Source organism: Pseudonocardia sp. DxW, from assembly GCF_058448985.1.
In genome coordinates, this window is record NZ_JBZFLK010000018.1 from 1 (window position 1) to 57,671 (window position 57,671).

General features: G+C 71.5%; 45 protein-coding genes and 2 pseudogenes (1 of these 47 running past the window's edge). 29 read left to right on the forward strand and 18 right to left on the reverse strand.

Annotated elements, in window-relative coordinates; translation table 11 throughout:
* Nucleotides 1–575: 575 nt before the first annotated feature.
* A complete protein-coding gene (locus tag ACVJO7_RS24670) occupies nucleotides 576–1,208 on the forward strand; it encodes a TetR/AcrR family transcriptional regulator (protein WP_491674851.1) in 633 nt (210 codons plus the stop codon).
* A gap of 80 nt (nucleotides 1,209–1,288) precedes the next feature.
* On the opposite strand, the gene ACVJO7_RS24675 is transcribed toward ACVJO7_RS24670, so the two are convergent.
* The 3 genes and pseudogenes from ACVJO7_RS24675 to ACVJO7_RS24685 form a co-directional block, all read right to left on the reverse strand.
* The gene (locus ACVJO7_RS24675; protein WP_491674852.1) at nucleotides 1,289–1,675 is read right to left on the reverse strand and encodes a hotdog fold domain-containing protein; all 387 of its coding nucleotides are present in this window, start codon (nucleotides 1,673–1,675) and stop codon (nucleotides 1,289–1,291) included.
* Nucleotides 1,672–3,396 carry a flavin-containing monooxygenase gene (locus tag ACVJO7_RS24680; protein ID WP_491674959.1) on the reverse strand — a complete coding sequence of 575 codons (1,725 nt, stop codon included), beginning with the start codon at nucleotides 3,394–3,396 and terminating at the stop codon, nucleotides 1,672–1,674. The genes ACVJO7_RS24675 and ACVJO7_RS24680 overlap by 4 nt, the downstream gene beginning before the upstream one ends.
* Before the next feature lie 207 nt (nucleotides 3,397–3,603).
* Nucleotides 3,604–4,008, reverse strand: a pseudogene (locus tag ACVJO7_RS24685) (hypothetical protein); the annotation flags it as partial.
* Between the two features lie 145 nt (nucleotides 4,009–4,153).
* Between ACVJO7_RS24685 and ACVJO7_RS24690 the strand changes: the two are divergent.
* The 9 genes from ACVJO7_RS24690 to ACVJO7_RS24730 all read left to right on the forward strand — a co-directional run bounded on the left by ACVJO7_RS24690 (nucleotide 4,154) and on the right by ACVJO7_RS24730 (nucleotide 15,475).
* Nucleotides 4,154–4,816 carry a hypothetical protein gene (locus ACVJO7_RS24690; RefSeq protein ID WP_491674853.1) on the forward strand — a complete coding sequence of 221 codons (663 nt, stop codon included), beginning with the start codon at nucleotides 4,154–4,156 and terminating at the stop codon, nucleotides 4,814–4,816.
* Nucleotides 4,785–6,182, forward strand: a complete 1,398-nt coding sequence (locus tag ACVJO7_RS24695) for a glutamine synthetase family protein (protein ID WP_491674854.1) — start codon at nucleotides 4,785–4,787, stop codon at nucleotides 6,180–6,182. The genes ACVJO7_RS24690 and ACVJO7_RS24695 overlap by 32 nt, the downstream gene beginning before the upstream one ends.
* Nucleotides 6,183–6,304: 122 nt before the next feature.
* The gene (locus ACVJO7_RS24700; RefSeq protein WP_491674960.1) at nucleotides 6,305–7,000 is read left to right on the forward strand and encodes a gamma-glutamyl-gamma-aminobutyrate hydrolase family protein; all 696 of its coding nucleotides are present in this window, start codon (nucleotides 6,305–6,307) and stop codon (nucleotides 6,998–7,000) included.
* Nucleotides 6,984–9,365, forward strand: a complete 2,382-nt coding sequence (locus tag ACVJO7_RS24705) for an AMP-binding protein (protein WP_491674855.1) — start codon at nucleotides 6,984–6,986, stop codon at nucleotides 9,363–9,365. Before ACVJO7_RS24700 ends, ACVJO7_RS24705 begins: the two co-directional genes overlap by 17 nt.
* A complete protein-coding gene (locus ACVJO7_RS24710) occupies nucleotides 9,365–10,477 on the forward strand; it encodes a Zn-dependent alcohol dehydrogenase (protein WP_491674961.1) in 1,113 nt (370 codons plus the stop codon). Before ACVJO7_RS24705 ends, ACVJO7_RS24710 begins: the two co-directional genes overlap by 1 nt.
* Nucleotides 10,478–10,482: 5 nt before the next feature.
* Complete coding sequence (locus ACVJO7_RS24715) at nucleotides 10,483–11,946, forward strand: aldehyde dehydrogenase family protein (protein ID WP_491674856.1); 1,464 nt, start codon at nucleotides 10,483–10,485, stop codon at nucleotides 11,944–11,946.
* An 81-nt stretch (nucleotides 11,947–12,027) separates the two neighbouring features.
* Entirely contained in the window at nucleotides 12,028–12,720 is a 693-nt protein-coding gene (locus ACVJO7_RS24720; RefSeq protein ID WP_491674857.1) for a transporter, read from the forward strand.
* Nucleotides 12,717–14,114, forward strand: a complete 1,398-nt coding sequence (locus tag ACVJO7_RS24725; RefSeq protein ID WP_491674858.1) for an NAD(P)/FAD-dependent oxidoreductase — start codon at nucleotides 12,717–12,719, stop codon at nucleotides 14,112–14,114. Before ACVJO7_RS24720 ends, ACVJO7_RS24725 begins: the two co-directional genes overlap by 4 nt.
* The gene (locus ACVJO7_RS24730) at nucleotides 14,111–15,475 is read left to right on the forward strand and encodes a flavin monoamine oxidase family protein (RefSeq protein ID WP_491674859.1); all 1,365 of its coding nucleotides are present in this window, start codon (nucleotides 14,111–14,113) and stop codon (nucleotides 15,473–15,475) included. The genes ACVJO7_RS24725 and ACVJO7_RS24730 overlap by 4 nt, the downstream gene beginning before the upstream one ends.
* 453 nt (nucleotides 15,476–15,928) lie before the next feature.
* Here ACVJO7_RS24730 and ACVJO7_RS24735 read toward each other — a convergent pair.
* A pseudogene (locus ACVJO7_RS24735) lies at nucleotides 15,929–16,112 on the reverse strand (transposase); the annotation flags it as partial.
* Between the two features lie 76 nt (nucleotides 16,113–16,188).
* Nucleotides 16,189–17,280 carry a DNA cytosine methyltransferase gene (locus ACVJO7_RS24740; protein WP_491674860.1) on the reverse strand — a complete coding sequence of 364 codons (1,092 nt, stop codon included), beginning with the start codon at nucleotides 17,278–17,280 and terminating at the stop codon, nucleotides 16,189–16,191.
* 108 nt (nucleotides 17,281–17,388) lie between these two features.
* Between ACVJO7_RS24740 and ACVJO7_RS24745 the strand changes: the two genes are divergently transcribed.
* On the forward strand, nucleotides 17,389–17,808 hold the full coding sequence (locus ACVJO7_RS24745) for a very short patch repair endonuclease (protein ID WP_491674861.1): 420 nt from the start codon (nucleotides 17,389–17,391) through the stop codon (nucleotides 17,806–17,808).
* On the opposite strand, the gene ACVJO7_RS24750 is transcribed toward ACVJO7_RS24745, so the two are convergent.
* The 6 genes from ACVJO7_RS24750 to ACVJO7_RS24775 form a co-directional block, all read right to left on the reverse strand.
* The gene (locus tag ACVJO7_RS24750) at nucleotides 17,802–18,572 is read right to left on the reverse strand and encodes a DUF6339 family protein (protein WP_491674862.1); all 771 of its coding nucleotides are present in this window, start codon (nucleotides 18,570–18,572) and stop codon (nucleotides 17,802–17,804) included. The two genes, ACVJO7_RS24745 and ACVJO7_RS24750, sit on opposite strands and share 7 nt — an antisense overlap.
* Nucleotides 18,569–19,462 (reverse strand): hypothetical protein, encoded by an 894-nt coding sequence (locus tag ACVJO7_RS24755; protein WP_491674863.1) that lies wholly within the window; start codon nucleotides 19,460–19,462, stop codon nucleotides 18,569–18,571. Before ACVJO7_RS24755 ends, ACVJO7_RS24750 begins: the two co-directional genes overlap by 4 nt.
* Nucleotides 19,459–20,952, reverse strand: coding sequence for a hypothetical protein (locus tag ACVJO7_RS24760; RefSeq protein WP_491674864.1), 1,494 nt, complete (start codon nucleotides 20,950–20,952; stop codon nucleotides 19,459–19,461). The genes ACVJO7_RS24755 and ACVJO7_RS24760 overlap by 4 nt, the downstream gene beginning before the upstream one ends.
* A 356-nt stretch (nucleotides 20,953–21,308) precedes the next feature.
* Entirely contained in the window at nucleotides 21,309–22,298 is a 990-nt protein-coding gene (locus tag ACVJO7_RS24765) for a PD-(D/E)XK motif protein (protein ID WP_491674865.1), read from the reverse strand.
* Nucleotides 22,295–24,892, reverse strand: a complete 2,598-nt coding sequence (locus tag ACVJO7_RS24770; protein ID WP_491674866.1) for a Z1 domain-containing protein — start codon at nucleotides 24,890–24,892, stop codon at nucleotides 22,295–22,297. The genes ACVJO7_RS24765 and ACVJO7_RS24770 overlap by 4 nt, the downstream gene beginning before the upstream one ends.
* Before the next feature lie 288 nt (nucleotides 24,893–25,180).
* Entirely contained in the window at nucleotides 25,181–27,892 is a 2,712-nt protein-coding gene (locus ACVJO7_RS24775) for an ATP-binding protein (RefSeq protein WP_491674962.1), read from the reverse strand.
* A 380-nt stretch (nucleotides 27,893–28,272) separates the two neighbouring features.
* Here ACVJO7_RS24775 and ACVJO7_RS24780 point away from each other — a divergent pair, with 380 nt between their 5' ends.
* From ACVJO7_RS24780 to ACVJO7_RS24790, 3 genes are all read left to right on the forward strand, one after another.
* Nucleotides 28,273–28,569, forward strand: coding sequence for a WhiB family transcriptional regulator (locus ACVJO7_RS24780; RefSeq protein WP_491674867.1), 297 nt, complete (start codon nucleotides 28,273–28,275; stop codon nucleotides 28,567–28,569).
* Nucleotides 28,570–28,602: 33 nt separating this feature from the next.
* Nucleotides 28,603–29,643, forward strand: a complete 1,041-nt coding sequence (locus ACVJO7_RS24785; protein WP_491674868.1) for a MerR family transcriptional regulator — start codon at nucleotides 28,603–28,605, stop codon at nucleotides 29,641–29,643.
* A gap of 78 nt (nucleotides 29,644–29,721) precedes the next feature.
* Nucleotides 29,722–31,929, forward strand: coding sequence for an MmpS family transport accessory protein (locus ACVJO7_RS24790; protein ID WP_491674869.1), 2,208 nt, complete (start codon nucleotides 29,722–29,724; stop codon nucleotides 31,927–31,929).
* 22 nt (nucleotides 31,930–31,951) lie between these two features.
* Here ACVJO7_RS24790 and ACVJO7_RS24795 read toward each other — a convergent pair whose 3' ends face one another.
* On the reverse strand, nucleotides 31,952–35,032 hold the full coding sequence (locus ACVJO7_RS24795; RefSeq protein WP_491674870.1) for a DEAD/DEAH box helicase: 3,081 nt from the start codon (nucleotides 35,030–35,032) through the stop codon (nucleotides 31,952–31,954).
* Between the two features lie 183 nt (nucleotides 35,033–35,215).
* Nucleotides 35,216–35,992: an IclR family transcriptional regulator domain-containing protein gene (locus ACVJO7_RS24800; protein WP_491674871.1), complete on the reverse strand. Its 777-nt coding sequence runs from the start codon at nucleotides 35,990–35,992 to the stop codon at nucleotides 35,216–35,218.
* 150 nt (nucleotides 35,993–36,142) lie between these two features.
* Between ACVJO7_RS24800 and ACVJO7_RS24805 the strand changes: the two genes are divergently transcribed.
* The 7 genes from ACVJO7_RS24805 to pcaD all read left to right on the forward strand — a co-directional run bounded on the left by ACVJO7_RS24805 (nucleotide 36,143) and on the right by pcaD (nucleotide 41,985).
* Entirely contained in the window at nucleotides 36,143–36,700 is a 558-nt protein-coding gene (locus ACVJO7_RS24805) for a flavin reductase family protein (protein ID WP_491674872.1), read from the forward strand.
* Between the two features lie 54 nt (nucleotides 36,701–36,754).
* The gene (locus tag ACVJO7_RS24810) at nucleotides 36,755–38,338 is read left to right on the forward strand and encodes a 4-hydroxyphenylacetate 3-hydroxylase family protein (RefSeq protein ID WP_491674873.1); all 1,584 of its coding nucleotides are present in this window, start codon (nucleotides 36,755–36,757) and stop codon (nucleotides 38,336–38,338) included.
* Nucleotides 38,339–38,357: 19 nt separating this feature from the next.
* Complete coding sequence (gene catA / locus ACVJO7_RS24815) at nucleotides 38,358–39,212, forward strand: catechol 1,2-dioxygenase (protein WP_491674874.1); 855 nt, start codon at nucleotides 38,358–38,360, stop codon at nucleotides 39,210–39,212.
* A gap of 85 nt (nucleotides 39,213–39,297) precedes the next feature.
* The gene (locus ACVJO7_RS24820) at nucleotides 39,298–40,419 is read left to right on the forward strand and encodes a muconate/chloromuconate family cycloisomerase (protein WP_491674875.1); all 1,122 of its coding nucleotides are present in this window, start codon (nucleotides 39,298–39,300) and stop codon (nucleotides 40,417–40,419) included.
* A 2-nt stretch (nucleotides 40,420–40,421) separates the two neighbouring features.
* Nucleotides 40,422–40,709 carry a muconolactone Delta-isomerase gene (catC, locus tag ACVJO7_RS24825; RefSeq protein ID WP_344025919.1) on the forward strand — a complete coding sequence of 96 codons (288 nt, stop codon included), beginning with the start codon at nucleotides 40,422–40,424 and terminating at the stop codon, nucleotides 40,707–40,709.
* Entirely contained in the window at nucleotides 40,706–41,203 is a 498-nt protein-coding gene (locus ACVJO7_RS24830; RefSeq protein WP_491674876.1) for a nuclear transport factor 2 family protein, read from the forward strand. Before catC ends, ACVJO7_RS24830 begins: the two co-directional genes overlap by 4 nt.
* On the forward strand, nucleotides 41,200–41,985 hold the full coding sequence (pcaD, locus tag ACVJO7_RS24835) for a 3-oxoadipate enol-lactonase (protein ID WP_491674877.1): 786 nt from the start codon (nucleotides 41,200–41,202) through the stop codon (nucleotides 41,983–41,985). The genes ACVJO7_RS24830 and pcaD overlap by 4 nt, the downstream gene beginning before the upstream one ends.
* 272 nt (nucleotides 41,986–42,257) lie before the next feature.
* Here the strand turns inward: pcaD and ACVJO7_RS24840 are convergent, their stop codons facing one another.
* Genes ACVJO7_RS24840 through ACVJO7_RS24855 form a run of 4 tightly spaced genes read right to left on the reverse strand, consistent with a single transcriptional unit; the run spans nucleotide 42,258 to nucleotide 47,026 of the window.
* Nucleotides 42,258–43,373: a CaiB/BaiF CoA transferase family protein gene (locus ACVJO7_RS24840; protein WP_491674878.1), complete on the reverse strand. Its 1,116-nt coding sequence runs from the start codon at nucleotides 43,371–43,373 to the stop codon at nucleotides 42,258–42,260.
* Between the two features lies 1 nt (nucleotide 43,374).
* Nucleotides 43,375–44,967, reverse strand: a complete 1,593-nt coding sequence (locus ACVJO7_RS24845; RefSeq protein WP_491674879.1) for an AMP-binding protein — start codon at nucleotides 44,965–44,967, stop codon at nucleotides 43,375–43,377.
* Nucleotides 44,964–45,884, reverse strand: a complete 921-nt coding sequence (locus tag ACVJO7_RS24850) for an enoyl-CoA hydratase (RefSeq protein ID WP_491674880.1) — start codon at nucleotides 45,882–45,884, stop codon at nucleotides 44,964–44,966. The genes ACVJO7_RS24845 and ACVJO7_RS24850 overlap by 4 nt, the downstream gene beginning before the upstream one ends.
* A complete protein-coding gene (locus tag ACVJO7_RS24855; RefSeq protein WP_491674881.1) occupies nucleotides 45,881–47,026 on the reverse strand; it encodes an acyl-CoA dehydrogenase family protein in 1,146 nt (381 codons plus the stop codon). Before ACVJO7_RS24855 ends, ACVJO7_RS24850 begins: the two co-directional genes overlap by 4 nt.
* A 186-nt stretch (nucleotides 47,027–47,212) precedes the next feature.
* Between ACVJO7_RS24855 and ACVJO7_RS24860 the strand changes: the two genes are divergently transcribed.
* From ACVJO7_RS24860 to ACVJO7_RS24880, 5 genes are all read left to right on the forward strand, one after another.
* Nucleotides 47,213–47,749 (forward strand): cupin domain-containing protein, encoded by a 537-nt coding sequence (locus ACVJO7_RS24860; protein ID WP_491674882.1) that lies wholly within the window; start codon nucleotides 47,213–47,215, stop codon nucleotides 47,747–47,749.
* A 29-nt stretch (nucleotides 47,750–47,778) separates the two neighbouring features.
* Nucleotides 47,779–48,771, forward strand: coding sequence for an LLM class flavin-dependent oxidoreductase (locus tag ACVJO7_RS24865; protein WP_491674883.1), 993 nt, complete (start codon nucleotides 47,779–47,781; stop codon nucleotides 48,769–48,771).
* 18 nt (nucleotides 48,772–48,789) lie between these two features.
* Nucleotides 48,790–50,340, forward strand: coding sequence for a long-chain-fatty-acid--CoA ligase (locus tag ACVJO7_RS24870; RefSeq protein WP_491674884.1), 1,551 nt, complete (start codon nucleotides 48,790–48,792; stop codon nucleotides 50,338–50,340).
* An 86-nt stretch (nucleotides 50,341–50,426) separates the two neighbouring features.
* Nucleotides 50,427–51,590 (forward strand): TetR/AcrR family transcriptional regulator, encoded by a 1,164-nt coding sequence (locus tag ACVJO7_RS24875; RefSeq protein WP_491674885.1) that lies wholly within the window; start codon nucleotides 50,427–50,429, stop codon nucleotides 51,588–51,590.
* A gap of 400 nt (nucleotides 51,591–51,990) precedes the next feature.
* On the forward strand, nucleotides 51,991–52,248 hold the full coding sequence (locus ACVJO7_RS24880; RefSeq protein ID WP_491674886.1) for an MmpS family transport accessory protein: 258 nt from the start codon (nucleotides 51,991–51,993) through the stop codon (nucleotides 52,246–52,248).
* Nucleotides 52,249–52,855: 607 nt separating this feature from the next.
* On the opposite strand, the gene ACVJO7_RS24885 is transcribed toward ACVJO7_RS24880, so the two are convergent.
* A complete protein-coding gene (locus ACVJO7_RS24885) occupies nucleotides 52,856–54,511 on the reverse strand; it encodes a class I adenylate-forming enzyme family protein (RefSeq protein WP_491674887.1) in 1,656 nt (551 codons plus the stop codon).
* Nucleotides 54,512–54,594: 83 nt separating this feature from the next.
* On the opposite strand from ACVJO7_RS24885, the gene ACVJO7_RS24890 reads away from it, so the two are divergent.
* The 3 genes from ACVJO7_RS24890 to ACVJO7_RS24900 all read left to right on the forward strand — a co-directional run.
* The gene (locus ACVJO7_RS24890; protein ID WP_491674888.1) at nucleotides 54,595–55,488 is read left to right on the forward strand and encodes a TetR-type transcription factor C-terminal domain-containing protein; all 894 of its coding nucleotides are present in this window, start codon (nucleotides 54,595–54,597) and stop codon (nucleotides 55,486–55,488) included.
* 175 nt (nucleotides 55,489–55,663) lie between these two features.
* On the forward strand, nucleotides 55,664–56,629 hold the full coding sequence (locus ACVJO7_RS24895) for a cyclase family protein (RefSeq protein ID WP_344025899.1): 966 nt from the start codon (nucleotides 55,664–55,666) through the stop codon (nucleotides 56,627–56,629).
* Between the two features lie 24 nt (nucleotides 56,630–56,653).
* Nucleotides 56,654–57,671: the 5' portion of a class I adenylate-forming enzyme family protein gene (locus tag ACVJO7_RS24900; RefSeq protein WP_491674889.1), read on the forward strand. The gene runs 635 nt beyond the window's last position; 1,018 of the gene's 1,653 nt are visible here — the first part of the coding sequence; the start codon lies at nucleotides 56,654–56,656; its stop codon lies off the right edge, out of view.

A 57,671-nucleotide genomic window follows, 5' to 3' on the forward strand; every position in this document is an offset into this window, starting at 1 on the left:
GCACAACCGGCGCCGGCGGCACAGCGCCCTGGGCTGGCTGTCACCGCTAGAGTTCGAGACGCAGAACAAGATCGTCGTGGCCTAGATTCCAGTCACCTGACTCCGCTGAACCCGGGGCGCCCCAGTGCCTCCACCAGACCCGGTGCGCCTCAGTGTGACACGAAATCCCGGCAACGACGGGTTCGGGAGACAGCAGGTGGGCGCAAGGGCGAACAATCGTCGCAGGTAGAGGCGTCGTGAGACGTCTCGCACGCGCTTTACACCCGAGCGGTCGCAGGTTCGAACCCTGCCGCGCCCACCGCTCTGAACTGGACTCTTCTTCGGTCCGTGTGATCACGTCGCTCCGCCCGTGGGGCCTTTCGTGGTGCGTCGCGATCGGCGTGGCTGACAGGATCGCGGGCAGACCACCGGTGGGGGCCGCGATGGCAGCCGTGCGTTCACGGGCTCGATCCACGTGCTCGGGTGACATCGAGGCGGTTCGCCAGGGACGGTTCGACCGCGGTCGGAGGACGTACAGTGGAGTCCGTCCCGACCGGTTTGACCAAGTCAACTGACCCTGTTCCCGGGAGGCTCCGGTGCCCCGCAAGTCTGCCTCTGATCGGCGGGCCGACTTCGTCGCAGCCGCTGTCGTCGTCATCGCCGAGCACGGTGTCGACGGAGCGACGACGCGCAGGATCGCCGAACAGGCGAATGCGCCGCTGGCGTCCCTGCACTACGTCTTCCACACGAAGGAGGACCTGTTCGGCGCCGTCTGTCGCGAGCTGTCCCGCATACTGTGCAATGAGGTGCTCGTGTTGGACGGGAGTGAAGGCGACCTCGCACAGGCCTCTTCGGCATTGTTGCGCCGCCTCATGAGCTGGTACTCGCAGGAGTCCGAGTACTCGGTGGCGGCTCTCGAGCTCATCCTGTGGGCACGCCGCCAGCACGGCGACCTCGCCGTCAAGGTCTACGAGGACTCCTACGCCACGAGCCGTGCCGTGCTGCGCCAGTTCGCCGACGACTCTCCGGCCGGCGAGGCGCTCATCGATCGGATTCCGACGATGGTCGCGGCGATCGCCGACGGTCATGTTCTCAGCTGGTTGACCAATGACGACCCCTCGGTGGTCTCCGGTGAGATCTCGACGGCGGTCGAGGTCCTTGGAACGTGGGTGGCGCAACAGCTCGCTCGGGAGCGCACGGGCGCTCCGCTGTCCGGCCGCTCAGGCTGATCCGGGTGACCCGGTGATCGGCCTGAGCGCCTCGTGAGAGTGCCGCTCGCTGCGGACGGCGGATCGCGCGGACACGGGGGCTAGGGTCGCTGCACAGGTGCCCCGACGTCTGCGGGTACCACACCTGTCCCGCGGGCGCGGGTGGCGACGATCGGTTCGGCGAGCACCTCGGCCCGTCCGTTGCCGTCGACGGTGCGACAGATGACGCGCAGTTCGAACTCGATGGTTCTGCTCCGTTTCCCCTTCGCGGCAAGGCGCGCCTCGATCTCGACGACGTCGCCACCGTGCACCGAGGCCAGGAACTCGACCGACGAGTATCCGGCGAACAGGCTCTCGTGGCCGTCCACGGCGATGGCCAGGTGGGTTCCGGCATCGCCGAACAGCTTCAGGCCGAACGCACCGTCGACCAGGTTGCCCGCGTAGTGGGCATCGGAGTGGGCGACGTAGCGCTGGTGGACGACCTTCATCGTCCGACGGCGGCGACGTCCGTCTGCACCTCCGTCCTGCCGGTCGTCGCGGCCGCGAGTGTGACCGCATCGTCGATCCTGCCGAGGCGACGGCTGACCGTGCCACCGCCGATCTCGACACCCGGGTAGCCGCGTCCGGCCACCTCCTCGCAGATCCTCCGGTAGGTGCCGACGCCACCGACGTATCCGAGGAAGGTCGTGGGTTTGCCGGACACGTTCGATCCGCGGTACCAGGAGTCGGTGTTCGCGTAGAGGGTCCGGGCGACGGTGTCCTCGGTGATCTGCACCCAGTCGTCCTGGGCTTCGGTGGTCGGTTCGACGACGTCGGCGCCGGTGGACCGTGCATGCGCGATCAGCTCGGTGATCCAGTCGACGGCCTGCTCGATCGTGACCACGACGTTGCTCGCCAGCGCGGGACTCTGCGGACCGGCGATCATGAAGAAATTGGGGAAACCCGCGGTCATGATGCCCAGATACGTCCGAACCCCGTCCGCCCACGCGTCCTGCAGCGAGCCGGCCCCGGGCGCCGAGACGTTGAGCGCGTACAGCGGTCCGGTGAAGGCGTCGAAGCCGACGGCGAGCACGATGGCGTCGACCTGGTGGGTACGTGTGGAGGTGACGATGCTGTCGGCGGTCATCGACCGGATCGGCTCCTCGCGGAGCGGGACGACCGAGACGTTCGGGCGGTTGAACGTCTCGTAGTAGTCGGTGCCGAAGCAACTCCGCTTGGCACCCAGGGGATGGAATCGGGGTTCCAGCGCCGCCGCGGTCTGCGGGTCGTCGACGATCTCGCGGATCTTGCCGCGCATGAACTGCGCCGCCGTCTCGTTGGCTTCCGGGTCGGTGAGCAGGTCGGCGAACTCGGAGCCGACGCCGAGGAATCCACTGCGTTCGTAGGCCCGCTCGTAGCGCTCCTGTCGTTCCTCCGCCGAGACATCGAATGCCTTGGCGGTCACCGGACGGTCCGGAATGCCGCCGGGGGAGTACCGGCACTCCTCTCGGAGGGCCGGATAGTTGTTCTTGATCTCGGCGACGGTGTCGTCGTGGAGTGGGGCGTTGCGGGCGGGGAAGACGTAGGTGGGCGTCCGCTGGAAAACGGTGAGGTGTTCGGCGACCCCGGCGATGAGCGGGATGCACTGCACGCCCGATGATCCGGTGCCGATGACGGCGACCCGCTTGCCGGCGAGTTCCTCCAGGGTGATGTTCCAGCGGCTCGTCGACACCGTGAGGCCCGTGAAGTCGTCCAGGCCCGGCACGTCGACGTCCTTCGGCGTCGACAGCCCACCCGAGCCTGCCAGGAGGTAGCGGCCCCGCCGGGTGTCGCCCGAGTCGAGGGTGAGCTCCCAGACCTGCTCGTCGGGAAGCCAGGTCGCCGCCGTCACCCGGGTGCTGAAGCGGAAGTGCCGGCGGAGGTCGAAGCGGTCGGCGACGTGGTTGATGTAGCTGAGGATCTCCGCCTGCGGGGCGAACCTCTCGCTCCAGGTCCACTCCTGCTGGAGTTCCTCGCTGAACGAGTAGGAGTAGTAGACGCTTTCGACGTCGCACCGGGCGCCGGGATAGGTGTTCCAGTACCAGGTGCCGCCGACGTCGGGTGCCGCCTCGTAGCCGGCGAACGCCCAGTTCTGCTCGGCTGCCTTGTAGGCGGCGTAGAGGCCCGAGAAGCCCGCTCCGACGCACAGGACGTCGACGACGGGGGCGGTGGACACGGTCCGGTCATTCATGGTGACTACCTTCTGGTGGTTCTGCGGTGGGGATGTCTCGGCCGGCCGGTGCCGGCGGCGTCGAGGGGGTGTCGCGTCGATCCCGGTGGTCGGTCGGACGGTCTGCGGCGGGGCCTCCATGGCGGCGGCCGCGCGCAAGTACTCAGCCACGTCCGTGACCGCCACATCGGTCCGGGTGCAGGGGCCGACCTCGGTGACGAAGCCGTGGATGACTCCCGCGTAGCGGATCGTGGTGACCGGGACGTCGTGGTCGCGTATGCGCTCGGCACAGGCCTCGGCGTCGTCGCGTAGCGGGTCGACTCCCTCGAGTCCGCCGAGCACGAACCCACCACCGTGGAGATACCGCAGGGCGGGTCGTGGACTCCGCGTGCGCGGGCAGGTCGGGTGGTGGAGCCGGGCTCGCCGGGGCCCGGACCGGGTGGGAACTGCCATCTCCTCGACACGGTCGACCGGCATTCGGTGGTCGCCGGTCGGTGTGGTCGACAGCAGCTCTCGCGCCGCCTCGGGCCCGAGCTCGCGCAATGGCCGCGTCGTGACCTCCGCGAACGCCCGGGCTGCCCGACGTGCATCGGGGTCGAGGCGGTCCCAGTACGGGGGCGGCGACGTGGTCATGAACGCCTTCTCCCTCCGAGTTGCCGAAACGACTGTTGACAGGGTGTGACGCCGGACGCATCATTGTCAAGCGATCCAGTCAATTGACCAACTCCGGTGACGCAGGGCGTGCCGGGAGGGTTCCTGAAGTCGGAAGGACCGAAGGATGACCGAAGTGATGACGTCCATCGCGACGTCGCCTGCGGATGCCGCAGGTATCGACGTCAGGATCGAGGACGATGCGATCCCGGTCGTGCGGCTACTTGCTCGTGCGCTGCGGGACTCGGCCCGGATCGGCCATGTCCCTGCCGCCCTGCTCGGCGCGACCGGGGCGGTGGTGGTTCGTTCCCATGACACGCCACAAGCCGCGACGATCACTCTCGGTCGCGGCGGCATCGACATCTGCCGGGGAATGTCGGCCGAGCCGGACGCCACCGTCACCGTCGATCTGAACGCGCGGTTCGCGCCGGTCGCCGCCCCATCCGGTGACGAAGAGCTGGCGGCCGCCGTCCTGCAGGCACTGACACCGCCGCTGCCGGACTGGCGTGCGGCCGCGCACCGGTTCTGGGATGCCACGAGCTCGTTGCCGGGAATGCCCGACGTCCTGGTCGCCGTCACCGAAGGTCCCGATGGTGTGGAGCAGACCATCGTCGGCGAGGGCGTCACGAGCTATCTGATGGCGGGATCTCCGGACACCCTCGCCGGCGTGTTCTCCGGCGCGGACGACCTCGTCGCAGTGCTCTTCTCCGGCGCGCTCGGGATCCAGGGCACTCTGTCGCAGCTGTCCGTCATGACGGGTGCGTCGTGGAAGGTTCGTTACTATGCCTGAGCTCACTGCACCCGGCGCTCCGGTTTCCGAGCGCGCGACACCCACCCGGACGGTCCGGCTCGAGGCGACCAACCACGAGGGCTGTCTGCTCGGGAAGAGCGTCACGCCGACGAAGTTCGCGTCGTCCCGGGCTTCCGGGTTCGCGTTCGCGGATCTGCTGTTCGGTCTTGATCTCGGGAACGTTCCGGTCTTCGGCGCGGCCTTCCCGGACTGGCGGGGCCATCTCGACGACGTGTTCCTCCGTCCGGACATGTCGACCCTCGTCGACTGGCGTCCCGGTGTGCAGTCGGTCATCGGTGACTACTGGCTCAAGGACGGCACGCCGGTGCCGATCTGCCCTCGCAACCTCCTCCGGAAGATGGTCGAGCGCCTCGCGTCGCGCGGTTTCACTGCGACGGTCGCGATCGAGATCGAGGCGACGGTCTTCGAGGAATCCGTCCACGTGGCGCGCTCGCGTGGCTACCGCGATCTGACCCCGCTGGGCGGAAGCGCGGGCACGGCCTATCACCTCGCGAAGTCCCAGGACTGGATCGACTACATGACCGCCGTCGCCGATCGCCTGGACGAGGTCGGCATCGACTGGGAGGCCTGGAGCGACGAGGACGCCGCCGGCCAGATCGAGCTCAACCTGGCGCCCGGTGACCCGATCGCGCTCGGCGACGCGTGGGCACGGACCCGCCAGGTCATGCGCGAGGTCGCGTTCGAGCAGAACCACTCCGTGACGTTCATGGCCAAGCCCACGGCGGGCTACGGCCAGGCCTCGCACATCAATCTGTCCCTCCAGCGGGACGGCGCGAACGCCTTCTACGCCGCGGACGGGCCCTCGGAGACGATGCAGCACGCGATCGGTGGGCTGTTGGCCACGATCGACGGCAACACCTCGATCGTGCTGCCGCAGATCACCTCCTACCGGCGCCTGGTGGATCTCAGTGGTCCACCGGTCACCAGCACCTGGGGCATCAGCAACAAGACCACCGCCGTACGGGCGGTCTGCGGACACCCGACGCAGTCCCGTCTCGAGTACCGGCTTCCCGGCGCGGACGCCAACATGTACCTGGCAATGGCCGGGGTGCTGGCCGGTGTGATCGGCGGGATCGAGCGCACGATCGATCCACCCGAGCAGGTCACCGACATGGCGTGGTGCCTCCCGCCGGGCCTGGGGATCGAGCGCATCCCGGACTCGATCACGAAGGCGGCGGCGGCGCTGGACTCCGACCCCGTCCTGCGCGAGCTTCTCGGCGACGAGTTCGTCGACTTCTGGATCGCCTCGCGCCGCTGGGAGTGGATGCAGTTCCACACGGCGGGCGGCGACCCCTCCGCGGAACTGTCCGAGTGGGAGTCGACCCGGTACTTCGAGCTGCCGTGAACGCGCCGCTCGCAGCCCACTCCACACCACGGCCGCCCATCGGTATCACCGGCCGGCGGTTCCGGCTGGACCTCATCGCCGGCGCGGACGACCGTTACGGCGACCGGTGCACCGACAGCTTCATGTCGGACTTCGCCACTCGGATCGCCGGGGCCGGCGGACTGCCGGTCCATCTGCCGTACGACACGGACGCACGGGCGATCTCCCGGTGGCTGTGCGGGGTGGTCATCACCGGTGGACAGGATGTGCACCCGAAGTTCTGGGGTGGTGACCCCGCAGTCGTCGGCGGGGCCGATCCGCGTACGAATCCGATGGCCCATGACACCGAGCGGGACGAGTACGAGCTCGCCCTCGTGGGGGCCGCGCTGGAGCAGGGTGTGCCGATCCTCGGCGTCTGCCGGGGTATGCAGGTCCTGAACGTCGCGCTCGGGGGGACGCTCGTCGAGGACCTGGTGCCCGGAGCGGTGCAGCACGTCTCGACGAAGTCGGCGCCCAGCGACGGTGTGGTCGACCACGAGGTGACGTTCGCTCCCGGCTCGGCGGCCGCGGGTCTGTTCGGGGAGCGGGCGGTCACCAACTCCTGGCACCACCAGGCCGTCGACCGCTGCGGCAGCGGACTCGTCGTGACCGGCCGGACGAGTGACGGCGTGATCGAGGCGGTGGAGCTTCCCGGTGCGCCGGTCCTCGGCGTCCAGTGGCATCCGGAATGGACGGAGAGCCCCGATCCGACGATGACATGGATCGTCGATCGGTCGGCCGAGCGACTCCGGATGACGTCCCGAACACCCGAAGGAGGTCGAGATGACCGTGGCATCTGACCGGATCGGGGACGATCCGCCGATCCCGACGATCAACGGTCTGATGGCACTGTGCGCTGCTCGGTCGCCGGACGCGGAGTTCCTGCGCTTCGGGGACGAGTCCTGGTCCTTCGCCGAGATCGATGCGTGGACCTCCCGCCTTGCACACCGGATGATCGAGGTGGACGGGATCGGCGCGGGTGACCGCGTCGGGATCATGCTGCCGAACGTCGTCCACTGGCCGGTCGTGTGGCTGGCCGTCCTGAAGGCGGCCGCGGTCGCGGTACCGATCAACTGCTCGTACCGCCGGGGCGACCTCGCCCACGTGCTGCGGGATTCGGGCGCGCGGGTGGTGTTCACCGACGACGAGCGGGCGCCGCTCGTCGAGCACGTCGCGACCTCGGATCCTGCTCTCGGTGGGATGGTCATCGTGGACGTCGCCGAGGACGGATCGGATCGATTCCCGGCGGCCGCCCCTGCGGTCACCGTCGACGCGGGAACCCTCGCGAACCTGCAGTACACCTCCGGAACGACGGGGTTCCCGAAGGCGTGCATGCTCAGTCACGACTACTGGGTCCGGCTGGGCTGGGTCTGCGCCGCGTCGACCGGCCTCGGGCCCGACGACGTGCTGCTCACGGCCCAGCCGTTCTCCTACATGGATCCGCAGTGGAACACCGCACTCGCGTTGACCGTCGCCGCTCCACTGGTCGTGTTGCCACGCTTCTCGGCCCCCGGATTCCTCGCCGACGTGCGGCGCCACGGGGCGACCTTCGTCTACGTGCTGGGCTCGATGCCGACGCTGCTGTTCAAGCAGCCGGCGCGCACCGACGACCGGGACAACGACCTCCGCCTGGTCCTCTGCTCCGGCATCCCGGCGGGACTGCACGCCCGGCTCGAGGAGCGTTGGGGTGCGCCGTGGCGAGAGGTCTTCGGCATGACCGAGTCGGGAATCGACCTGATCAGCCCCGTCGAGGACGTCGACGCCGTGGGAAGCGGCTCGCTCGGGCGTCCGGTGCCGACCAAGCAGGTGAGGGTCGTCGACCCGGACGACCGCAACGTACCCGACGGCGTGCCCGGAGAGATGGTGGTCGTCGGCGTACCGATGATGAACGGCTACTGGAACCGCCCGGAGGACACGGCGGAGGTGATGCGCGGCGGCCGCCTGCACACCGGCGACGTCGTCGTCCGGGACCCGGACGGCATCCGCCTCGTCGGACGGATCAAGGACATGGTGCGACGCGGCGGCGAGAACGTCGCCAGTGCCGAGGTCGAGGCCACGCTGGAGCAGGACGATGCGATCGTCGCTGCATCCGTGGTGGCCGAACCCGACGAGATGATGGGCGAGGAGGTCAAGGCGTTCGTCCAGCTCGCCGCCGGCGTCGCGGACGGGCGTGCGACCGCGGAACGGATCGTCGGGAACGCCCGGCGGAGACTGGCCCGGTTCAAGGTCCCGCGATACGTCGAGTTCGTGACGGACTTCCCCAGGACCCCGTCCGAGCGGATCAGCAAGCCTGCCTTGACCGCGCGCGCTGCCGAGACGCCGGGCGTCACCTACGACCTGGGTGGTCACCGGCTCTGCGGCCCCCCGCGCAGCGGCCCGGACATGGTGAAGGTCGACATCGTCCGTGACGTCGCCGTCGTGACTCTCGCCCGGCCGGACAAGCTGAACGCGCTGACCGTCAAGGCCCGGCGACGGCTGGCCGAGACCGTTCGTGGGTACGGCGACGGCGAGACCGTCCGTGGGATCGTGCTCACCGGCGAGGGGCGTGCCTTCTCCGCAGGTGAGGACCTGGCGGCTGCGCCCCGGACGTACGACGAGGTCCGAGAGGCGTTCGAGACCTTCCACGACATCACGCGCGCGATCCTGACGACCCGTGTCCCCGTCGTCGCGGCGGTCAACGGACTGGCCGTGGGCGGAGCATCGGAGATCACGTTCTGCTGCGACGCCCGCATCGGAACCCGGGCCACCGAGTTCTACCAGCCCGAGAACCGCCGCGGGCTCACGATCTCGAACGCGTCCAGCATGTTGCTCACCAGGTTGGTGGGCAACCACGCGATCCGCATGATCCTCGGCTCCCCGCGGATCGGCGCCGACGAGGCGTTGCGGATCGGGCTGCTCGACGACCTCGTCGAGCCGGCCGAGCTCATCGGCCGGGCCGTCGACACCGTCCGCGGGTGGACGCCGGAGACCAACACCACGGCACTCCATCTGATGCTCCTGCGGCCCCGGCCCGACGAGATCGAACAGGCCTTCGCCCGCGAGGACGCCGCCGCGCGACAGGCGTGGGACAGCGGCGTGCTGGCCGACGGCATCGCCGGCTTCTGGGCCGTGCGGGCGACGACCGGTGCCGGCACGACACCACGCACGAGGAAGGGAACGACGTGATGGACACCCGCGCCGCGGTGCTCACCGCGGTGAACGAGCCACTCCGGCTGACCACGATCGAGGTCGACGAACCGGAACCGCACGAGGTCCGGGTCGCGGTCTCCCACGTCGGGCTGTGCCACAGCGACCTGCACTACATGACCGGTACCGTCCCGACCGAGCTGCCGGTGGTACTCGGGCACGAGGTGGCAGGCGTGGTCGAGTCGGTCGGCCCGGCGGTGACCGGTGTGCAGCCGGGAGATCGTGTCGCCGGGGCGTTGACGCCGTCGTGCGGGCGGTGCACCAACTGCGACGCCGGACGATCGACCCAGTGTCAACGCGTCGAGCAGGTGCGCCACCGTCCGCGACCGGCGTTCCGGCTCGACGACGGCCGACAGGTCGCGCGGCTCGGCGACATCGGTGCGTTCTCGCAGCACGTCCTCATGCGGGAGAACGCCCTGGTGACGCTGCCCGACGACGTGCCGCTGCAGGTCGGATGCCTGCTCTCGTGCTGCATCACCACCGGTGTCGGCGCGGTGTTCCGCGGTGCCCGGGTGCGGCCGGGAAGCACCGTCGCGGTGATCGGCTGCGGCGGGGTCGGGTCGGCCGTCATCCAGGGCGCACGGCTGGCGGGGGCCTCGGCCATCGTCGCCGTCGATCTCGATGACGCGCGGCTGCGCGCGGCGCGCGGTTACGGGGCCACCCATGTCGTCCACGGTGGATCCGGCGACGTCGCTGCTCGGATCACCGAGCTGCTGGGGGACGGGGTCGACTACGCCTTCGAGGCGGTCGGCACGGCGCACACCGCGGCGACGGCCGTGGCGGTCCTGCGCCCGACCGGAACGGCCTGCGTGGTCGGCATCGCACCGGCCGGCACCGAGATCAGCGTTCCGGCGTCGGAGTTCTTCTTCAGCGAGAAGCGGCTCGTCGGCTCGTACATGGGATCCGGTCAGGCGCGCGCGGACATCGCCCAGTTCGCACGCCTCTACCAGCAGGGACGGCTGCAGCTCGACGAGATGGTCACGCAGGTCATCCCGTTCGAGCAGATCAACGAGGGGTTCGAGGCGATGGGCTCGGGCGATGTCACCCGCATCGTCGTCGAGCTCGGCAGTGACGAACCGGCGCAGGGGTGACCGGCATGTCGTACAGCGAGCCGAGCACTCCCGAGCCGGTCAACTACATCGCCGACGGCTGGAGCGCGTGCGAGACGGTCCCGGACACGTGGAACCTCGACCCCAACACCCGCGAGCCCCTCCACCCCGCGGTCACGACGGCGCCGGCCGAGCTCGAACGGGCGCTGCAGCACGCCGCGCGGGTCTACGACGTCGGCCGGTGGGACGACGACGCACGGCGCGAGCGCGCCGAGGTGCTCGAGCGGGTCGCGGTCGCCCTGGAGCGTCGCGCCGAGGAGATCGCCCGGACCGACTCGCTGACCAGTGGCACACCGATCGGCGTCACTCGGAAGGTCGCGGCGTTCCTGCCCGCCCGGATCCGGGCGGCCGCCGCCGACCTGGTCGCGATACCTCGCGTGACGGCACTGGCCGCGGGCGGTCGGGACGTACGCCTGTACAAGGTGCCGTGGGGACCCGCGGCGATCCTCACGCCGTGGAACGGTCCGAGCTTCATCCCCGCGGCCAAGGTCGTAAGTGCGATCGCGGCGGGATGCCCGGTCGTGCTGAAGCCTTCCGAGCACGCGCCGAGCAGCGCCCAGATCGTCGTCGAGTGTTTCGTCGAGGCTGGCCTGCCCCGCGGGGCACTGCAGCTCGTGCACGGCGGCGGCGAGGTCGGCGCCGCGCTGACCGGCGACCGGCGCATCCGGGTCGTGTCGTTCACCGGCGGGCCCGGAGCGGGCAGCGCCATCGCCAGGGCGGGGATCGAGGACTTCAAGGTCCTCCAGCTCGAACTCGGCGGCAACAATCCCGCACTCGTCCTCGACGACGCCGACGTCGGCGTCGCCGCGGACGGAATCGTCGACGGGCTGACCAAGCTGAACGGCCAGTGGTGCGAGGGGCCCGGCAAGATCCTCGCCCACCACGAGCTGGCGATTCCGCTCCTCGACGCCCTGACCGAACGCATCGCCGGGCTCCGGGTCGGCCACTCGCTCGACGAGGACACCGAGATCGGCCCGATCTCCAACGCACCCCACTTCACGACCCTCCGGGCCAGGATCGACGGGTTGCGCGACCTCGGAGCGACGATCCACCGACCGGCACAGCTCCCGGCCCTCGACGGGTACTTCCTGTCCCCGACGATCGCCTCCGGCGCCGATCCCACCGACGCCACCGCCGAGCTGTTCGGCCCGGTCGCCTCATTGCACACGGTCGGCTCCACCGACGACGCCGTCCGCATCGCGAACGCGAACCCCTCGGGACTCGACGCCTACGTGTTCGGCGCGGACACCGACCGCGCGATCGAGGTCGGCTCACGGCTGTTGGCCGGCGAGGTCCGGGTCAACGGGGCCAAGCTCGCCGACCTCGGCGACGGCTCCGCACAGAGCTTCTGGGGCCCGGCCGGCATCGGTGGTCACGGACCGGACGAGCCGGTCCGGGTCTTCTGCGGCGACCGGGTGGTCGGCGTGGACGCCCCTGATCTCCCGCTGTGACCGCGGCACCCACGACCACCACCGCAACCATCGACGCCTTCGGCTCTCCGGCGAAGGCATGAACCCGAGGGAGCTCGGAACATGAAGGACCTGCTCTTCATGCTGGCCGATCTTTGGATGATCTTCGCCGGCTTCTGGTTCGGATGGAAGTTCATCCGGCACTACGGCAACTACCTGCTCGGGCTGGAATGGATGATCGTCGCCACCTCCGGCACGAACTTCCTCCTGTGGGCGTTGCTCGGCGGGGACGAGGGCAGCCCGCTCTACACCGTCGCCTACTTCTTCGACGCCTTCTCCCGCGCAGTCGGGATCACCCTGATCCTCGTGATGGGTCTGATGCGGGTGACGCACCGCTACAAGCCGAGCGTGGGCGTCGACATCGGGGTCTTCGCCCTCGGCATCGCGGCCGGGCTCTACCTCATGCGGTTCGAGAGCGGGCAGTTCCACCTGGGGCCGGCGGTGTTCTACGTCATGGTCAACCTGCTCACCACGGTCTTCCTCGCCTACTTCACGTGGCGGCTCTGGAAGATCGGCGCCAAGGTGCTCGCCCTCTGGACCGGGATCGCCACCGCCGCCGCCACCGTCATCGCGGTCACCTACGACTTCTTCCCGATCCCCGGTGACGACGCCCATCGCACGTGGTTCTACACCGCGGCACTCGCCACATGGGGCACCCAGCTGTTCGTCTACTACTTCGCCTACCGCGCCCTGCACCTGCACAACGTGCGAACGGGTCTGGAGCCGGCCCGCCGTGGGGCAGGAGCCGCGAGATGACCACCGAGAACGTCCGGTATACCGATTTCAGCGGGTGGGTGGACCCGCCCACCGATCTGGCTCCCGCCCTTGCCGAGGACGTGACCTGCGAGGTCGCGGTCGTCGGAGGTGGGCTCAACGGCATGTCCACCGCGCTGCGGCTGGCCGAGCGTGGACGGGACGTGGTGCTCCTCGAAGCAGAGTTCTGTGGCCACGGCGCCAGCTCCCGCAACGCGGGTCAGCTGGCGGGCGCACCGGGCGGCGACATCCAACTGCTCAACCTGCTGTTCCGCAAGAAGATGCCCGGCATGGTGCGGCTCGCCGAACGTGCCGCGCACCATGTGGAGAACCTCATCGACAGCCATGACATCGACTGCGACTACGCACCCACCGGCAACGTCTTCGCGGCCGTATCGCGCGGGCAGATGGGCCGGGTCCGTCGAGTCGCCACGATCCTCCGTCGCGTCGGCGGTCACGTCGAGCTCGGCTCGAGCGCGGAGCTCGGCATCCCGCACGGGTTCCTCGGTGGGATGCGCGAACAGGTCGGGGGCATCATGAACCCGGGGGCGTTCACACTCGGGCTGCGCCGGGCGGTGCTGGCCTCCTCGGCCCGGGTCTTCGAACGGAGCCGGATCACCGACGTCACGCGTGACTCGGGCCAGGTCGTCCTGTGCACGTCACAGGGCACCGTGCGGGCGGACAAGGTCGTCCTGGCGACGAACGCGTTCGCCGGTGAATGGGGGATCACCCCCGAACGACTCGCGGTGCCGATCTGGGTCGTGGAGGTCGAGACCGAGCCGGTCGATCCGGACCGCCTGGCGGCGCTCGGCTGGACGAGCCGGGCCGGGCTCGTGACCCAGCACAACATCATGGAGAACTACCGGCTGACCGCACGCAATACGATCGTCTTCGGAGTCCGCCGGCTGGAACGGGGAACCTCGTACCCGCTTCCGCAGAAGCGACCGGATCCGGCACTCGTCGCGGAACTGGCGGAGGCGTTCGCGACCCGGTTCCCCGACCTCGCCGACGTCGCCGTCGAACGCGCCTGGGGAGGCTGGATCGCGATCACGTCGTCCTGGCTCCCGGTAGCCGGGAAGATCGGGGACGACGTCTACTACTCGATCGCGTGCAACGGGCACGGACTGGCCCAGGCTCCCTACGTCGGGTCGCTGATCGCCGATCTGATCGTCGACGGTCAACGTACCGAGGACCTGGAGGTCCTGTGGGCCGAGGAGCCCCGGTTCCCGCGCCCGATGATGATGGGCCGGCTGGGACTGCGCCTCATCTGGGCCGTCGACCGGTTCAACGACCGGGTGAACGGAAGCCGCCGCCGCGCCCGGCGATCCTCGTCGTCCACGGTCCGCGGGCGCCGGTGCGGCGCTGTGCGGAGCCGTCGAGGGGAGCAGCCGGCATGACGACGAACGGGAAGGCGTCCGAATCCGTTCGAGACGGGCACTGCGAGGTCGTTGTCGTCGGCGCCGGCATGGCGGGCCTGATGGCAGCGACCGTGCTGGCCGGCCGGGATGTCGTCGTGCTCGAGAGCAGCGGACGTGCCGGTGGCCGCGTGGACTCCGTACGGCAAGGTGACTACTGGATCAACCTCGGCACCCAGTTCACGGAGGGCACCGGGCCACTGATCGATGCCCTGCACCGCCACCGGATCCCCATGGGAACGTTGGAGGGCAAGTCGGTGGCGCTCTCGCTCGGCGGGAAGCAGGTCGACACCTCGAACCCGTTCGGCCTGATGCTCCGCTCCCGGATGAGCCTCACGGACCGGGTCGGGCTGGCAGCGGTCGGAACCCGCATTCTCGCGAACGCGCCGTTTCTGGAGATGGACCCGGACCGGCGCTGGGCGAAGCGGGTCCGGTCGAATCTGGACGCCCGACGGGCCGACTTCGTCCTGCGTGGGGTCAGATCGGGGTTGGCTCGGGAGATGGTCCGGTCCTGGTCCGGCCAGTGGATGGGCTGTGAGCCGGAGGAGACGGCGGCGACGCAGTTCGTGACCTCCATGGGCATCCTGCTGACCGACCCCGAGAAGGTTCCGAACCTCACGCTCCCCGAAGGGGGCAACCAGACGCTCACCGACGTCCTGGCCGACGACCTCGGCGACAGGATCCGGCTGAACTCGCCGGTGACGTCGGTGGAGTGGACCCCGGACGGCGTGGTCGTGGACTACGAGGACGAACAGGGGCCGGTGCGTCTGAGCGCCCGGCGGGCCATCGTCGCCGTGCCCGCCGACGTCGCCGTGACGATCATGCCGGGGCTGCCGCCGGCGTATCGGAGGGCGTTCGACGACATCCGCTACGGCCGGTACGTCGTGGTGGGCTTCTTCACCCACGAGGAAGGACCGCAGCGCTGGGACGACTTCCTGGCCGTGTCGACACCGGAGCTGTCGTTCCAGGCGGTGTTCAACCATGCCGCTGCCCTGCGTCGCGGCAGCATGCGCAAGCCCGGTGGTGCACTGGCCTGCTTCGCGGGTGGCGCCGAGGCCGACAGCCTCTTCGGGCTCACCGACGAGGAGATCGTCTCGCGCTTCACGACGGATCTTCTCTCGCTCTACCCCGAGCTCGAGGGGAAACTCGATCAGGGCATCCTGCGCCGCCACCCGCGGGTCGTGCCGTTCTGGGCGCCGGGCGGACGCGCCTCGCTGCCGACGTTGCGCCAGAACCTCGGGCCCGTCTACCTCGCCGGCGACTACCAGCTGGACATGCCTTCCCTCGCAGATGCGGCCGGCTCGGGGCAGCAGGCCGCGGAGGAGGTGCTGGCGAGCCTGTGACACCGCTACATCTTCCTGCGATTCCCCAGCGATCCGCCCCAACCCGCGAGAGGAGATCACGACGACCACGCACCCCACCGGCCAGGGCGACCGGCCGCACCATCCGCCGGATCGCCGGATGGTGACCTGGCCGTGGACGCGTCGCCGTGCCAGCCGAAGTGTGGCTCCAGGTCGACCGCAGCCTTGCTGACCCGGGAGCCGACGACGAACGTGAACCCGGCCTCGTCCAACGTTCATGTCTTGATGCGGTGCCGCGAGCTGACATCGCCGCTGCTCAGGGCATCTGCGAAGCGCAGATCGCCGGCCCGGTCCCGAGAGAGGACGTGGACGGAGTCACCATCTGCCTCCGCCGGTCGGCTCCATCCATTCCGGACTCGTCGGCGTTCTCGGGGGCGAGGATGCCGGTGTCGGTGGACCTCGGTGAGCAGGCCGAACAGCAGCTCCGACGCGGCGGGCGGCGAAGACGGCGGTGATGCGTGCCTGCTGCCGGGTGGTGAGCAGCGGGGCGCGGGTGCGCAGGACCCGGCGGATCCCGTAGGGCGGGTCACCAGTGCGGGCCCGACGCCCCACGGGTGGCCTGCTGGACCCGCAGGCGGGACCGGTCGAGCTCGGTCCCGGCCAGAGCGACGACGTGGAAGAGCCTCATTGGCACAAGGGGGCATCGATCACCAGTGAGGCACAAGATCGCGCCACAGCAATGAGCGGGGTGGAGCTCAGCGATAGGCGTCGGCGAGGAGAGATGCAAGTTCGGTGGCCAGGGCGACCGGGACCGCGTTGCCGATCTGACGGGTGATGGCCACCTTCGTGCCGCACCACTGATAGTCCAGCGGAAAGGTCTGCAGGAGTGCGCCTTCCGCCTGGGTGAGCGGACGGTCCTCGACGGGGTGGAGGTAGCGGCCCTTCTCAGGCTTCACGAACTCCGTGCGGATCGTCACGGAGGGCTTGTCCCAGTGGAGCCTGCCCATCACGTCCATCGAACCGGTCCGGTGCTTTCGCCAACCAGGGGTCTGCAGTTCCCACGGCAGGTCGGTTCGGTTCCCGCCTACCGGGACGGCCGCGAAACGGTCGAGGGACAGCTGCTCGAACCTGCGGGTGATGTGAAGCTCGGCGGTCTTGAAGGCGCCCGGGAGACCACCATCGAAGTCGAAACTACCGCTGGGAAGTTCGGTGTGGTCCGGGTCGACGTGCGGGGGCAGCCCGACCAGCGCCGTACGGACGGTACGGAACAGGTGAGGCCTGCCCGCGAACGTTCCGGCTGGAGGCGGCAGGGGTGGTAGGTCGTCTCGGTGGCCCAGGACCACTGCGCGCTTACGGAACTGCGGCACGCCGAATTCGGCGGCGTTGAGGGTGTGTGCCTGCAGCCGGTAATTGTGGAGGGGACCGTCCTCGCCGGTGGCAGCCTGCAACAGCCTCCATTGAGGCGAACGGAAGAACGCGGCGACGTTCTCGATCACGAAGTAGTCGGGCTGAATCTTCTCCACGGTTCGCGCGTACTGGCGCCACAGACGGTTGCGGAAGTCGTCGGGATCGCGCTTGCCGAGGTTCGAGAAGCCTTGGCAAGGCGGCCCACCCACGACGATGTCGGCCGGGGGGATGTCCTCCGTGCGCCAGTCCTCGATCTTGCCGTGGAAGAGATGGTCGCGACCGTAGTTGGCCGCGTAGGTCGCGGCTGCGGCCCGGTCCATCTCGACCGCCGCGACGACCTCGAACGTCGCGGGCGCACCCGGCCGCCGGTTCGAATCGAGGAAGCCCCTGGTCAGGCCACCGCAGCCCGCAAACAGGTCGACGAGACGCAGGACTGCCACGGCTGTAATCTAGCCGGCCCGCACCGACAGTTTCCGTAAGCCCGCCGGCGTGTCCTCGGCCGGGGGTGTGGTAGCCCTTGAAGCTGCAGTGTGATCAGGGAGGATGCGGTGTCGCGCGAACGTCCCGTGGCTTCCAGCGCCTCGGTCGCCGCCCGTATGAGCAAGGCACGGCGCCGCGACACCGAGCCCGAGATGTTGATCCGTAAGGAGGCGCATCGCAGGGGGCTCCGCTACCGGGTCGACGCGGCGATCCCGGGAATGCCGCGTCGTCGCGCGGACATGATCTTCGCCGGGGCGAGAGTGGCCGTCTTCGTCGACGGCTGCTTCTGGCACTGCTGCCCCGAGCACTCGAGCATCCCACGAGCCAACCGGGAGTGGTGGGCCGCGAAGCTCGAGAAGAACCGGCAGCGTGACCGGGCGACCGATGCGCACTTGCTCGGACTGGGCTGGACGGTGTTGCGGTTCTGGGAGCATCAGGACCCACTGACCGCGGTGGACGCCGTCGAGGAGGCCGTACGCGGTCACTGAGCCCGAAGGTCCGCCTCACGGATCGCGGCGACGGAGCCCGCCGCCTCCCGGCGGATCTCCGTGCACAGGTCGGCGTAGCCCAGTGCGTCGAACTCGATGACCGGGGCTGTCCGGAGGAGGCGCTTGAGCACGTCCCGCAGTACTCGGCGGTCGGCGAAGCCGCCCTTGTCCACGCTCGGCCAGACGTCCGCCAGTGCTCGGATGAGGGCGCGGCTCCCACCCAGCCCCGTCCGTCGGGCGAAGATCTGGTCGAAGTCGGCTTCGCCGAAGCTGCCGATGAGGCGATACGGGTCGGTCTCGCTCGGCACGGTGGTGAGATGTGCGCGCCACCACAGCCTTCCCCAGACGTGGCGGGTGATGTCGGTGGCGAGGAAGCGGTCACCGGTGGGCTCGCGGAAGCGCCAGAACGACACATCGGGCAGCACGACGAGGGCGAGGAACGCCCAGATCGCCCGCACGGACGCCTCGGCAGCGACGAGGCCCATCCGCTCGTGCAGCAGACGGGCGACGTCGAGGTCGAAGTCGCTGTAGCTGCGGCGACGTCCACCGCCGGGGAATCCGGCCTGGTCGGCGATCGTGAGAACCCGTCCGCGTAGGTCCTCGAGGTGCTCGCGGGGGACGCGATGTCCACCGGTCGCGGCGAAGACCGCCGACGGGTGGGTGAAGGTGTGCTCGGCGGTCAACTCCTCGATCGTGAGCCGCTGGTAGCGTTCGAAGAGTTGGGTGGCGGCGGAGTCGAGCAGCCGCGGGTACAGGATGCTCACGTGTCCGCCAGCAGGCCCGTGGCGTTCTGCAGCCGGGTGGTGAACAAGATCGGGTCCTGTCTGCGTTCGCGGCGCAGGGCGTCGAGGTCCCGGTCGCGGAAGGTCGCCTGCAGCACGGAGACGAGCAGTGCGCCGACGGTACCGGCGGCGTAGTCGTTCGTGGGATCGAACTCGTCGTCCACGACGGCGCGTTCCACGAGAGACCGGATGACCTCGCTCCGTACGGTGGAGAGCACCAGCCGGTCGGCTTCCGTCGGGTCCGCGGCGTTCTCCAACGCGGAGGTGACGATGGGACGGCGCTTGTTGGCGAGCAACAGGATCGACCCCAGGGCCTGTGAGTCGAGGTCCTCGCTGAGCTCGAGGTGCCATGCGGCGCCGGAGGGGTAGCGCACCTGCTCGAAGTCGACGACGGCGAGGGGGAACAGGACGGCGTCACCCTGGAGCATCACCGAGTGCACCTCACGCCAGAGGACGCTGCCGGGCCGGCTCGGGGCCGTCGCGGACGATCCGGGACCGGCGGTCCGCAGGATCAGGCTGGTCTCGAGGTCGAGCCTGCCGCCGAGCTCACCGCCGGGGAGCTCGAAGTCGATCTCCAGTTCGGCCCCGTCGTCAGCGGGTACGGGGCCCTGCCAGGCCTGCCCGCGCAGCGACGAGTTGGCGGCCGCCCAGACGACGGTGAGGATGATGGCGGAGTCGGGGGAGAGCCCGCAGCTCTCGCGGGCGCGCAGACCGTCCACTCGCATGGGCCGCTTCAGGTGCAGGATCGTCCCGTAGTCCCAGTCGGGCAGTTCCAGCGGGAGCTCGTCGAGCGAGTCCCCGCCGGCCCGCAGCCAGGGGCCGATCGTGACGACGTCGTCGGGTGGCCGCCGGTAGGGGTACGCGCGGCTCACGGGACGACCATTTCCTCGTGACGGGCGCCGGTGACGACGATGTCGGTGATGGTGTCCGGCACCGGCAGCACGACCAGCTCCACCTCGGACGGGCTGTCGACCAGACAGGCCTCGGTCCTGTGCAGCCCCGTCTCCGTGGACCAGAGCAGGACCTCGGGACGTGCCGCACCCACGGGGGCGTCGTCCTCCCGGCCGTGTTCGCCGAGGCCGACGGACAGCCGGACCCGGAGCAGGACGGGGCCGGGCCCGGTCACCGAGAACCGTTGGGCGAGAACGACCTTGCCCTCGCGCTCGTCCACGGCCGGTTCGGTCAGCTCGGTCACGCGCACCTTGTCTCTGGGCGCAGGCGACGGACGTCCGCCGCCTCCGCCGGCGCCGCCGCGTCCACCGCCGCCTCCGCGAGGGTGGGCCTCGGGACGGGCGAAGGCCGCCGCGACGATTCCACCGAGGAAGTTGCTCGCGGCGCCGAGCGCGACTCCGGTCTCGGTGCGGACGGAGGCTGCTGCGGAGCCCTTGAACCGGGCGAGCTGATCCTTGATCCGTTTGAACGTGACGTTGACGAACGTCTTGTCGTGGCCGGACAGCTGCTGGCTCACCCAGTCGTCGTGTGTCGGGGGTTCGCTGGCGGCGAAGACCTCGTCCAGATCATCGGCTGCCCGGAACACGCCGGCGTAGGCACGGCTCACCGACCCCGTCTCGGTCTGTTCGAGGTAGCGGACGACCAGCTCCGGCGAGCGCATCAGACAGATGTGGTGCGGGTCGCCCGGAACCCCCGCATATGCGGCGGCGAGGCTGGCGGAGTCCTTGACCATGGGCAGGACGAAGTCCTCCTTCACCGCGAACGTGCCGAGCCTTCGCTTGGGGCTCTTGCACTCCAGCACCTCACCCTCGCCGTTCCGCTGCGCGCGGTACGCCTCGACGAACAGATCCAGCGGGTACGTCTCCGCGGGGTCGGGGACCGGGAAGGTCGTGCCGCTCGCCCTGACCTCGGCAATGAGACGGTTGTCGCCGCGCTCCGGCAGCATGATCGGCCACAGCTGCCAGGTGAGGGTGTTGGCGAGGTGACGAGCCCCTTTGTCGACGTCCTCGAAGTCGTCGAGATTCGGATCGAGGACGACGAGGGTGGTACCGGTCTCGTCGCCGGAGAAGGGGGACAGCCCCAGGCTGCGAGCGACGGTGTCGGCCTCCGCCCCGAGGAGCGGCTCGACGTGGCCCTCCTGGACGTCACCCCACCAGTGCCGCCCGGTGAACGGGCGAGTGTCATCGGTCGGGTTCTCGCGGCCGTCGAACGATTCGCGCATGGCGATGCCGACCAGCCGGGACTCCGGCCCGACCCCCGGCACGTCGGTCCGCGTGTAGACGAGGATCGTGCCCACCTTGGACAGCTGGTACAGGACGGCCTTTCCATAGCCGTAGGTGCCGCCGCCCTGGTGGGTGTCGCGCTTCTCCCCGACGTTGAGCACGAACGAGACCCAGTCGCGACGGTCCACGGCGAGCTCGTCGGCTCTGGTCGGCCCCCCGAGGCCCTTCGTGCCACGGTCCACCACGGACAGCAGTCGCAGGTTCGGGGTTCGTACCAGCCTGCCGATGCCGAGGTTGGGCTCGCGGTTCGCCGGCGGGGTGAGCAGCCGCTCCCAGTTCGGCCGGTGCGACGGGGCGACCGTGGTGAGTTCGAGCCTGAACGACATCGGCCGGTCGCCGAGCCGAGCGTCCCACGAGTTCTGCGCCGTCTCCCGGACGAACACCGTCAGCGGGTCGACGGGCGGGCGGCCGAGCTGGTTGCGGATGCCCTCGGACGCGATGGCGCCCGTCGGCGGGAAGGGCTGGGACCACCAGCGCGGCGTGATCACGACTGCTCCAGGAGCGTCTCGACGGGATCGGCATCGGTGCGCGCTGCGACGGCCGGAGCGCTGTCGAGGTCCACGTCGTAGTCGACATGGTCGAGGCCGGCCAATTCCGCGTCTCCGGTCAGGCCCGCAGCGATGATGCGCGGGAAGCCCGGTCCGACCTCGAAGGTCCGCTGTTCGACCACCTCGTAGACCCGCCGCGAGTAGACCTCGCGCTCCATCTGGGCGTAGCCGGCCTGGAGCAGGGCAGCCAGGAAGGTGGCCTCGTCGTCGGTGATCTCCAGGATCTCGTCGACGAGCTCGGGCACGGACCTCCCGCGGTCGGTTCGGAGCCGGAACCAGGTCAGCAGGAGCCGTCCGCCGCCGCCGTCGAGCTGGCCGAGACCGTGAATCCTCGCGGTCCTGGACTCCGTCGAGGATGTGCTCTTGACCTCGAGCGCGGTCGAGCCGCGGTGGAAATCCTGCTTGCTCTTCGACGGCCCGGTCCAGAAGGCCACTGCTCCCGGGTCGCGGGCGACCATCGCGCGCAGGACGGTGAGCTCGCCGAACAGGCCTGCCAGCTCCTCGGGCCCCAGCGTATGCCGCGAGCCCGACAGCAGCGCCCGCCAGTCGGCCAAGGTCCGTCGCAACGCGGCCAAGGCCTTGTTCGGGGTGGCGGCGATCCGCTCGACCACCTCGACGCACAACGCGGTGAAAAGATCACGCAGTCTGTCGTCGGCCAGGGCGAGTGAGGCGTAGACGCGGTAGCTGGTGTCCTCCTCCAGAACCTGCCGCTGTAGCGTGACGGCGCGCCCGTCAACATCCTCCTGCAAGGTGTGTTTCCCGTCGATGGGGACGAGCAGGTGTCGCGCCCCGGTGTTGCGGACGCCGATCAGGACCGGGCCCTGCTCGGTGTCGATGCCGGTGGTCGCTGTCCGGAAGAGGCTGACCGCGGGCCGGGCCGCGGCCGCGGCCCAGAGCTCGTCGAGCCGGTTGCTGTCGGGTGTCACTCGTTGTCGTCCTGATCGAGGATCGAGAGGTCCTCTTCTTCCACGACGTTGATCTTCGACAGGTCTGCGCTCATGTATTCGACGTCGGAGTCCTTGTCCTTGGGGCGTGGGAACACCAGGGCCACGCCCATCACGACGTCGTCGGTCGGCGCGGCCAGCGGGGCGCGGCCCTTCTTGGCCGTCGGCTCTGACCACGGATCGATCGGGTACAGCAGCAGCAGGCCGTCGTTCGGTCGCTGCTGCCTCCGCTTCGCGTCGAGCTCGGACCGCTTGGGCTGGCTGCTCGCAATGTCGAGGTCGATCGCCTCGTCACGGCTACCCGAGAGGGTCTTGATGTCCGCGACGCCGTCGAAGTCGCGGTCCTCGTCGTAGGACAGCCGCGCGCGTCGGACCATCTGGACCTCGACATCGGAGCCGAGGTCGCAGCGCTTCGTTCCTGCCTCGGCCTGCGAGTTGCCGATGACGCCGACACTCCAGCGGCCGAGCGAGCCTGCCCGGACCCGCTTGCGGATGTACTCGGCGATACGACCGGAGTGCCCGTCCGAGGAGCGTTCGTGGAACGAGTAGGACGCGAGGAACTCGAGGACGTGCTCGTGCGGGACGTCGGTGAACAAGGCCGTCTGCTCTCGCGACGCATCTGCGGACCCGTCGCGTGCGGCGCGGTAGACCAGTGTCCGGGCTGCGGCGGCGTTCGCCTCCAGCCAGGGCAGGCCGTCGTCGGAGACGTCGAAGAACCGCGACTCGACGAGCTGGCCGCCGTATGCGGAGACGGCGCGGACGGCGGTGGTCATCTTGGCCTTGGCGGTGATGATCATCTTCGGGTGCGTTCGGAGGCGCACGGCGAAGTTCAGCGGCGTCACCCCGGGGTTCATGTACCGGTTGATGTCCAGCCGCATCTCGGCCTCGACCGTCGCCAGGTGGCTGAACCAGTCCATGAGCTCATCGGTCATCCAGATGCGGGGGAGGTCCGCGTAGTGAGAGCGGTAGCCGAACCAACGGCCCATCTGCAGCAACGTGTCGTAGGCGGACACGGCGCGCACGAAGAGGCTGGACACGAGGCCCTCGAGCGTGAGGCCGCGGCTCAGGGTGTTGCCACCGACAGCGATGGCGGTGACGGGGCCCGACTCGTAGTCGAGCCGGTCTGTGCTGCGGTAGTTGTCGATCACGACCTTCGTGGCCCTGACGACGTCGGGCAGCTGCACGAGGAGATCGTCGAAGGCGACGGTGGTCTCGCCGAAGTCAGCCGCGGGTACCCGCGCGGTCTCCCTCGTCCACGTCGTGCGAAGTCGTTCCAGGAGCTCGGGATCCCTGGTGGTGAGGCCCGTCAGCATCCGGTTCTTCAGCTCAAGCAGCGGGTCCTTGAACCGCTCGTGCACTGCCGTCTCGGTGGTGGTGTGGATCAGCATCGTCGAATGCTTGTTGCCGCCGCGACGCACCTTCCGGGCGGCCGTGGCCAACCAGAACCACTCCACGGAGCGTCGCAAGGAGTGCGTCACGCCGGGGTGGAAGTCCGCGGCATCCTTCTTCGTCCGGGGCTTGAGATCGTCGACCTCGTCGTCGGGGACGGTGCGGACCATGTCGTAACCGCCGGGCAGGTCGGCCGGGTCCTCCCCGGGAAGGAGCTCACGCCCGAAGAGGATCTCGGTGCCCTGGTAGTCGGTGGGTTGGGGCAGGTTGACGATGAAGTCGCGGGGATAGAAGTCGGTCGTGTCCGCGGGGTTGATCAGCAGGTTCGCGAACGGCGTGGCCGTGTAGCCGATGTAGCCGACCTTCGGGAACTTGCTCATCACCTGGAACAGCAGCGGATTGATCTTCGCCGTGGCGACAGTGGACTGATCGGCCTCATCGTCGATGATCAAGGTCGGTGTGCTGGCCAGATAGTCGCCGCCTTTGGCCAGCCAGTCGCGGAGCTTGCGGAGCACGGCGGCGTTCTTCTTGACCACCAGCAGCATGTGGTGGTCCTTGGTCGCGAAGAAGACCTGCGGGTTGCCGCCGGGCGGGGTGAAGTCCTGCAATTCGGTGGTGACCTCGTGCCAGAGGTCGGGGTTGGGATGCACGAGGTCGCCCGCCAGTCGGATCTGGGTCTGCCGTCGGAGCGTGTTGTGAATGCCGGACAGCACGATGAAGAGGCGGTAGCCGCGGTCCGCCGCCTTGGCCATGACCGCGGTGAAGCTCGTCGTCTTGCCGGACTGCACGAATCCGACGACGAGCCCACGGGTGCGGTACTCGTCCTGTTTCGGGTGGTCGAGCAAGGAGAGGATCTTGGTCGACGCCTCGTCGATCGATGCGATATTGTCTTCGCCGAAGTTCTTGGCCTGCAACGATTTCACGACGGCGGGCCAGTTTCGGTCCGATTCCTTGGGGCCCGTGTACCACGTGACCCGGCCGTCCCGCCAGACGGACGGCGGCTGGTCGAGGTTCCGAATACGGATGGTCTCGGCCTCGTGCTTCTCCCGCACGGCCTTGATCAGCGGGGGCGGGACCATCATGGTCCCGAGTTCCTTGACGGCATCCGCCGGTGAGCTCGTCTCGCAGTGTTTCAGGAAGACCTCGTAGGCCCGCTCGATCTGCTTCTCCGACAGCCCGTCAGCCACCCGGTTCCCCCTACTTGCACCGCTCAGATGTCCCGAAGGCTAATCAGCCGAAGTGAGCTGTGCGTTACCGGGTCACTCGTAGGGGTGACCGAATACCCCGCCGGCAAGAGCACCTGCGCGAGTGATCAGAGGTGTGCTGCCGCGACCGCATCGAGGGGGCAGCTCCTGGCGTCCCGGCATGCGAGTGACTGATCGAGCTGGTGAGCGGGGCCGGGACCGCCTCGGGTCGGGCCTCCGCGAGGCGGACACGTACGACGCCGGCCACCACCTGACGACGCCGTCCGCGGCTCAGGGCAGCTGCAGCTCCCTGAGCTGCCGGCGGGAGGTGATCCCCAGCTTGCGGTAGATGCTGCGCAGGTGGGCCTCGATCGTGCGCGGGCTGAGGAACAGCTGGGTGGCGACCTCCCGGGAGGTCGCCCCGGTGGCCACCAGCCTGGCGACGTGCAGCTCGTGCGCGGTGAGCGCGTCAGTCGGGCGGGCGGCGGTGCGGTTGCGCGGGCGCTCACCGGTGGCGCGCAGCTCGCGGGCGGCGCGGGCGGCGAACGCCCCGGCGCCCATGTCCGACAGCAGCCCGTGGGCGGTGCGGAGCTGGTCGCGGGCCTCGCGGCGGCGGCCCTCGCGGCGCAGCCACTCGCCGTAGACGAGATGGGTGCGGGCGAGGTAGACGACCAGCCGGCACCGCCCGAGGTGGTCGATCGCCTCCCGGTAGTGCTCCTCGACGTCCGGCCCGGTGCCGGTCAGCGCCCGTGATCGCGCCGCCAGCCCGAGTGCCCAGTCGGTGCCGGTGGCACGGGCGCGGGCGGCGAGCTCCTCCAGTGCGACGGCGGCGCGTTCCGGCCGTCCGGCGCGGGTAGCCGCCTCGACGAGCTCGGGCAGGGCGAGGCTGATGTGCGGTGGTTCGAGGGACGCGCAGGCCCGTTCCTCGGCGTCCAGCGCCGCCGCGTAGTCGCCCAGCCCGTTGTTGAGCACCCCGAGGGCGTGCTCGGCCAGCGAGACCTCCGCGCTGTTCCCGCGGGAGGTCGCCTCCCGCACGGCGACGGCGTGCAGCTCGACGGTCTCGGCCGGGTCCCCGCGCCAGGCGGCCATGACGAGCCGGCCGAAGTGCAGCGACACGCCCCCGGTCACCTGCCGGATCGCCGTCTCCTCGGCGACCAGCTCGGCGGCCCGGCCCGGCTCGCCGGCGAGCACCGACATCGACGACAGGTACAGCAGCGCGGCCGGGAGCGAGGCCAGCGCGCCGGACTCGCGGGCGAGCCGGACGTTGCGCCGGGCCAGCACCCAGAGCAGCTCGTCGTCGAGGATGGTCAGCGCGGCCCGGCTCGCCAGCCACAGCCAGCGGCGGGCCTCCCGGCAGGCCGCCGGCTCCGCCGGGTCGTCGTCGGCGCAGAATGCCTCCAGCGCCTGCCGGAGCACCGGCACCCCGGCCGCGTATCCGTCGGTGTGCGTCGTGACCAGCGCGTCGAGCAGCAGATCGGCGGGTTCGGGCGGGCCGGCCGGCGGCGGCGCGGCCCGGGCGGCCTCGGCCACCTCGGCCATGCCGCGGCCGTCGCCGAGGCCGCCGGTGATGATGGCCGCGTCGAACGCGTGCAGGTAGGTCTCGCGGGACAGTGCGGCGTCGAGCGGGCAGAGCTTCTTGGCCGCGTCCAGCAGCATCCCCGGCACCTCGGCGCCGCGGGTCAGGTGGAAAGCGATCTGGGCGCGTAGCAGCTCCAGGCGGGCGCCGCCGAGTGCGTCCAGCGGGCCGGCCGCGGCGACGGTCAGCAGCTCGGAGGCGATCCGGGAGGCCCCGGACTCGTAGGTGGCCTGCGCCGCCCCCAGCGCCCGGCCGGCTCGGCGGCCGGGATCCGGGGTCAGGTCCGCCGCATTCTTGAGGAACGCGGCCGAGGCGGCCAGCCCGCCGCGGGCCCGTGCCCGGTCCGCCGAACGTTCCAGCTCGGCGGCGACCTCCTCGTCGGTGCCCAGCACGGCCTGCGCCCGATGCCAGGCGCGCCGGTCCGGATCGAGCTGCGGATCGGTGGCGGCGGCCAGCGCGCCGTGCGCGCGGCGCTGCTCCGGCCGCGTCGCCGCCCGGTAGACCGCCGACCGCACCAGCGGATGACGGAACCGCACCCGGGCGTCGATCTCGAGCAGCCCGGCGGCCTCCGCCGCGGCTGCCGCGTCACGGGCGATGCCCAGCTGCTGCGCGGCGCGCCACAGCAGGTCCGCGTCGCCGGTCGGTTCGGCCGCGGCGACCAGCAGCAGCGTCTGGGTGTCGGCGGGCAGGCTGGCCGAACGCCGCCGGAAGCTGTCCTCGACGCGGTGCGGGACGCCGAGCGCGTCCGGCAGCTGGAAGCCGCCGGCCAGCTGCACCGGCTGCACCCCGCGGGGCAGCTCCAGCAGGGCCAGCGGGTTGCCGCGCGCCTCGGCGACGATCCGGTCGCGGACCCCGCCGTCCAGCGGCGCGCGGACCGCGGTGGCGAGCAGGGCCCGCGCGTCGGCCTCGCCCAGGCCGGCCAGGCGCAGCTCGGGCAGCCCGCCGAACGCCGGGACCTCCCGGTCGGTGGGATCGCGCAGGCCGAACACCAGCGCCACCCGCTCCGCCTCCACCCGCCGCGCGACGAACGCCAGCACCTCGGCGGACGCCTGGTCGAGCCAGTGCGCGTCGTCCACCAGGCACAGCAGCGGCCCGTCCTCGGCGACCTCGGCGAGCAGGTTGAGGGTGGCCAGCCCGACCAGGAACCGGTCGGGCGCGGCGCCGCTGTGCGTCCCGAACGCCACCCCCAGGGCGGCCTGCTGCGGCTCGGGCAGCGCGCTCACGCGGTCGAGCAGCGGCACGCAGAGCTGGTGCAGCCCGGCGAACGCGAACTGCGACTCCGACTCCACCCCGGCCGAGCTCTCCACCCGGAACCCGGACGGGTCCGCGACGCCGCGGGCGTGCTCCAGCAGCGCCGTCTTCCCGATACCGGCTTCACCGCGCAGCACGAGGGCGCCGCTGTGCCCGGCGTGTGCCTGCGCGAGCAGGTGCTCGACGGCCGCGCGCTCCGCGCGCCGGCCCAGGAGATCACTCAGCTCTGCTCCCGGATCATTCCGTTCGCCCCCGAATAGGCGAGTTTCACCGATGCGAAGCCGTTCCGCCAGCCCCGTTGTGGTGGCAGCGAGATGGACCATTCGGACACCGCGGTCACTGTCGGAGACCACGGGCGACCAGTGTGGACGGGGCGCCGGACAGCGCGGACATCCGGTGCCGACCTGGGACAACGGCGTCCCCGGCGGGTGCGCGGGCGACCTGGTCCGATGCCGGACCGGGCTGTCGCCGGCGGTCCGCCCGGTCCGGACGGGCCGGGCGGGATCAGGGACCTTTACCGACGCGACGACGCCGTCCGGGCGGCCACGCTGACCGCATGCCAGCAGCACAGGCCGATCCGGCCCTCGTCGTCCGTCGTGATGGTGCCGGTCCGGCCACGTCGTCCGAGCCGTTCCGGTCGTGGCGCCGGAAGGCGTCGTGCCGCGCCATGGGGTGCGAGGTGTTCTTCCCGCCGGAGGACGAACCGGGACGCGAGCGGGCGGCCAAGGCCATCTGTGCCGGGTGCCCGGTGCGCCCGCCGTGCGCCGTGCACGCCCTGGTGAACCGCGAGGCGCACGGGGTGTGGGGCGGGCTCTCGCCCGCCGACCGCGAACGGCTGAGCAGCCACCTCTGATCGGTGCCGGACCGCTACACGGAAGGAACGATCGTGGCCTGGAGTACACGTGAGCTCGCCGAACTCGCCGGCACCACGGCGCGGGCGGTGCGCCACTACCACGACGTCGGGCTGCTGCCGGAGCCGGAACGCCGCGGCAACGGCTACAAGGAGTACGGCGTCACCCACCTCGTGCGGACGCTGCGGATCAAACGGCTGGCCGATCTCGGGTTCAGCCTGACCCAGATCGCCGAGCTGGGCGACGCCGACCAGCATCCCCGCGAGGCGCTCCGCGCGCTGGACGCCCAGCTCACCCGGACCTTGGAACGGTTGCACCGGGCACGCGGCGAGGTCCGCCAGATCCTGCAGCTGTGCGCGCCCACCGACCTGCCGCCCGCGCTGGCGGCGCGGATCGCCGACGCCGATCTGTCCGCGGCCGACCGGTCCCTGGTGGTGGTGATGAGCCGGGTGCTCGATCCGGCCGTCGTCGTCGCCCTGGCCGACACGCTGCAGAAGCTCCCCGGCAGCCCGGCGACGTCGGGCTTCGACGGGCTGCCCGCCGACGCCGAGGAGGCGATCCGGCAGGAGATCGCCGACCGCCTGCTCTCCCGGATCAGGAGGGTGCTGGCGCTGGTCCCCGGGCTGTGGAGCGCCGTCACGGGACCGACCGCGGCCGCCCGTGCGGTCCGGGAGGCCGTGCTCGACCTCTACAACCCGGCCCAGCTCGATGTCCTGTGCCGGATCGGGCGCCGGCTGCGGGCCGGGCCGGAACCGGCGCGGCGGGCCCTCGGGGTGGCTGCGCTCGACGACGGCGCGGCGGCCGGCGCGAACCGGCTCGGTGAACCCTGGGCCCGGTGGGGCCGCGGGATCGCCGGGACCGAACCGGGCGGACGGCGCAGCACCGCCGGGACCCGGTCGCGGGGGTCGCCGGCGGATCGGCCCGATAGTGCAACGGCGCCGGGCCGGGGGAGGAGGGGCAGGAGCGGGTCGCACGGCACCGCATCCGGATTCGGCTGCGCGCGTGGGCCCGGACGGGACGGCCGGTGTTCCCCGGCGCGTCCGAACGGGTCGGCGGGCGGGGCCGAACGATGCTGACGACCGGCCCTGCGACCGCGTTCCGTAACGGGCGCGCGGCCGAATCGTTGAATCGGCACGGCAACCGAGGGGGGCGTCGTGCCAGGACCGAGATGGGACCCGGACGAGGGCCGCTGGCTGCTCGACGACGAGCGGGCTCCGGCGCCACGACGCGGCCGACGCCGGTCGACCGAGGTCATCGACCCGCCGGACGATGGAGCCGGGCCGCCGGCCGGGCATCTCTCGCCCGACGAGCTCGCCGCCGGGGTCGTCTTCGCGCCGGACCGGGGGGCCGCCGCCGGGCCTGCGCCGCTGCGCGACCGCCGACCGGAGCCGGTCGGCGAGGCGCCCGCACCACCGAAGTTGATCACTGAGCGTCACGGTTCCGGGCCGATGGACGAGGCCAGGGACGATGACGGCCCACGGCGCGGGCGGCGCCGCGCCCCGGAGCCGTCCGACGCGACCCCGCCCCACCCGCGGTTGCCGCACCGTCCGGGGACGCGCGGCCGGCGCGCGGCCGACGTGGTGCCGCCGGGGGACGACCGCCCGGCGGGCGCCCACCGCGGCGGGGGCCGCCGCGCCGAGGACCCGACCCCGCCCACCGCCGAGGTCCCCGTCCGCGGGCGGCACGGCGGCTCCGGCCAGGACCCGCTCGACCGGGTGGTCCATCCGGCCGATCGGCGCGGCCGGGCCGGCCGCGGGGAGGACGGCGACGCGCCGGTGCCGCGGGAGGCCCACGGGTACCCCGCTCATCGGGCCCCCGGGCGTGCGCGGACCGGGTCGGCCCGCTTCGAGTCCGGCGATGCGGTGGACGCCGGCCGGGGCCTGCCCGGCCGGCGCGCCGGGCGCCGGGGTGGGCCGGGCGAACGTGGCCACGACACCGCCGCCGGTCGCGGCTACGGTCCGGTCGGGCCCGGTGGCGGGCCGGTCGGGCCCGGTGGCGGCTCCGCTGCTTCCGGCGACGGTCCGGTCGAGCGTGGCCATGACCTGGCTGAGCGCGGTCACGGGCCGGCCGAGCACGGCTACGGGCCGGCCGAGCGCGGCTACGACCTCACCGGGCGTGGATCCGGTCGGGCCGGCTCCGATGACCGCTGGGCCGAGCCCGGGTACAACCCGGCCGGTCCCGGCGGCCACGACCCGGCCGAACGTGGCTTCGGTCCGGCCGGCCCCGCTGCGCCCGCTTATCCGCCGGCCGGTCCTGATGACGGCTGGGCCGAGCCCGGCGACGGCTGGGACGACGACCTTCCGGCCGACACCGGTGACGGCTGGGCGGGCGGTGGTGACGGCGCCCCCGGTATCAACTCGCCGGGCGCCGTTCACGACGCCGACGGCTACGGCTGGGCCGACCCGGACTACGAGCCCGCCGGCTTCGGTGGCTCCGCCGGTCCCGCCGGGTTCGGTGGCCTCGGTGGCGGACCGGCCCACGCCGGCCCGGCCGGACCCGCATCCGGGGCTCCCGGCCACGACCCCGATCGCGACCCGGGCGATCCGGTCCGGCCCCCGTCCGGCTACGGCGCGCCTGCCCACCGGCGCGACGCGTACGACCCCGGGCCCGCCACCGACAGCACCGACGCCACCACCGGTATCGCCGCCGGCACCGCCACCGGCGCCGCCGCCGGCACCGCCGCCACCACCCGTACTACCGCCGGCACCGACGCCGCCGACCTCGCTGAGGCCGCCGACGCCGTCGACACGAGGGTCCATGCCTCCGTGCGCGCCCGGACCGCGGCATCCGACGGCACCGGAGGAGAACCGCGGACCCGCGGTACCCGGCGCCGGCCGGCCCGGGACGGCGGCGATGACGACGCCCCGGCGGGCCGCCGGCGATGGCCGTGGTTGGCCGCCGCCGCAGCGGTCGCGGCCACGGTACCGATCGGGTTCGCCGTCCTCGGCGGCTCGGACGACAAGCCCCGGACCGCGCCGACCGAGGAGACGGTCGCGTCCGGGACACCGAGCGGCGAGCAGGAAGCCGGCGGAGGGGAACCCGGCGGCGGGGATCCCGGCGTCGAACCGGCCGTCGACGCCGTCACCGAACCCGCGGCGACCGAGGTGATTTTCGAGGTGAACGGATCGGGATCGGCGGTCACGATCACCGTCGGCCGGGGGACGGCGGTCTCCCAGGTCTCCGGCGCGGAGCTGCCGTGGGAGCGGACCTTGCCCGCCGAGCCAGGACCCACCGACTACTCGGTGAGCGCTGCCGGCGGGTCCGGTGAGATTTCCTGCCGGATCCTCGTCGATGGTGCGGTCATCTCCGAGGAGTCGGCGGAGGGTGATTTCTCGGCGGTGTCGTGCAGCGGGAACCGCTGACGGCGGAGTGTGCGGATCCGGCTCACGACGCGACGACGCTCGCCGCCCGGAACGTCTCACCGGGCATCGCCCGGTGCAGCCGCCAGGTGATCGCGATCGGCTTGCTGCCCTGGTGGGACACGTACTCGCAGGCGCCGAGACAGAGGAACGGTGCACCCTCGCCGATGTCGTCGGACGGTGCGTCGCGGACGAACAGGACGACGTGGCTGCCCTGCGCCCGGTGTCCCAGGTAGCGGCGCCCGGTCCCGCTCTGTCGTGACGTCGCGTTCTGCGACTCCCAGTGGAACAGCTCCGGGGTCACGGCGAAGTCCCGGTACATGGTGGTGGGGGAGAAGTCGCGCTCGCTCTTGTGCAGGTTGACCAGCAGCGCGTCCACCCGGGGTTCGTCCGCCCACACGACGCCGCTCGCGTGACCGGCCGCCTTGCGGCGCATCGAGGCCCAGTCGAGCCCGGCCAGGATCTCCTCGCGCCGGTAGTGGGCGTGGCTGCGCAGCGGGACGTGCTGCAGACCCTCGCCGAGCGGGCGCGGCAGGTGCCGTGCCCGGTCGAGGGTGTACGCCGTCAGCTCGCCGATCTCCGCGCACACCGCCGGATGCCGGCGCAGGTGGTCGAGTCCGTCCTGGTAGTCGTCGAACCCGCCGCGGTCGGGCCACAGCTGGAAGAACAACATCCTGGCCAGCCGTCGGTCCCGGTCGGTCAGCTCGGCGTAGGCGGGTCCGTCCGGGTCGGCGATCCGGGTGTAGACCTCGGCCCGCTCCGGATCGTCGATGTGGGTGAGGGTCGCGAGCCGGCGCAGCAGGGTGGTCTCGTCCGGACCGGGGGCCGGGACGGTGAACCCGGCGTCGCGGCGCAGCGCGGCCCACGAACCCTTGCCGCGGTACACGTCGGACAGCTCGCCGCCGGACTCGCGCAGGTAGCGGCCCAGCGCGGTCTCGCCGTGCGCGCGGACGTCGGCGACCAGCGCGCGCCGGGGGAGCCGGACCCGGCTGCGGACGTTGTCGAGCACGATCTCGCGGGCGACCGCGTCGAGCACCATCGCCGAACCGGACGGCAGGAACGGGAAGCCCTCCTCGACGTCCCGCACGACGCCGGACCGGCTGCTCCCGGTCAGCGCCCGGTAGCGGAGGTCGAAACGGAACTCGCGGCGGTGCTGGCCGATGAAGTCGAGCACGGTCAGCACGGCCTTGCCCGGGGCCCGGCGCAGACCGCGGCCGAGCTGCTGCAGGAACACGGTCGCGCTCTGGGTGGGGCGCAGCAGCAGGGCCGTGTCGACGCTCGGGACGTCGAGGCCCTCGTTGAACACGTCGACGGCGAACAGGCAGCTGAGCTCCCCGTCCCGCAGCCGGCGGAGCGCGCTGTCCCGGTCGTCCGCGGCGGTCCGCCCGGTGACGGCCGCGCTGGGGATCCCGGCCGCGGTGAACACCTGGGCCATGTACTCGGCGTGCGCGACCGAGACGCAGAACCCGAGCGCGCGCATCGCGGTCACGTCGGCGACCTTCGCCCGGGTCTCCCGGATGATCTTGGCGGCCCGGGCGTCGTTGCCGGTGTAGATGCCGTCCAGCGACGTCACGTCGTAGCTGCCGCGCTTCCACTCGACGCCGCGCAGGTCGACGTCGTCGGCGATGCCGAAGTAGTGGAACGGCACCAGCAGGTCGGCGGCCAGCGCGTCCCACAGGCGCAGTTCGGCGGCGCTGCGGCCGTCGAAGAAGCGGTCCCGGACGTCGACGCCGTCGGACCGCTCCGGGGTCGCGGTGAGGCCGAGCAGCTCCGCGGGACGCAGGTGGTCGAGCAGTGCCCGGTAGGTCCGTGCCCGGGCGTGGTGGAACTCGTCGACGACGACGACGTCGAACCGGTCCGGCGGGATGTTGTGCACGCCGTACGCGGCCAGCGACTGGATGCTCGCGAACACGTGGTTCCAGCGCTGCGGCCGGGCCCCGCCGACGAACACCTCGCCGAACGCGCCGTCGGCCAGCACCGCCCGGTAGGTGCGCCGGGACTGCTCCAGGATCTCGGTGCGGTGCGCGACGAACAGCAGCCGGGGATGCCGCTCGCGCAGCCGCCGGTAGTCCAGCGCGGCGACGACGGTCTTGCCGGTCCCGGTCGCCGCGACGACGAGATTGCGGTGCCGATCGTGCACCGTCCGCTCGGCGTCGAGCGCCTCGAGGATCTGCTCCTGGTGCGGATAGGATCGCACCTCCAGGCCGGTCAGCGGGGTGCTGTCGGTGCGGTCCCGGCCCAGCGCGTCGGCGAGCCGGTGGGAGTCGGCGGGGATCGCCGGGTCGTAGGAGACGAAGTCCGCCGCGGACCAGTAGCTGTCGAACGTGGAGGTGAACTTACGGATCAGGTCCGGCGTGGCGACCGAGGACAACCGCACGTTCCACTCCAGGCCGTCGACCAGCGCCGACCGGGACAGGTTCGAGCTGCCGACGAACGCGGTGTCGAAACCGGTGTTCCGGCGGAACAGCCACGCCTTGGCGTGCAGCCGGGTGGTCGCGCTCGCGTAGCTGATCTTGAGCTGGGCGCCGTGCCGCCGGACGAGCTCGTCGACCGCGCGCTGCTCGGTCGCGCCCATGTACGTCGTCGTGATGACCCGGAACGGGACGCCCCGCTCGTGCAGCAGATCCAGCTCGCGCTCCAGCAGCCGGATGCCGTGCCAGCGGATGAACGCGCACAGCAGATCCACCCGGTCGACGCTGGACAGCTCCGACTGCAGTGCGGTGTGCAGCGTCGGCTCCCCGGCGGCGTTGGTGAACAACGCGGCCTCGGACAGCGGGGTGATCGGGGCCCGGACCTCCCAGTGCCCGACCGCCACCTCCCTGGTGAGCGCGATCAGCTGCTCGAGGTCCTCGTGGACGGTGTCCTCCGGCGCCCGTTCGGCGAGCTCGACCAGGCGGTTGACCAGCGCGACGCGCTGCTCCGGGGACCGGTCGGCGAGCGCCCGCTCGACCGCCGCGGCGACGTGCCGGGCCAGCACGCGGGGCTGCTCGGCGCTCCCGACCGGCGCCCAGCGGGGGTCGAGACCGGACCCGGAGGCATCGAGCGCCGCGTCCAGAGCCGTGGTGCGCAGGCTCTCGTGGGCTCCGGCGCGCAGGGGTTCGGTCACGGTCGTCCCGTCGGTCGTCGTTCACGATCACCGACCAGGATGCCGCCCGGGACCGACAATTCGGGCCTGCCGCAGCGCGTCGCCGGCGGGCCGGCGTGTCGTGGGGCCGTACGGGAGCGCCGGGCTGCGGGATCGTCGGACGAAATGTGCGCCCGATCCCAGGACCATCGGCGAGGCGGGGGATCAGGCGCCCAGCTCGGCGCTGATCTCCTTCGCGATCCGCGTCAGTACCGGCACGACATGTCGTTCGATGTGCTCCGGGCTCGTGCGGCCGGTCGAGCTGGACGACGACAGCGCTGCGACGACCTGGCCGGTGTGGTCCCGGATCGGCGCGGACACCGCGATGAGCCCGCGCTCGCGTTCCTCGGAGACGAGTGACCAGCCCTGCTCGCGCACCCGAGCGAGCTCCGCGCGGAACCGGCCGTGGTCGGTGATCGTGTGCGGGGTCAGCGGCGCCAGGCCCGGCTCGACGAGGTAGCGCTCGACGAAGTCGGACGGTGCTGCCGCGAGCAGCACCCGGCCCATGGAGGTCGCGTGTGCCGGTACCCGGGTCCCGGCGGTCGCGCTCACGTTCAGGACCCGCTTCGCGGGCACCCGGGCCAGGTAGACCACCTCGTCACCGTCCAGTGCGGACAGCGAGGCCGACTCCTGGGTCTCCTCGACCAGGCGGCTCATGTGCCGTTCGGACACCGCCACCACCGTGCTCGACGTGACGTAGTGCTGGCCGATGGTCAGCACCCGGGGCGTGAGCCGCCAGTGGCTGCCGGTCGTCGGCTCCACGTAACCGAGGTGCCGCAGGGTCAGCAGGATCCGGCGCACGGCCGGCCGGGACAGCCCGGTCGCGTGCGCGATCTCCATCAGGCTCGGAGTCCGGTGCTCGTCGTCGAAGGCCAGCAACACGGCGAAACCGCGTTCGATGCTCTGGATCCGGTCCCTGGGCCCGGCGTCGGCGTCGTCCACCTGCGCATCCTCCCGCATCGGCGCCTCGCCTCGATGTGCGGCACGGCGGGCGCCCGCGTCGAGGGTTGACGGATCGCCCGGAACCCGGCACTCTGCTCGATGTACGCACAGCGTGCAACATGCACGCAGAGCGTACATGGAGGTGAGTCAATGTCGATCGATCCTGCCGAGCTGCGCCGGTGCCTGGGACACTTCACCACCGGAGTCACGATCATCAGCTGTCACGCCCCCGACGGTGCCGCGCACGGGGCGACGGTCAACGCGTTCACGGCGGTGTCCCTCGATCCACCGCTGGTACTGGTGTCCCTGGACCGTCGCTCCCGGCTGTGCGGGGTGATCGAGTCGCGGCCGTTCACGGTCAACGTCCTCGAGTCCGCGCAGAAGGAACTCGCGCTGCATTTCGCCGGCCGCCCGAACCAGGAGGTTCGCTGGGCCGCGGACAGCGGCTGCGGTGCGCCGCGGCTCGCCGGGACCCTCGCGCACATCTCCTGCACGCCGTGGCGGGCCTACGACGGCGGCGACCACGTCCTCTACCTGGGCGAGGTCCAGCAGTTCCACATCCATGGGGGACGGCCGCTGCTGTTCCACTCCGGGCAGTTCCATCACCTGGGTGGTGACCACGACCCGTTGCTCTGGGACGACTCGGCCGACGGGCCGGACGGGGGAGTCTCGTTCCTCGCGGCCCGGCCCACGGCGGGCCGGTCCTGATCGCCCACCCGGCCCGACCGTTCATCCACCTTCACACAGACGACGGAGTCGACGATGACCCTGCAGCAGGACCACACCGCGGTACCGACCGGCACGAACGGCAGGAACGGCGCGGTCACCCGGCCGCTGACCGGTGACGAGTACATCGAGAGCCTGCGCGATGGCCGCGAGATCTACCTCCACGGCGAGAAGGTCGACGACGTCACCACCCACCCCGCGTTCCGCAACGCGGTCCGGATGACGGCCCGCCTCTACGACTCGTTGCACGATCCGGACAAGCGGGACGTGCTCACGGTCCCGACCGACACCGGCAGCGGCGGCGTCACACATCCTTACTTCCGGGCGCCGCGTTCGATCGAGGACATGCGGAAGGACCAGGCGGCGATCGCCGAGTGGGCCCGGATGACCTACGGCTTCATGGGGCGCAGCCCCGACTACAAGGCTGCGTTCCTCGGCACCCTCGGTGCCAACCCCGACTTCTGGGCACCGCACTCGGACAACGCCCAGCGTTGGTATCGCGAGTCTCAGGAGAAGGTCCTCTACTGGAACCACGCGATCGTCAACCCGCCGGTGGACCGGCATCGCGACCCGGACGACGTCTCCGACGTGTTCATGCACGTCGAGGAGGAGACCGACAACGGCCTGATCGTCTCCGGTGCCAAGGTCGTGGCCACCGGGTCGGCGATCACCCACTTCAACTTCCTTGCCCACTACGGCCTGCCGATCAAGAAGCGGGAGTACGCCCTGGTCTGCACCGTCCCGATGGGCGCGCCCGGCATGAAGCTGATCTGCCGCTCGTCGTACTCGCACACGGCAGCGGTGACGGGGAGCCCGTTCGATCACCCGCTGTCGAGCCGGCTGGACGAGAACGACACGATCTTCGTCCTCGACCGGGTCCTCATCCCGTGGGAGAACGTCTTCGTCTACGGCGACACGGAGAAGGCGTCGAGCTTCGTCCCCGCATCGGGCTTCCTGCACCGCTTCACCTTCCAGGGCGTCACCCGGCTGGCGGTGAAGCTCGACTTCATCGCGGGTCTGTTGATGAAGGGTCTCGAGGTCACCGGCACCCAGGACTTCCGCGGCATCCAGACCCGGGTCGGCGAGGTCATCGCGTGGCGCAACCTGTTCTGGGGCCTCTCGGACGGGATGATCGGCAACCCCGAGGAGTGGATCGACGGGACCCTGCTGCCCAGGCACGAGTACGGGATGGCCTACCGCTGGTTCATGACCGTCGGCTACCCGCGGGTCCGCGAGATCATCATGCAGGACCTGGGGTCCTCGCTGATCTACCTGCCCAGCCACGCCGCCGACTTCGCCTCCGCCCAGGTGCGGCCCTACCTGGACAAGTACGTGCGAGGGTCGAACGGCTACGACGCCGTCGACCGGGTCAAGCTGATGAAGCTGATCTGGGACTCGATCGGCTCGGAGTTCGGTGGCCGCCACGAGCTCTACGAACGCAACTACGCCGGCAACCACGAGGGCGTCCGCGCCGAGATGCTGATGGACGCCCAGATGTCCGGCGCAGCGGACGCGATGAAGGGCTTCGCCGACCAGTGTCTGGCCGAGTACGACCTCCAGGGCTGGACAGTCCCGGACCTGATCGGCAACGACGACGTGTCGATCTTCAGTCACCGCTGACAGCGGAGAGGAACCCACCATGACCACCACACAGTCCTCACCCACCGCCGCCGGCTCCGGCAGCTCGGCCACCGAGGCGTTCCGGGCCGGACGGGCCGCGACGCCCGGTGCGCCTGCGGTCCCGCCCGAGCGGGTCTCCGCTGTCGTGTCGTCCCTGCTCGCGGGGATCCACCGGACGATCCGCACGGAGTCGGTGACCTACGACGAGTTCCAGGCAGCCAAGCAGTACCTGATCGACGTCGGGGAGGGCGGCGAGTGGCCGCTGCTGCTCGACGTCTTCGTCGAGCACGTCGTCGAGGAGGTGGCCGCCGCCGACCAGGACGGGACCAAGGGTTCCATCCTCGGCCCGTACTACCTGCCCGGCCAGGCCCGGTCGACCTCACCGGCGACGCTCCCGCAGCGCGCGGACGAGCAGGGCACCAAGCTGGTGTTCAGCGGGCAGGTCCGCGGCATCGATGGCGAACCGCTACCGGGCGCCGAGATCGACATCTGGCAGGCCGACGACCAGGGCTACTACTCCGGCTTCGCCCCGCACCTGCCCGACGGGAACCTGCGCGGTGTCGTCGTGGCCGACGGACAGGGCCGTTTCGAGATCCACACCGTCGAGCCGGCGCCGTACCAGATCCCGACCGACGGCCCCACCGGCACGCTGATCGAAGCTGCGGGCTGGCACCCCTGGCGGCCCGCGCACCTGCACCTGCTCGTCCGCGCTCCCGGGTACCGGACCGTCACCACCCAGCTCTACTTCCGCGGCGGCGAGTGGCTTGACAGCGACGTCGCCTCGGCGACCAAGCCCGAGCTGGTCCTCGACCCGGTCGACACCGGCGACGGGACCTGCACCGTCGAGTACGACTTCACGCTGGAACCGGCGTGACGGACCGGTACCGGGGACGGTCGACGTCCGGTCCCGGTACCGGCCCGGCTGCTGTGCCCGCCGTCGGTGAGAACGGAGAAGGTCCATGAGCGACATGCGGATCGACCAGGTCGAGACCGTGATCGTCGACATCCCGTTGCGTCGTGCCCATCGGTTCGCCCGGGCCGGCATGAACGCCCAGCCGGTGCTCTACGTGTTCGTCCGGACCGCCGGCGGCGTGACGGGCGTGGGGGAGGGCGTCGTCCCGGGCGGCCCGTGGTGGGGCGGTGAGTCCGTCGAGACCATGCAGCTGATCGTCGAGCGCTACCTCGGCCCGGTCCTGCTCGGTCGCGGGGTCGACGAGATCCCGATGATCCTGCGTGACATCGCGGACGTCGTGGCGGCGAACCTGTTCGCGAAGACGGCCGTCGAGGTGGCCCTGCACGACGCCTGGGCCCGGCACCTCGGCGTCCCGGTACACGTGCTGCTCGGTGGTGCCGCCCGCACCGCGGTGCCCGTCACCTGGGCGCTGGGGACCGAACCCGCTGACGCAGTCGTCGAGGAGGCCCTGGTCAAGCTCGACTCCGGGTTGCACAGCTCGTTCAAGCTCAAGATGGGCAAGCAGGACCCCGCCGACGACGTCACCCGGATCGTGAAGGTCGCCGAGAAGCTGGCCGGGGTGGCCGGCGTCCGGGTGGACATCAACGCCCGGTGGGATCGGCTGACCGCGCTGTCCCACCTGCCCGGACTGGCCGCGGCCGGCGTCGAGATGGTCGAGCAACCGCTCCCCGGCCACGACGTCGAGGGGATGGCGGCCGTCGCCGCCGCCCTGCCGATCCCGGTCATGGCCGACGAGAGCCTGCGCACCTCGGCCGACGCGATCCGGCTGGCGACGGCCGGTGCGGCCGGCATCTTCGCGGTCAAGACCACCAAGTCCGGCGGACTGCGGGCCGGGCGTGCGATCGCCGAGGTCGCGGCCGCGGCCGGGATCCCCTGCTACGCGGCGACCTCGATCGAGAGTCCGGTCGGTACGGCGGCGTCGCTGCACGCCGCCTGTGCGAGCCCCGCCACGCCCTGGGGAAGTGAGCTGTTCGGCCCGCTGCTGATGGCCGAGGAGATGCTCGTCGAACCCCTCGTCTACGACGCGGACGGACTGCACCTGCCCGACGGCCCCGGACTCGGTGTCGAGCTCGATCCCGCCAGGGTCCGCGCGTTCCGGAGGAAGTGACCATGCTGTTCCACGTCCGGATGGATGTCGCCATCCCGCACGACCTCGATCCCGAACTGCGTACCGAGATCGTCACGAAGGAGAAGGCCCGCGCGCTGGAGCTGCAGCGCTCCGGGGTGTGGCCGCACCTGTGGCGGGTGGTCGGTGAGTACTCGAACATCAGCATCTTCGACGTCGGGTCGGGCGACGAGCTGCACGACCTGCTGTCGTCGCTGCCGCTGTTCCCGTACATGACGATCAAGGTCACCCCGCTGGCCACCCATCCCTCCGACCTGCAGGTGCAGCGGTGACCGCGGCGGAGCTGGAGCAGCGGGTCGTCCGGTTGGAGGCGCTCGAGGCGATCCGGGATCTGGACGCCCGGTACTGCCGGGCTCTCGACGACGGTGACTGGGCGACCCTGGTCTCGCTGTTCACCGTCGACGGTGAGTTCGTCGGGCTGTCCCGCGCCCAGGGCCATGATCGGCTCCGCGCCTTTTTCGCGGGGCTCGCCGACTCCGGACTCACCGCGTTCTGGCACCACGTGACCAACCTCGAGATCGAACTCGAGGGCCCGGACGTCGCCCGGGCGCGGTCGTTCCTCTGGCAACCGTGCGTTCAGGACGGCGTTCCGCACATCGCGGCCGGTCGCTACACCGACCGGCTTCGCCGTGACGGTGGCGTCTGGCGTTACCTGAGCAAGCAGGTCTCGTTCGACTACTTCGTCCCGATCACCGACGGCTGGGACCACGGCCGGTTCACCGTCGCCGCGGCCGCCGCCACCTACCCGGGGAGACAGTTCGCATGACCACCGGCATCGCGCTGCACCACCGGATCGACGGCCCGTACGACGCGCCCGTACTGGTGCTCGGCCCGTCGCTGGGCACCGACCTGCACCTGTTCGACGCCCAGGTCGCCGCTTTCGTCGACCGGTTCCGGATCGTCCGTTACGACCTGCCCGGCCACGGCGGGAGCGCCGCCCCGGACGGCCCGCGCACGATGGCCGATCTCGCGGACGCCGTCGTCGCCCTGCTGGACCGGCTCGGCATCGAGCGCGCTCACCATGTCGGTGTGTCCATCGGCGGTGCGATCGCACTGCAACTCGCCCTCGACCACCCCGGCCGGGCAACGGGCCTCACCGTGATCGCGTCGGCGGCCCGTTTCGCCGATCCGGACAGCTGGCCGCAGCGGGCCGCCACGGTCCGGAAGGAGGGGACCGAGGCCATGCTCGGCAGCCGCCCCGGTACCTGGTTCGTGCACTCGTTCGCCGGCACCGACGAGGCGGAACGGCTGCTGGGAATGCTGCGCGCGACCGGTGACGAGGGCTACGCCGCCTGCTGCGAGGCCATCGCCGGCTTCGACGTGCGAGGGCGGCTCCCCGGGATCGGCGTCCCCGTTCTCGCCGTCGCCGGAGCCGAGGACCCGGCGACTCCGCCGGAGATGGTCCGGGTGATCGCCGACGGCGTCCGGGACGGGCGTTTCGAGATCGTCGACGGCGCCGCGCACCTGCTCAACGTGGAGAAACCCGAGCAGCTCAATGCCCTGCTCGGCGCGCAGCTCGCGACGTCCGGGGCGCGGCGCGCGGGGTGAGCCGGCCCGGTCCGTGGCGCCGAAACCCTCGGGAACCGGCCGCCAGCGCAACCGCGTTCCGCAGCGCCGAGGCGATGGCCAGGTCCTCCCACGCCATCCGGCCGATGGCGACACCCGCCGCCCGTCACGACGGACCGGCGGATCCCCGGCCGGTACGGCATGCAGCGGGTTGACGTCGGCGAGCGCCCGGAGACCGGCGCGTCGCGGATGTCGGCCTCCTCCCGCAGCGTGGCGGCCTGCGGTCCGGTGCCGAACAGCGTCAGGGTTGTGGCTCAGCCGGGCGAACCGGTGTCGTCCCACCCGGCGAGGATCGCGTCGATACCGGCCATCGCGGCGGGGCCCGGCTGCGGATCTGTCTCGGTGCGGGAGAACCGCGGCGCCGGCGCCGCCTGCGGCCCGGCCGCGGAGTCGACGACGGTCCGGCGTGCGGCCATGTGCGGATCGGCCGTGACCTCGGCGAAGCTCAGCACCGGCGTGACGCAGGCGTCGGTGCCGGTGAAGGTGGCCGTCCACTCGTCACGGGTCCGGGAGCGGAAGACCTCGGCGATCGTGGCCCTGGTCTCCGGCCAGGACCGGGCGTCGAGCTGCGGACCGAGCCCGGCGGGGTCGATGCCGAGGCCGTGCAGGAGCTGCGCGTAGAACCGGGCCTCGATCGCCCCGACGGCGACGAACCGTCCGTCGGCACAGGTGTAGGTGTCGTAGAAGGGTGCGCCACCGTCGATGAGGTTGCCGCCGGGGACGTCGTTCCACAGCCCCTGGCCGCGCATCGCCCACACCGTCTGCAGCAGCAGGCTGGTGCCGTCGACCATTGCGGCGTCGACGACCTGGCCCCGGCCGGAGGTACCGGCCTCGACGAGTGCGGCGAGGACCCCGGTGACCAGCAGCATCGAGCCGCCGCCGAAGTCGCCGACCAGACTCAGCGGTGGCACCGGCCGTTCACCGCCGCCGCGGCCGATGGCGTGTAGTGCACCGGTCAGCGCGATGTAGTTGATATCGTGCCCGGCCTGCCGGGCCAGCGGCCCGTCCTGTCCCCAGCCGGTCATCCGGCCGTACACCAGTCTCGGGTTGGTTGCCCGGCAGTCCTCCGGCCCCACCCCGAGCCGCTCGGCGACCCCTGGGCGGTAGCCCTCGACGAGCACGTCCGCCCGCGCGCAGAGCGCGAGTACCGCGTCGCGTCCGGCGGTGCTCTTCAGATCTACGGTGACCCTGCTGCGGCCCCGCAGGACCGGATCGATGTCCGGGTCGAGGAACGGCCGGTCATCCGGCGCCTCGACCCGGACCACGTCGGCACCCAGATCGGCCAGCACCATCGCGGCGTGCGGGCCGGGACCGATGCCTGCGAGCTCGACGACCCGGGTCCCGGCGAGCGGGCCGCGGCGGTCGCCCACGTCAGCCGCCCTGCCGGAGCAGGAAGCGTTGGATCTTGCCGCTCGGGGTCTTCGGCAGCCCGTCGACGACGTGCACGGCTCGCGGGTAGGCGTGCCTGGCGTACCGGTCCTTGACCAGCTGCTGCAGCTCGCGCTCGAGATCGGGTGTGGCCTCGGCGCCCGGTGCGAGCACGACGTGGGCCTCCAGCACCTCGCCGCGCAGCTCGTCCGGCCGCCCGACGGCCGCGGCCTCGGCCACCGCTGGGTGCCCGAGCAGGACGGTCTCCACCTCGAAGGGCCCGATCCGGTAGCCGGCCATGATGATCACGTCGTCGTCCCGCGCCGAGAACCGGAAGAAGCCGTCCTCGTCCTGGGTGGCGGTGTCGCCGGTCAGGTACCAGCGACCGTCGTCGCTGAACCGGGACGTCCCGGACGCCCGGGCGTAGCCACCGAAGGTGGCCAGCGGGCTGTTCGCCGTGTCCACCGCGACCTGGCCGACCGTTCCGGCCGGTGCGGGGGTGGTGCCGTCGTCGGCGAGCACGGCGGCGCTCCAGCCGGGGAGCGGCCGGCCCATCGACCCCGCGCGGATCGGCTCGCGCACGGTGTCCGCCCAGCCGTTGCCGATGATCATGCCCTGCTCGGTCTGACCGTAGTGGTCCCGCACGGTCACGCCGAGCACCGACCCGGTCCAGGCCGGGATGTCCGGGGTGAGGGGCTCGCCGGCTGACGACAGACACCGCAGCGCGAGACCGGACGGGACCGGATGGTCGGCCCCCTTGAGACTGCGGTAGACCGTCGGTGCGGCGGCGAAGTTGGTGACCTCGAACCGTTCGAGGACGCCCCAGGTGGTCACCGGGTCGAAGGCGGCGTGCAGCAGGAGGCTGCGGCGCCGTGCGGCGAGCGGGCCGAGCACCGCGTAGAACAGGCCGTAGGCCCAGCCGGGGTCGGCGGCGTTCCAGTAGACGTCGTCGTCACGCAGGTCGAGCCCGAACTCCAGGTAGCCCAGGACGGCGGCGAGCGCCCGCACCGGGACCTGCACGGCCTTGGGGGCGCCCGTGGTGCCGGAGGTGAACAGCTCGATCAGCACACCGTCCGGCCCGAGGGCTGCGGGCGGGGCTCCGGCGCCGTCGTGCCGGGCCAGGAGCTCGTGGAAGTCGTCGTGGCCGTGCCCGCCGGCCCCGGCGACGACCACCCGCGTGCCCGGCAATCCGTCGAGCTTGCCGCACTGGTCGGCGTCGGCGACGACGACCTTCGCCCCGCTGGAACCGACCCGCAGCTCGATGGCCTGCGGTGCGAATGCGGTGAACAGCGGGACGTGGATCGCGCCGCGACGCCAGATCCCCAGGAGGGCCACGACGAGCTCGGCGGAGCGGCCCATCAGTACCGCGACTGCGTCGCCGGGTCCGACGCCCAGCCCGGCCAGGCCTGCCGCGAACCTCGTGGACTCCGCCCGCAGCTCACCGTAGGTGATGTCCCGTGAGCTCAGGTCGGGCTCGATGACGGTGAACGCCACGGAGTCTGCGGGATGGCTGTCACAGAGCAGATCGGCCGCGGACGAGCCGGGGCGGGTGAAACGGTGGACGAGTTCGTCCACGCGGGTGCGCGGGTCGGTCATCGGCTGTCGCCCTCCGGGCTCTCGGGAATCGGGTCGGGGGTGCCGCCAGGCGTGGCGCGCGGGACGGCACGGGTCGTCGACGCACGGATCACGGCGGCCCCGGCAGGGTCGACGAGCCCGTCGTGGAGCACCCGGTTGTGGGTGTGGGCGAGGTGGTGCAGCCCGAACGCCGCCTCGATCGCGGAGCGCTGCCCCTGCAGGTCCAGGCCCTGGTTGATCGCGCGCTTGGCCAGCCGGATCCCGAACGGCGGCCGCTGCGCGATCCGTGCCGCGAGGTCGAGCGTCGCCGCTTCGAGCTCGTCGGGCCGGACGACCTCGTTCACCATGCCGATCGTCTGCGCCTCGCTGGCAGTGATCGCCTCGCCGGTGAACAGGAGCTGCTTCGCTCGGCGCGCACCGAGCTCCCACAGGTGGGTGAAGTACTCGGCGCCGTTGACGTCGAAGGCGCCGACCGGATCGGCGAAGGTCGCGTCGTCGGCGGCCACCACCAGGTCGCACGGCCAGACGAGCATCAGGCCACCTGCGACGACCCGGCCCCGTACCTGGGCGATCACCGGCCGGGGGAGGTCCCGCCAGCGCAGGCAGAGCCCGGTGAACAGCTCCTCCTCGGTCGCGAACCAGCCCTCGGCGCCCGGTGCGGTGAACCCGCCGGTGAGCGTCCGGGGCGACACCTCGGTCATGTCCCAGGTCTCGGTCAGGTCGTGCCCGGAGGAGAAGTCCGGGCCGTCCGCGGCCAGGACGATCACCCGGGTGTCCGGGTCGCCGACCGCGCGGGCGTAGGCGTCGTCGAGTGCGTGCAGCATCTCGCGGTTCTGGGCGTTGCGGGTGTTCGGCCGGGCCAGCACGATCCGCACGACGTGCGGGAGCGGTCGCTCGTACCGGATCGGCCCGCCGGTCTCGGGTCGCGCCGCGGTCACAGCCGGTACGCCCTCGCGATGATCTCCCGCTGCATCTCGCTGGTCCCCGCGAAGACGGTCGAGACGATGTTGCGCCGCAGGTGCTGTTCCATGTCGTACTCGGTGGTGTAGCCCGCCCCGCCCATCATCTGCATCCCTTCGATGCTGATCCGCTTCGCGGTCTCGGTGACCTTGAGCTTCGCCATGGACGCCTCCCGGGACAGCGCTCCGCCCGGATTCTCGTCGACCTTGCGGGCCACGTCGTAGACGAGCAGCGAGCAGCACTCGAGCTCGGTGGCGAGATCGGCGATGCGGTGCTTGATCGTCTGGAAGGACCCGATCGGACGGCCGAACTGTTCCCGGGTGCCGACGTAGTCCAGCGCGTCGTCGAAGGCCGCTCCGGCATTGCCGAGGAAGATCGCGGCGCACAGCACCCGCTCGAAGTTCAGCCCGGCCATGAGCTGCCGCCAGGCTCCGCCCTCGGTTCCGACCAGGGCGTCGGCCGGGACCACGGCGTCGGTGAAGTACAGGTCGTTGACTTCGCGGCCGCCCAGCGTCTCGATCGGACGGATCGACAGGCCGGGCGTGTCCGTGGGGACCAGCAGCATGGATATGCCCTCGTGCTTGTCGCCCGCGGGTTCGGTGCGACAGACCAGCAGGATCTTCTCTGCGTAGTGCGCGCAGGAGATCCACGTCTTCTGGCCGTTGATCCGGTATCCGCCCTCGACCGGCTCGGCACGGCAGGTCAGCGAGCCGACGTCGGACCCCGAGTCGGGCTCGCTCATCGCCACCGAGAACACGTCGCCGCGGCAGAAGCCACCGACGATCTCCGCGCGCTGGGCATCGGTGCCGAACTCCTGCACCGTCCGGGCGACGATCATGGAAATCCCCAGCCCGAACACCGGGACCTTGCCGTGGGCGAGTTCCTCCAGCAGGTGGCACGCGTCGGTGACGCCGCCTCCCGCGCCGCCCCATTCGGGATCCATGGCGACGCCGCTCCAGCCCAGCTCGGCGAGTGCGCGGTTGACGGCCTGGTTGTGGGCCTCGGTGCCGCCGTTGGTCAGTGCGGCCCGCTGCTCGCGCGTCCCGCACTCGCGCCGGGCGAAGGTCCGGACGGCCTCGATGAAGTGCCTGCGGTCCTCGACAGCGGGTCTGGTGGTCACGGTGTACTCCTCACGCCTTCTGATCCGATCAAATCATCATGGACATGCTTGACACAAGCTGATGCTGCCTGCTGTTATCAGTGAGTAGTTAGCCAGATCATACTAATGTTGATGGACAATCGATCGACCCTGGCCCGCTCCCCAGCGGGTTCGACGACGGTCGGTCGCCGCAGGGAGGACTGGGCCATGAAGGTGCGCAGGGTCGTGATGGGGTCTGACGCGACGGGGCGGACGGCCGTTCTGGACGACGGGCCCGTCGAGCCCACCACGGTCGCGCTGCTGCCGGGCGTGGAGATCGTGCGGGTCTGGGAGAGCGACGGGGCGGCCCTGCCGGTGACCGACGCGTCGGCCGGTGACCACAAGGCGACGTTCTTCCCGCCGTACCCGGGACTGAGGTTCGGCTTCCTGTCCGTTCCACCGGGGATCACCTACGTGCCGGACGAGTCGACCGACCTGGGCGCTGCCGCAGCGGAGATCGAGGAGAAGCTGCCCGGTGCGGCAGCGACCTTCGCGTTCCCGGAACAGCCGGGCGCGCACGTCACACAGACGGTCGACTACATCGTCGTCGTCGCCGGCGCGGGTGTCCTGCGGTTCGACGACGTCGAGGTGCGGGTGTCACACGGTGACACCCTGATCCAGAACGGCACCCCGCACGCCTGGTTCAACGACGGCACGGAACCCTTCGTCGTCGCCTTCGCCCTCTGCGGCGCCACGCAGTCCTGATCCCGACCCGACACCGGAGGCGGCCGACGATGCCCGTACCGAAGCTCTCCTGCGCCTTCTACACCGGCGCTGCGACCCCCGACCACATCGAGCTCGCCGAGCAGCTCGGCTACACCCGGGCCTGGGTCTACGACTCGCCCGCGCTCTGCCTGGACCCGTGGATGGCACTCGCCCGCGCTGCCGACCGAACCGACCGGATCGGCCTGGCCACCGGGGTCGCGGTCCCCAGGCTGCGGCACCTGATGGCGACGGCGTCGGCGATCGCGACCATCGAGTCGATCGCGCCGGGCCGGTTCACCCTCGGTGTCGGTACCGGCTTCACCGGCCTGCGCGCGCTCGGGCACAAGCCGATGAAGTGGGCCGAGGTGGCCGAGTACGTCGCCGCGCTGAAGGCGTTGCTGCGCGGCGAGGCGGTCCGATGGGAGGGCCGCAGCATGCGGCTCATGCATGCGACCGGGTACCTGCCCCCGCTGCCCATCGAGTTCGACGTGTACATGGCGGCCGAAGGTCCGAAGGGGATCGCGGCGGCCCGCGAGCACGCCGACGGGATCCTCACCGTGAACGCCGACCCGGGATCGGGCTGGGCGAACGCCGCGCGCTGGGCGCTGGGGACCGTGCTCGACGAGGGCGAGAGCGTCACGTCCGACCGGGTGTGGCTCGCCGCGGGGCACGCGGCCGTGGTGATCTACCACCTGTACTACGAGGCGGGTTACGACCTGGCCGCCCTGCCCAACGGCCCGGACTGGGGGAAGGTGATCGACGGGTTGACCGAGGACGAGCGCCACGTCCTGCTGCACAAGGGGCACCTGATGGAGGTCTCCGAGCACGACGACCGGATGATCCCCCGGGAGACGGTCGAGGCGCTGACCTTCACCGGCACGGCGGACACGTTGCGGGCCCGCCTCGGGCAGCTGGCGGAGTCCGGCGTGACCGAGGTGGTCTTCCAGCCCGCCGGCCCGGACATCCCGCGCGAGCTGGAGGCCTTCGCCCGCCTGGCGCCGGCCGCCGTCGCTGCGGGCTGAGCGGGAGGCGACGGGACGATGTACCTGACGCAGGGACTGCACCGGGCCGCCCAGCGGGCCCCCGAGCGGATCGCGACGATCCACTCCGACCGGATCCGCACGTTCGCCGAGAGCACCGACCGGATCGCCCGTCTCGCCGGCGCGTTGCGGGGCCTCGGGGTCCGCGACGGGGCGCGGGTGGCGATGATGTCGCTGAACTCCGACCGCTACCTCGAGTACCTGTGGGCGACCTGCTGGGCGGACGGCGTGATCAACACCGTCAACATCCGGTGGAGCCCGGCCGAGATCGCGGACTCGCTCAACGACTGCGACACCCGGATCCTGTTCGTCGACGACACCTTTCTGCCCGTCGTCGACGACCTGCGCCGGGCCTGTCCGCAACTGGAACACGTGGTCCACTGCGGGGACGGGCCGGCACCGGACGGAACCCACGCCTACGAGGACCTGATCGCCGCCCACGAGCCGGTGGCGGACTCCCGGCGCGGCGGCGACGCCGCCGCCGCGATCTTCTACACCGGTGGCACGACCGGCCGGGCCAAGGGCGTCGTGCTCAGCCACGCCAACCTGCTCACGTCCGCCTACGGGTGTATGGCGACAACCCGGTTCGTGACGCCCGGCGGATCGATGCTGCATGCGGCCCCGATGTTCCACCTCGGTGACCTGGCCGGCTGGGTGGCCCAGGGCGTCGCCGGCAACACCCAGGTCGTGATCCCGCAGTTCGGTCCCGTCGAGTTCCTGGAGACCGTGGAGCGGCACCGGGTCACCGACGTCCTGCTCGTCGCGACCATGGCTCAGATGGTGATCGACCACCCGCGTGCCGCCGACGCCGACCTCACCAGCCTGCGCCGGATGATCTACGGCGCGGCGCCCATCTCCGACGCCGTGCTGGAGCGGCTGATGGCGAGGTTGCCGCAGATCGAGCTGGTGCAGACGTACGGGATGACCGAGCTGTCCCCGGTGGCGACGATCCTCCCGCCCGAGGACCACCGGCCGGGGTCGCCCCGGCTGCGCTCGGCCGGGCGGGTGACCGCACACAGTGAGCTGCGCGTGGTCGATCCCGAGGGGAACGCGGTCCCCACCGGCGGTGTCGGTGAGGTCGTCGTGCGGGGCGGGCACGTGATGCGCGGCTACCGGGACCGGCCCGACGAGACACGGGACGCGCTGCGGGACGGGTGGATGCACACCGGCGACGGCGGCCGGCTCGACGAGGACGGCTACCTGTACCTCGTCGACCGGATCAAGGACATGATCATCACCGGCGGGGAGAACGTGTACTCCACCGAGGTGGAGAACGTCCTCGCCGCCCATCCGGCAGTCGCCACCTGCGCGGTCGTCGGTGTCCCGGACGACACCTACGGCGAGCGGGTGCACGCCGTGGTCGTCCTGCGCCCCGGCAGCACGGTCGCCGACGGCGAGCTGCGGGAGTTCGCGAAGACGCGGATCGCCGGGTACAAGGCGCCACGGTCGGTGTCGTTCACTGATGCGCTGCCGTTGTCGGCCGCCGGTAAGGTCCTCAAGCGCGAACTGCGAGCCCACCTCACCGACGGAAGTGCCGAGGTCCCCGCTTAGTGTCCCGACACGACCTTGCCTCCGCGTCGGGGGCGGCCCCCGATGGCGCCGCACCCCGACGTCGACCCCGGGACCGGCGCGAGCACGTGGCCCGGCACGCCCGCATCCTGTTCGCCGAGCGGGGGTTCCACGCGGTCCGGATGGAGGACATCGCCGGAGCCGTGGGCGTCACCGCCCGCGCGCTCTACCGGCATTTCCCGAACAAGCACGCCCTGCTGGCGCACGTCTCCGTCACCGGGCAGGACGCCTACTTCACGGCGCTGGACGCCGATCCGGGCTGGGACGATCTGGTCGGCCGGATCGTCCGGATGAACCTCGACGACCCGACACACGCCCTGCTGTGGCAGCGCGAGGCACGCCACCTCGACGAGGCCGAACGCCGATCCGTCCAGCGGCGCGTCGTCGAGATCGCCCGGGGGGTCGAGGCCGTCCTCACCGCGGACCGGGACGATCGCGGCAGCCGGGCCGACACGGAGCCCCTCGCCTGGGCGGTGCTCGCCGTCGCCGCAAGTCAGGGGCAGAGTCTTGTCGCCGACACCCGTCCGCTGCACGACGACGAGCTCCTCACCGCCGCGGTCCGCGACATCGGCCGGCTGCCCCTCCCCGGTCCGGACGACCTGGGCCCGCAGCCGTACCGCCGGGATCCGGAGCTGACCTCCCGGCGGGAACGGCTGCTGCACCACGCTGCGGCGCTGTTCCGCACGCGCGGCTACCTCGGCGTCACGCTCGAGGAGATCGGCGAGCGGGCCGGTATCCACGGGCCGAGCATCTACCACCACTTCCCGAGCAAGATGGCGATCCTCGCCGCGCTGCTCGGCAGGCTCGACGAATGGGTCACCCTCGGCCTGTTAGACGCGCACGGGCGCGGGAGCGATCCGGCGCACGTGCTCAGGCTGTTCGGCGAGTTCTACGTCGGATTGGCTCTGCGTTTCCCGGACCTGGTCTCGGTGGCGCTGACCGAGTCGATCCATCTCGCCGACTCCGATCGTGACGGGCGAGACCGGGACGGCCTGCTGGCCGGTTGGACGCAGCTCCTTCGGACGGCCCGGCCGGAGCTGGACCAGGCCGCGGCCGCCACCCTGGTCCGGGCGGCGAGGGCGGGGGTCGACGACCTCGTCCGGATCCCGCACCTGCGTCGGGCCGGGATCGGCGCGCAGCTGGTCGAGATCACCCGTGTCGTGCTCGCCGCGGAACTGCAGTGGGCCCCCGTCCCGGCGCCGCCGCAGGGAGTTCCACCGGCGGCGCGGTGACCCGTCCCGCTATCATCGGGGAACGTGACGGTGCAGCGGCCGGCCCCGCTCCACCCACTGCCGTGAGGCGCTCCACCGGCGGACCACGGTTCCGCACACCGCCGGCCGTCGGCGCCGCCGTCCTGCTCGGGGCGCTGGCCGTCCCGGCGGCGAACCTGGTCGTCCCCGGGCACACCGCGGACGACGTGCTCCGGGACCCGGCGCAGCTGCGGCCCGTCCCAGGTGGTGATCGTGCCTGGATCGATGGTGGAGGACGGTCGCGTCCGGGATACCGACCGGCGGCCAGGAAGCCGGCGGCGAGGATCTCGGCGGCGAGGATCTCGGCGGCGAGGATCTCGGCGGCGAGGATCTCGGCGTCGAACCGGCCGTCAACGTTGTCACCGGACCCGCGGCGACCGAGGTGATTTTCGAGGTGAACGGATCGGGATCGGCGGTCACGATCACCGTCGGCCGGGGGACGGCGGTCTCCCAGGTCTCCGGCGCGGAGCTGCCGTGGGAGCGGACCTTGCCCGCCGAGCCAGGACCCACCGACTACTCGGTGAGCGCTGCCGGCGGGTCCGGTGAGATTTCCTGCCGGATCCTCGTCGATGGTGCGGTCATCTCCGAGGAGTCGGCGGAGGGTGATTTCTCGGCGGTGTCGTGCAGCGGGAACCGCTGACGGCCGGCGGCAACGGTGCACCGGGTCGGGGCCACGTCACTCGCGAGATCGGCTCCGCACCGCTCGAGGCGATGCCCCCGGCCGCCTGCGTCGCTGCTTCCGCTGCCGATGCGATCCCCGGTCGGGATCCCGGTATCCCTAGCGGGTGCCGGTCGTTTCACCAGGAACGCATCGCACACGGCAAGAGTGACCCGGGGCGGATCGGCAGGGGCGTGGCGCCCGCTGCACGGCCCGGCGCACGAACCGACATCAGTACGAGGAGACGATCGCCCGTGCCCGACATCGAGGAGACGAGTGGGACGCTCGTCGCCGCCGAGCACCCTTCCGGGACGCTGTTGATCGGCGCCGAGTCCGCGGTGGCCGAGTTCGTGGCGCGCTGGGCGACCGGGAGCGGCGGCACGGTCCGCCCGGCCCAGCTGTCCGGATCGGACCGCGCATCGGCCATCGCCCACGCTGCGGCTGTCGGTGCCGGCGGTGCCACGACCGTTCAGTTCGTGAGCGCTTCCGTCCGGTGGCTCCGCGACGCTCCGGCTGTGGATCACCAACAGCTCGGGAACGCGGCGCCGAGCTCCACCGGGGCGGAGCCGAACCGCGCCGGCCGGCCGGCTCACCGCCCGCGCAGCGCGCGGCGCATCAGCTTGCCGGTGGCCGTCCGCGGCAGGGCCGTGACGATCTCGACCTCCCGCGGGTACTTGTAGGCGGCCATCTGCCGCCGGCAGTACTCGATCAGCTCGACCTCGGTCGCGCCGGTGCCCGGCTGCAGGGCCACGTAGGCGCGGGTGGACTGGCCCCGGTAGTCGTCGGCGATGGCGACGACGGCGGCCTCGCGGACCGCCGGATGCTGGGTGAGCACCTGCTCGACCTCGTGCGGCCACACCTTGTAGCCGGCGGCGTTGATCAGGTCGGTGCTGCGGTCGACGACGTAGAACCAGCCGTCAGGATCCATCAGGCCGACGTCGCCGGTCCGCATCCCGGCCGCGGTGAACACCTCGGCGGTCTCGGCCGGCCGCCGCCAGTAGCCGGGCGCGATCTGCGGCCCGGACGTCATCAGCTCGCCGATCTCGCCCACCGGCACCGGCCGCCCCTCGTCCAGCACGGTCACCGCGGTGTCGAAGACCGGCAGCCCGACCGACAGGACCCCGGTGTCCGGGTGGACCGGGGCGCGGAGCCCGGGCGGGACCATGTGCGTCGGCGACGACGACTCGGTCTGCCCGTAGACGTTGTGCAGGTAGCCGCCGAGCTCGGCCTCGATCCGGTCGGCGACCTCGGGCGGCAGCGGGGACCCGCCGCACAGGCGCAGGCGCAGCGAGGCGAGATCGGCGGGGCCGGTCCCCGGCTCGTCGGCGAGGGCGATGTAGGCGGTCACCGCGGCGACCGTGAAGGCCGGCCGGTGTGCGCGGACGGCGTCGAGCACGACGCCCGGGTGGAAGCGGTGGGTCAGCACCAGCGGCGAGCGGAGCACGAACGCCAGGAGCACCGCGCCGACCAGGCCGGTGACGTGGAACAGCGGCGCCGTCGCCAGGATCGGCTCGCCGGGGCGCAGGCCGGTCCAGTCCCGGTAGGTCTGCGCGTTGTGGGCGAGCGAGCCATGGGTCAGCATGGCGGCCTTCGGGGCGCCGGTCGTGCCGGACGACGGGGCGAGCACCGCGACCTCGTCCGGCCGCGGCGGGACGAGGGCCGGCGGGGATCCGGCGTACGAGGCGACCAGCGCGCCGAGATCGAGGGTGTCACCGGGGCGGTGCGCGACCGCGCCGTCGAACAGCCGGCGGTCCGGCTGCGGCTGACCGTCCAGCGGGGAGGCGGTGATCACCGTGTGCACGGTGTTCCCGGGGCGGGCCAGCACGGCGCGGATCACCTCCTCGTAGAGGTCGTCGAGCGCCAGCAGCGCGGTCGGCGCGTAGTCCGCCACGGCGAACTCCAGCTCGCGCTGCTTGCTCATCGGGCTGACCAGCGCGGCCACCCCGCCGGCCTTCCACGCGCCGAGGAGCCCGATCACGAACGCCGGGTCGTTCTGCAGGCACAGCGCGAGGCGGTCGCCGGGGGCGAACCCGCGGGCGACGAGCAGCGCGGCCACGGCGTCGGAGGCGTGATCGAGCTCGGACCAGCTGAGGGTGGTGCCGAAGTAGCGGATCGCCGCGGCGCCGGGCGCGGCCCGCACCGCGGCGGCGAACGCGGCCGCCGGCGAATCGTGCTCGCGGCGCAGCGTCCGCGCCGGCCCCGGCGGGTACCTGGCCAGCCAGGGACGCCGCTCGTAGACGCTCACCGTCCACGACCGGAGGGCGGATCGACCGGGCCGGGTCGCACGGCCCGCAGTGTACGACGGGGACCACCCGTATGCTGTTCAGCATGCCTGAACCGTCGGCGGGGGGCGGCTCGGTCCGAGCCGCCCGCCGGCGTGCCGGGATCACGCTCCGCCGGCTGGCCGCCGAGCTGGGCGTCAGCGTCGGGACCATGAGCGCGATCGAGAACGACAAGGTCGGGCTCACGATCGAACGCCTGCAGCAGATCGCCCGCTGCCTGGACGTGCCCGCCGCGCGGCTGCTCGAGGCACCGCCCCCCGACGACGGGACCGGCCGCGCCGCGCCACCGGAGACACCGGGCGCCGGGCAGTGGCGGGTCTTCGCCCCGCTCGAGCTCGATCCGGTGCTCAGCTCGGCGGTCGAGGTCCTCAACGAGACCGGGTACCACGGCGCCACCATGCGGGTGATCGCCACCGGCGCCGACATCAGCGTTCCCGGGCTGTACCACCACTACCCGAGCAAGCAGCGGCTGCTGGTGGCGCTGCTCGAGATCGCCCTGCAGGACCTCGAGTGGCGGGTCGCCGCCGCCGGCCGGGAGACCGCGGATCCGGCCGGGCGGTTCGCCGCCATGGTGGAGGCGCTCGCGCTGTTCCACTCCGAGCGCGCCGAGCGCGCCGAGCTCGCCTCGCTCGTGCTGTCGGAGCTGCGCAGCGTCGAGGAGCCGAACCGCGAGCGGCTGGTGGCCCTGCAGCGCCGGGTGCCGGACCTGCTGGAGCAGGCGGCCTCGGTCGCGGTCCGGCTCGGCCGGTTCACCGCGGCCGACGTGCGGACCACGACCAGGGCGATCACGACGATGTGCCTGGCGCTGCCGTACTGGTTCCCGGGGTCCCCGGAGGCCGCCGCGACCGGGCCGGCCGAGCTCGCCCGCCGCTACGCCTCGCTCGCGCTGGACATGATGCGGCACGTCCCGCCGACCCCCTCCGAAGTTCAGTTCAGCTGAACCGGTCGTCTCGACCGGTTGCCGCGCAGGGCGCACCCTCCGGGCCCGTCCGGGCCATTCTGCCGCTGGTCGGATGCCACTCTTGACGCCGCCTGCCGTGCTCTGCATGATCCTGAACATCCGCCGACCGAGCGTTCTGGTTCTCGGTGATCACTTCAGCGTAGAAGGAGACGGTATGTCCGACGTGCCCACGATGCGGGAACTCCTCGGCGACGACGCCCTCAGCAACTGGGGCCGGTGGGGTCCCGACGACGAGGTGGGCGCCCTGAACTACCTCGACGCCGAGCAGGTCCTGCGCGGGGTGCGGTACGTCCGGTCCGGTGAGGTCTTCCCGCTGCAGGCGCCGATGGGGCACCCGCACGGCGATCCGGTCTTCCCCGGCCGGGAGAGCATCAACCGCACCAACGTGCTCGACGAGTCGTCGTGGGACGAGGGCAAGGAGGGCGCCCCGGCGTTCCCCGGCGGCCTGCACTACGCCGACGACAAGGCGGAGATCTTCCTGCAGGGCTCCACGCAGTACGACGCGCTGGGGCACGTCTGGTACGACGGCAAGATCTGGAACGGCTACGACGCGCGCGACACCGTCGACGGCATGAAGAAGGCGTCCGTGCAGGCCATCGCCGAGCGCGGGGTGGCGGGCCGCGGGGTGCTGATCGACATGGCGCGCCACCGCGGCAAGCCGTGGCTCGACAAGGGCGAGACCTTCGACCACACCGATCTCGAGGCGGCCGCGAAGGCCCAGGGCGTGGAGATCGGGCAGCGCGACGTCCTGCTGATCCGCACCGGTTTCCTGGCCTACTTCTACTCGGTCCCGGCGGAGGAGTTCTACGCCGACTTCGTCGAGCCGGGCCTGACCTACTCGCGCGAGCTCGTCGAGTGGTTCCACCGCCGGGAGATCCCGAACCTGGTCACCGACACCATCGCCAACGAGGTCACCAAGGACCCGGTGTCGGGCGTGATGCTGCCGCTGCACTGCGCCCTGATGCGCAACCTCGGCATCGTGCTCACCGAGATCGTCCTGCTGGACAAGCTCGCCGAGGCCTGCGCGGCCGACGGCCGGTGGGACTTCCTCTACACCGCGGCCCCGCTGAACGTCGTCGAGGGCACCGGCGCCCCGGTCAATCCCGTCGTGATCCGGTGAGCCCGATCCGGTGAGCCCGATCCGATGAGCGTGTACGACGACAAGCCCTGGCTGGCCCGGTACGACCCGGGCCAGCCGGCCGCGATCGAACCGGAGTACGACAACGCGCTGGAGATGTTCCGGGCGACCGCGGCCCGGACGCCGGGCACCGACGCGATCCGCTACTTCGACGGCCGGATCACCTTCGCCGAGCTCGACCGGCTCACCGACTCCTTCGCGGCCGCACTGGCCGCGGAGGGGTTCGCCCCCGGCGAGCGGCTGGCCATCTTCGCGCAGAACGTCCCGCAGTTCGTCATCGCCCAGATCGGGACCTGGAAGGCCGGCGGCATCGCCGTGTCGATCAACCCGATGAACCGCGAACGCGAGCTCACCGAGCTGCTCACCGACTCCGGGGCGACCGTGCTGGTGGCGCTGCAGTCGCTGTACCGCGACGTGGCGGCCGCGGTGGTCGGCGGCACCGCGGTGCGCACCGTGATCACCACCTCGGAGCTGGAGTACCGGTCCGGCGACGAGCCCGCGGTGCTCGCCGGTGTGCAGCGCATCGAGTGCCCGGGCACCCTCGACCTCGCCGGGCTGCTCGACCGGTACGCCGGCAGCGCGCCGCCCCGGGTCGAGCTCGGGCCGGACGACATCGCCTTCCTGACCTACACCTCGGGGACGACCGGCCCGCCGAAGGGCGCGATGACGACCCACCGCAACGTGGTGTTCAACGCCCGCACCTACCGGGACTGGATCGGCATCGGCCCGGACGACGTGGTGCTCGGCGTCGCCCCGCTGTTCCACATCACCGGGCTGGTCGGGCACATCGCGATCTCGCTGCTGACCGGGGCGCCGCTGGTGCTGATGTACCGGCTGGACCCGGCGCTGGCCGTCGACACCATCGCGGCGGAGCGGGCGACGTTCACCGTCGGCTCGATCACCGTCTTCATCGCACTGATGAACGTGCCGGACGTCGACCCGGCCAAGCTGGCGTCGTTCACCAAGATCTACTCGGGTGGCGCGCCGATCCCGCCGAGCACCGTGGAGGCCTTCCGGGCCACGT

Bases quoted from the DNA above. Each gene is read 5' to 3' on its own strand.
- ACVJO7_RS24705 (WP_491674855.1), top strand. From the start codon at position 6,984: ATGACCGTGGCATCTGACCGGATCGGGGACGATCCGCCGATCCCGACG.
- ACVJO7_RS24895 (WP_344025899.1), top strand. From the start codon at position 55,664: ATGTCCGACGTGCCCACGATGCGGGAACTCCTCGGCGACGACGCCCTC.
- ACVJO7_RS24675 (WP_491674852.1), bottom strand. From the start codon at position 1,675: ATGAAGGTCGTCCACCAGCGCTACGTCGCCCACTCCGATGCCCACTAC.
- ACVJO7_RS24730 (WP_491674859.1), top strand. From the start codon at position 14,111: ATGACGACGAACGGGAAGGCGTCCGAATCCGTTCGAGACGGGCACTGC.
- ACVJO7_RS24810 (WP_491674873.1), top strand. From the start codon at position 36,755: ATGACCCTGCAGCAGGACCACACCGCGGTACCGACCGGCACGAACGGC.
- ACVJO7_RS24690 (WP_491674853.1), top strand. From the start codon at position 4,154: ATGACCGAAGTGATGACGTCCATCGCGACGTCGCCTGCGGATGCCGCA.
- ACVJO7_RS24820 (WP_491674875.1), top strand. From the start codon at position 39,298: ATGAGCGACATGCGGATCGACCAGGTCGAGACCGTGATCGTCGACATC.
- pcaD (WP_491674877.1), top strand. From the start codon at position 41,200: ATGACCACCGGCATCGCGCTGCACCACCGGATCGACGGCCCGTACGAC.
- ACVJO7_RS24865 (WP_491674883.1), top strand. From the start codon at position 47,779: ATGCCCGTACCGAAGCTCTCCTGCGCCTTCTACACCGGCGCTGCGACC.
- ACVJO7_RS24725 (WP_491674858.1), top strand. From the start codon at position 12,717: ATGACCACCGAGAACGTCCGGTATACCGATTTCAGCGGGTGGGTGGAC.
- ACVJO7_RS24720 (WP_491674857.1), top strand. From the start codon at position 12,028: ATGAAGGACCTGCTCTTCATGCTGGCCGATCTTTGGATGATCTTCGCC.
- ACVJO7_RS24710 (WP_491674961.1), top strand. From the start codon at position 9,365: ATGGACACCCGCGCCGCGGTGCTCACCGCGGTGAACGAGCCACTCCGG.
- ACVJO7_RS24680 (WP_491674959.1), bottom strand. From the start codon at position 3,396: ATGAATGACCGGACCGTGTCCACCGCCCCCGTCGTCGACGTCCTGTGC.
- ACVJO7_RS24715 (WP_491674856.1), top strand. From the start codon at position 10,483: ATGTCGTACAGCGAGCCGAGCACTCCCGAGCCGGTCAACTACATCGCC.
- ACVJO7_RS24870 (WP_491674884.1), top strand. From the start codon at position 48,790: ATGTACCTGACGCAGGGACTGCACCGGGCCGCCCAGCGGGCCCCCGAG.
- ACVJO7_RS24780 (WP_491674867.1), top strand. From the start codon at position 28,273: ATGCCAGCAGCACAGGCCGATCCGGCCCTCGTCGTCCGTCGTGATGGT.
- ACVJO7_RS24860 (WP_491674882.1), top strand. From the start codon at position 47,213: ATGAAGGTGCGCAGGGTCGTGATGGGGTCTGACGCGACGGGGCGGACG.
- ACVJO7_RS24845 (WP_491674879.1), bottom strand. From the start codon at position 44,967: ATGACCGACCCGCGCACCCGCGTGGACGAACTCGTCCACCGTTTCACC.
- catA (WP_491674874.1), top strand. From the start codon at position 38,358: ATGACCACCACACAGTCCTCACCCACCGCCGCCGGCTCCGGCAGCTCG.
- catC (WP_344025919.1), top strand. From the start codon at position 40,422: ATGCTGTTCCACGTCCGGATGGATGTCGCCATCCCGCACGACCTCGAT.
- ACVJO7_RS24805 (WP_491674872.1), top strand. From the start codon at position 36,143: ATGTCGATCGATCCTGCCGAGCTGCGCCGGTGCCTGGGACACTTCACC.
- ACVJO7_RS24890 (WP_491674888.1), top strand. From the start codon at position 54,595: ATGCCTGAACCGTCGGCGGGGGGCGGCTCGGTCCGAGCCGCCCGCCGG.
- ACVJO7_RS24700 (WP_491674960.1), top strand. From the start codon at position 6,305: ATGTCGGACTTCGCCACTCGGATCGCCGGGGCCGGCGGACTGCCGGTC.